Origin of the sequence: Labrenzia sp. THAF187b (assembly GCF_009363375.1) — a bacterium.
In the GTDB taxonomy this organism is placed as follows: Bacteria; Pseudomonadota; Alphaproteobacteria; order Rhizobiales; family Stappiaceae; genus Roseibium; species Roseibium algicola.
Window position 1 is genome coordinate 2,042,501 of the sequence record NZ_CP045344.1, and the last position, 57,671, is coordinate 2,100,171.

The window sequence follows — 57,671 nt, forward strand, 5'->3', positions numbered from 1 at the left end:
ACGATCAAGTAGAGGGCCAGCGTGACCGCATGGCTGTCAGAAAGATCTCGTGAAACTGGTCTTATATTATTGATGATCAGTTTGTTTTGAAGCCAGGTTGGTCTTGAGTGTTAAAGGTACTCAGGGTTGGGTCTGGTGGATTTGCAAGCATGAGATGAGCATTGATAATGAGAGTGATCAAGTGTCTTAAGGGCATTCGGTGGATGCCTTGGCGACAAGAGGCGATGAAGGACGTGATACGCTGCGATAAGCCATGGGGAGCTGCGAATAAGCTTTGATCCGTGGATTTCCGAATGGGGAAACCCACTCCGTATGGAGTACCCGCAAGGGAGCAAACCCGGGGAACTGAAACATCTAAGTACCCGGAGGAAAGGACATCAACCGAGACTCCGCTAGTAGTGGCGAGCGAACGCGGACCAGGCCAGTGGCTTGCATTTAAGAACCGGAACCGTCTGGAAAGTCGGGCATTAGTGGGTGATAGCCCCGTACGGGTAGAAATTATGCAAGTCCTCGAGTAGGGCGGGACACGTGAAATCCTGTCTGAACGTGGGGGGACCACCCTCCAAGCCTAAGTACTCCTTGTCGACCGATAGCGAACAAGTACCGTGAGGGAAAGGTGAAAAGTACCCCGACGAGGGGAGTGAAACAGTTCCTGAAACCGGATGCCTACAAACAGTTGGAGGGCGCAAGCCTGACAGCGTACCTTTTGTATAATGGGTCAGCGACTTAATTTAACGAGCAAGCTTAAGCCGGTAGGTGTAGGCGTAGCGAAAGCGAGTCTGAATAGGGCGCCCTAGTTCGTTGGATTAGACCCGAAACCGAGTGATCTAGCCATGGCCAGGTTGAAGGTGCGGTAACACGCACTGGAGGACCGAACCCACGCCTGTTGAAAAAGTCGGGGATGAGCTGTGGCTAGGGGTGAAAGGCCAATCAAACTCGGAAATAGCTGGTTCTCCGCGAAATCTATTTAGGTAGAGCGTCGGATGAATACTCTCGGGGGTAGAGCACTGGATGGGCTATGGGGGCTTACCGCCTTACTGATCCTAACCAAACTCCGAATACCGAGAAGTACTATCCGGCAGACACACAGTGGGTGCTAACGTCCATTGTGGAGAGGGAAACAACCCTGACCGCCAGTTAAGGTCCCTAAGTTATGGCTAAGTGGGAAAGGATGTAGAACTCCCAAAACAACCAGGATGTTGGCTTAGAAGCAGCCATCATTTAAAGAAAGCGTAACAGCTCACTGGTCTAAATAAGGGGTTCCGCGCCGAAAATGTACCGGGGCTCAAGCCATACACCGAAACTGCGGGTGCATCTTATGATGCGCGGTAGCGGAGCGTTCTGTAAGTCTGCGAAGGGGGACCCGTGAGGGCTCCTGGAGATATCAGAAGTGCGAATGCTGACATGAGTAACGATAAAGCGGGTGAGAGACCCGCTCGCCGAAAGTCCAAGGGTTCCTGCGCAACGCTAATCGGCGCAGGGTTAGCCGGCCCCTAAGGCGAGGCCGAAAGGCGTAGTCGATGGGAATGCAGTTAATATTCTGCAGCTTGGTGGTAGTGACGGATGCCGTGTGTTGTATCTCCTTATTGGATTGGGGGTGCAGCGAAGGTGTTCCAGGAAATAGCTCCACCGTATAAACCGTACCCGAAACCGACACAGGTGGACTGGTAGAGAATACCAAGGCGCTTGAGAGAACTATGCTGAAGGAACTCGGCAAAATGCTCCCGTAAGTTCGCGAGAAGGGAGACCTCACGACGGGCAACCGTTGTGGGGTGGCACAGACCAGGGGGTGGCGACTGTTTATCAAAAACACAGGGCTCTGCGAAGCCGTAAGGCGACGTATAGGGTCTGACGCCTGCCCGGTGCTGGAAGGTTAAGAGGAGGTGTGCAAGCACCGAATTGAAGCCCCAGTAAACGGCGGCCGTAACTATAACGGTCCTAAGGTAGCGAAATTCCTTGTCGGGTAAGTTCCGACCTGCACGAATGGCGTAACGACTTCCCCGCTGTCTCCAGCATAGACTCAGTGAAATTGAATTCCCCGTGAAGATGCGGGGTTCCTGCGGTCAGACGGAAAGACCCCGTGCACCTTTACTACAGCTTCACACTGGTATTCGTCACGACATGTGTAGGATAGGTGGTAGACGTTGAAGCAGGAGCGCCAGCTCTTGTGGAGTCACCCTTGAAATACCACCCTTGTCGTCATGGATATCTAACCGCGGTACAACAATATCCGGGACCGTGTGTGGCGGGTAGTTTGACTGGGGCGGTCGCCTCCCAAATGGTAACGGAGGCGCGCGAAGGTGGGCTCAGAGCGGTCGGAAATCGCTCGTTGAGTGCAATGGCATAAGCCTGCCTGACTGCGAGACTGACAAGTCGAGCAGAGTCGAAAGACGGCCATAGTGATCCGGTGGTCCCTCGTGGAAGGGCCATCGCTCAACGGATAAAAGGTACGCCGGGGATAACAGGCTGATGATGCCCAAGAGTCCATATCGACGGCATTGTTTGGCACCTCGATGTCGACTCATCACATCCTGGGGCTGGAGCAGGTCCCAAGGGTTTGGCTGTTCGCCAATTAAAGTGGTACGTGAGTTGGGTTCAGAACGTCGCGAGACAGTTCGGTCCCTATCTGCCGTGGGTGTAGGAGAATTGAGAGGATCTGTCCCTAGTACGAGAGGACCGGGATGGACGTACCTCTGGTGGACCTGTTGTGGCGCCAGCCGCATTGCAGGGTAGCTATGTACGGAAGGGATAACCGCTGAAAGCATCTAAGCGGGAAACCCACCTCAAAACCAGTTCTCCCTGAAGAGCCGTGGAAGACCACCACGTCGATAGGAAGCGTGTGGAAGTGCGGCAACGCATGAAGCTTAGCTTTACTAATAGCTCGTTCGGCTTGATCCTCTCATTAGTCAATGTTCATCTTTTGGATGCGCCCCTGGCGCATCGAAAAGATCATTTTAAGTGCGCTACCGCCCTTCGGGCTGCTTGAGCGCGTTTGAAATGATCCATAGGGCCAATGTCCTGGAACCTTCGTCCCAGGCGAGGCCGACCAAAACATCAAAAAATATATAGACCAGTTCACGCAAATTGCGCTTCGCCGGCCTGGTGGCCCTAGCGGGGAGCCCCCACCCGATCCCATCCCGAACTCGGCCGTGAAACTCCCCAGCGCCAATGGTACTGCATCTTAAGGTGTGGGAGAGTAGGTCGCCGCCAGGCCTGCAAATCGCAATTTGAAACCTCTTCAATTTGTCTGTCGCTCACGCGCGTAACGCCCTTCGGGCTGCGCTCCGCGGGGCGGCCCGACCGGCCGGCGGCCACTTGGCCTTGCCTCCGCTGCGCTCCGGATCTCTTGTCCCATATCAGCGCAGTCTTCCGGTCAAACCGAAACATAAGGGTATGCCCAAAAGGGACCAGACCCAGTTTGACCAAACGCGCAGCGCGCAAAGGACAAACAAAAAAACAACGCGGGATGGAGCAGCCCGGTAGCTCGTCAGGCTCATAACCTGAAGGTCGCAGGTTCAAATCCTGCTCCCGCAACCAACAAATAACCCGGCCGCGCGCCGGGTTTTTTGTTGCATCACTGCGGGGGCAGGGCAAAAGCCCGACGCAGCGGGGCAGGTATCTCCCAGCAACAAGAGCCCATTAACGACCGTGAATTTCTATCGTCCCAAGGTGGATGACAGAAAAAGGCGTCAGGAACTGTCCCAACTTGCTTAAACTTGCAAACATTCAAAGGCAGTTACTAATTTGCGTCGAGACCCAATTTCGGCCCAAGCAAAAGGTTTTTCATGTGTAATGGCGTGCCGTATCCATGTGAAGGAATACGGCACGCCAGTATTCTTTACTTTGCAGCATCAAAGCATCCAGGTTGCGATGCCAGGGAAGAACAGCAAGATTGTGAGAACAAAGAGCTGCAGCACGATGAACGGAAGCAGAGCTCCGTAAATGTTGCCGAGTGTAATGTCGGGTGGTGCCACGCTTTTCAAGTAGAAGGCCGCCGGTCCAAACGGTGGGGTCAGGTAGGAGACCTGCATGTTGACTGCAAACAGGATCCCGAACCAGATCGGATCATATCCCAGCTGAACGACGATTGGCACGAAGATCGGCAACGTCAGAAGGGCAATTCCGATCCAGTCCAGGAACATGCCCAGCACAAGCAGGATAGCCATCATGATCAGAATGACGGCCACCGGCGACGCGTCGAGACCAAGCATGACCGCGGAGACGAAGCGGTTGCCCCCCATGAGGTTGTAGACACCGACGAGCACGGCTGCGGCGATCCCGATCCAGATGATCATGCCGCAGGTTTCCAGCGTGTGGACCAGACTGTCCTGAAGCATACGGGCGTTAAGTTCCCTGCGAAGCAGTGCGATGATGAGAACGGATGAAACCCCGAGTGCAGCTGCTTCGGTGATAGAGGCGATGCCTCCATATATGGAACCCAGAACCGCTACCACGATGAACACAGGGGCGATCAGGGATCGGATCGCACTGCCAATTGTTTCTTCAGCACGTTCTTCCGCGGAAATTGGTGGCCCAAGATCCGGGTTTCGAAAACAGCGAACAAGAACATAAGCGATATAGCAGCCGAGCAGCATCAGGGCAGGTGTGACTGCCGCAACGAACAGGTCGGCAATGGAGACACTTGCCACCAGTCCATAAATGATCAGGACAATGGAGGGCGGCATCATTGTTCCGAGAGACCCGCCGGCGCATACGACCCCGATTGATAAGTCGCGGTCATATCCAAGCCGCAACATCTGGGGCAAGGCCAGAATTCCCAGTAGAACGATCTCACCACCGATGACGCCGGACATGGCGGCCATCAGGGTGGCGACGATCAGCGTTTGAACAGCGACCCCACCTGGCAAACGTCCGGCAAGTACCCTCATTCCGTTGAAGAGGTCCTTCGCGATGCCCGATCTGTCGAGGAGCGCTGCCATCAGGATGAACATCGGGATGGCGACGAGGGAATATTCCGTAATGAAGCCAAAGATGCGGGCCGTAACCAGTGGCAGCGCATTTCCTCCGAACCAGCCGAACGTGAAGACCAAGGCTACGAGCCCCGTCACCCAGGCGAGAGGCTGACCCGTAAGCAGCAACACGAAGATGCTGCCCACGAGCAGAATTGTACCGTATTCAATACCCAGATCGTTGAGGCCCATGTCATTTGCCTCCGCGTTCGCTGTAGGCAGCGTCATCGCCGCGGATCGCCTTGATCAGGTGCATCAGGGTCTGAACGAACATCAGGCAAACGCAGATCAGGATAATGATTTTCAGGAGTGCCGGTGTCGGTGGGTTCCACGCCGTACCCGTGCCCTCAAGATGGATATCGCCGTTGGGTCTGTGGGTAGCCTTCCAGGCCATTGTCGCGCCTGCATATCCCAGTCCTGCAAAGAAGATCATCGCGATCAAAGAATTGACGATATCCAGCCATCGACGCACACGAGGCGAAACCGAGTCATAAATCATGCGCACGCGGATATGCTTGTCGCGAGCGAGTGCTACGGGGCCTCCGATCAGGAAGATGGCTGCTATGAGGAAGGTCGTGCTCTCGTGAGCCCAATACGTAGGGCTATCAAAAACGTAGCGGGCGATAACCTCATATACGCTGATGGCAAACGCCAGAAAGATAGCCCAGGCAAAGAGCTTCGCGGACCCGGCAATGAACCGGTCCAGGCCGGTTCGCAGGTTCGCCTGGCCATTTTCCTCGAGGTCACTCACATCCGGATTGTCCGGCATGGATTCTTCTCCCGTCGCGCAGTTGGCAAGCTGTTGTGGAAATAGGGGAAGGCCAATCAGTCTTGGCTGACGGCCACGCACCGGCATCTCGTTTCACCCGTTATGGACAGATAGAAACAAGGTCAGGCCGCACCCGGACCTTTCGGTCCGGGTGCGGCTGCGTCAACGGAACGTTGGTCAGATCAGAGCTGGTTCCGGCCCTTCAGATAAGCGACCACCGCATCGTAGTAGCGTTGGGTGAGGTCGTTCTTGCCGGCCCAGTTTTCCCATTCCTGCTGCGCGATCCTGCGGAACTTCGCTCGCTCGTCGCCGGACCAGTTGACAATTTCGATCTCCGGGTTTGCCTTGGCTTCCTCGACTGCGGCCGCATCGAGTTTGCGTACGGAATAAACGTGATCGAATATGAACTGGTCAACGGAGGCGTTCAGGACGGCCTTCAGGTCGTCTGGAAGTTCATCCCAGATTGATTTGGTCATCGAAATGTCGATCAGCGGCAGGGAATGAAAGCCCGGATACAGCGGATAGTGGGCAACGTCGTTCATGCCTTGCGACTGGTTGGTTGCGAAAACCGTATAATCAGCCGCCTGGACAACACCCTTGTCGAGAGCCGTGAAGACCTCTGAACCGGGAAGAGCAACCGGAGAGGCGCCTGCCTTGGAGAAGATCTCGTAGACCATGCCTTCCGGCGCACGCATCTTGACGCCCTTCAGGTCTTCCACGGAGCGGATTGGAACGCTGGAGACGAAAGCTTCCGGCTCAGTTGCTGCCGCTCCGATGAAATGGACGCCATAGGGCTCGACCAGTTCGGCGTAAAGCTCGTGACCGCCACCGGATTGCATGAACCCGATCAATTCGAACGGATCGCTCCAGGCACCGACCAGGTTGCCCATCATCGCAAAAGCGGGATCCTTCCCGGCGAAATAGCTCGGATCGGTCAGATGTCCCTGAAGAATGCCGGTGCCAACGGCATCAAGCGTATCGGTATGCGGGACGACGGCACCAATCGGCAAAATCTCGATCTCGATCCGTCCGCCGGACATTTTCTCAACGTTTTCAGCCCACTTCTGCTTGTTGATGAAGCCGGGCTCACCAGCCGTTTCCGAGGTCTGGAAGGTCCAGTTGTAGTCGGCGGCCGTTGCTGCGGTCGGTGCTGAAAAGACCGACAGGGCAAACAAGCTTGTTAGAATTCCGGTCTTCAGTGACGACAGACGCGCAAAACTTCCTTCCACAGTCACAGTTTGTTTGATGCGTGCTGCAAGGTGTTGAAATTGCACACCGCCGCGCATCGCTTTCGTGTCTTCGTGATAATTATTCGATTGCATGTTTTCCTCCCACATACATCGCCACAAGTTGGCTAGCCAACGCCAGGCACGTCACGTTACGCGGCCAGAAACCAAATATGACAGGTCAATTCACGCAATCCATTTGCGGGAACCCGCAATTTGGGTGTTGTAGCCGGCATTGCAGCCCAGGGATGTGGGAGGCAGTGCAGCGACCTTGCGTGACGGGGTATCGAGGGAGGCGTTCAGATCTTACCTTGATCGGATGGAGCGTGCGTGCGACCGACACCGACGCCAGCTGATCGCTTTATCCGCGCAGGAGAAGGCCTTGCCCAAGTGCAAAACGCCCTGGAAACGAATGCTTCCAGGGCGTTTTTCTTGTCATTTGTTCCAGGTTCAAGCGGCCGTGTTCTGCGCTTGCGGCTGCTCTGCTGGTTCCTCGTGTTGCGCAAGCGGGCGATTGCCCGAGAGCTTTCGGACCAGCACGTAGAACACCGGCGTCATGAAGATCCCGAAGAAGGTCACGCCGATCATGCCGGAGAAGACCGCGATGCCCATCGCGGCTCGCATTTCCGCACCGGCACCGGTGGAAAGCACAAGCGGAACCACACCCATGATGAAGGCCATCGAGGTCATCAGGATCGGGCGCAGACGTAACCGGCTGGCTTCGACTGCCGCTTCAACCGGCGTGCGGCCTTCAAATTCCAGTTCCCTCGCGAATTCCACGATGAGGATCGCGTTTTTCGCCGAAAGCCCGACCAGCACCACCAACCCGATCTGGGTGAAGATGTTGTTGTCGCCATGGGTCAGCCAGACGCCCGTCAGGGCGGCAAGGACACCCATCGGTACGATCATCACGATCGCCACCGGAAGCATCAGGCTTTCATACTGGGCGGCAAGCACCAGGTAGACCAGAAGCAGGGCCAGAGGAAAGACCAGGAACCCGGAGCTGCCGGCAAGGATCTGCTGGTAGGTCAGGTCTGTCCACTCGAAGGCGATGCCTTTGGGCAGGGTTTCCTCCGCGATCCGCTCGACCGCTGCCTGGGCCTGGCCGGAGGAAAACCCGGGAGCCGGGCCGCCATTGATGTCAGCCGCAAGGAAACCGTTGTAGCGGGTTGCCCGTTCCGGCCCGGTGGTGGCCTCGACCTTCAACAGGGCGGAAAGCGGGATCATCTGGCCGGTGGCAGAGCGGACCTTCAACTTGCCGATATCGTCGGCATGCGCCCGGTACTGGGCGTCCGCCTGCACCCGGACACTGTAGGTACGGCCGAAAGCATTGAAGTCGTTGACATACAGTGAACCCAGATAGATCTGCAGCGTCTCGAATATATCCGTTACAGATACGCCGAGCTGTTCCGCCTTGGTGCGATCAAGATCCGCATAAAGCTGGGGTACATTGATCTGGAAACTGGAGAACAGTCCAGCCAGTTCCGGCGTCTGATAGGCCTTGGCCAGGAAGGCCTTGTTGGCCGCGTCGAGTGCCTGATAGCCGAGACCGGCCCGGTCCTCGATCTGCAGTTTGAACCCGCCGGTGGTGCCAAGGCCCTGAACAGGCGGCGGCGAGAACATGGCGATAAACGCGTCCTGGATCGTGCCGAACTTCTGGTTCAGCTGCATCGCTATGGCGTCGCCGGACAATTCCGGAGACTTGCGTTCCTCGAAATCCGTCAGGGTGGCGAAGACGATGCCCGCGTTGGAAGAGTTGGTGAAGCCGTTGATCGACAGGCCCGGGAAGGCGATGGCGTGTTCGACACCTTCCTGCTCCATGGCGATCTCGCTCATCCGGCGGATGACGTCTTCGGTCCGGTCCAGCGTGGCAGCGTCGGGGAGCTGGGCAAAGCCGATCAGATACTGTTTGTCCTGTGCCGGCACGAAGCCACCGGGGACTGTTGTGAAGAGGCTGTAGGTTGCCCCTGCAAGTGCCATGTAGACCACCATGACGATGGTCTTGCGGGACAACAGGCCGCCGACGCTCTTGCCATAGGCGTTGGAACCGGCGCCGAAGGCCCGGTTGTAGCCCTTGAAGAACCAGCCGAACAGGAAGTCCATCGAGCGTGTCAGCCAGTCCTTGGGCGCATGGTGATCCTTCAGGAGAAGGGCGGCCAGGGCCGGGGACAGAGTGAGCGAGTTGATGGCGGAGATGACAGTCGAGATTGCGATCGTCAGTGCGAACTGGCGATAGAACTGACCCGAAAGGCCGGTGATGAAGGCCAGCGGGACAAACACCGCCACAAGCACCAGTGCGATGGCGATGATGGGTCCGGAGACTTCCTTCATGGCCTTGTAGGTTGCCTGGCGCGGGTTCAGCCCGTTTTCGATGTTTCGTTCGACGTTTTCAACGACCACGATCGCGTCATCGACCACGATGCCGATGGCGAGAACCAGCCCGAAGAGGCTGAGAGCGTTGATGGAAAAGCCGAAGACATACATGACGCCGAAGGTACCGATGATCGACACGGGAACGGCGATCAGCGGAATGATCGATGCGCGCCATGTCTGCAGGAACAGAATCACGACGAGGACCACAAGCACCACGGCTTCCAGCAGCGTGTCGACCACCTTCTCGATGGAGGATCGCACAAACTTTGTGGTGTCGTAGACGATCTCGTATTTGACGCCGTCAGGCATGGCGACCTGAAGGTCGTTCATGGTCTCGACCACTGCGTCGGAGATCGCAATAGCGTTGGAGCCAGGTGCCTGGAACACAGGAATGGCGACGGCCGGTTTGCCGTCGAGCAGGGAGCGCAGGGAATAATCGGCTGCACCAAGCTCGATCCGGGCAACGTCGCGCAACCGGGTGACCTCACCGTTTTCACCGGTGCGGACAATGATGTTGCCGAACTCTTCCGGCGTCTGAAGACGACCTTGCGCATTGACGCTGAGCTGAACGTCGACACCCTTCAGGTTTGGCGAAGCGCCGATTATGCCGGCCGCGGCCTGCACGTTCTGTTGGCGGATGGCGTTGGTGATGTCGCTGGCTGCCAGGTTATGGCCGGCCGCCTTTTGCGGGTCGACCCACACACGCATGGAGTAATCGCCGGAGCCGAACACCTGCACCTGACCGACACCCTGCAGGCGGGCCAGCCGGTCCTTGATGTTGAGGACGGCATAGTTGCGCAGGTAGGTGATGTCGTAGCGATTGTCCGGCGAAGTCAGGTTCACGACCATCATCAGATCGGGAGAACTTTTCACCGTGGTTATGCCAAGGCTTCGCACTTCCGCCGGAAGACGGGGTTCGGCTTGCGAAACGCGGTTCTGGACAAGCTGCTGGGCCTGATCGGGATCAGTGCCGAGCTCGAACGTGACCGTGAGTGTCATGACGCCGTCAGAGGTCGCCTGGCTGGACATGTAGAGCATGCCCTCGACACCGTTGATCTGTTCTTCCAGCGGCGTTGCCACCGTCTCGGCAATGACCTTCGGGTTCGCCCCCGGATAGGCGGCGCGCACGACGATCGATGGCGGCACCACCTCGGGGTATTCGGAGATCGGCAGCGCCCGCAGGCCGATCAGGCCGGCGATGAGGATGAGGACAGACAGCACACCGGCAAAGACCGGGCGGTCGACGAAGAATCTCGAGATATTCATATCCAGGCCCTTTCCGGTCGGAAATCGGGACAACACGTCCCCGGCCGGTGGCGGCGCCACCGGCAATCATGACTTGAATTGTTGAAGAGGGGAGGTGGAGCGCCTTGCGCTCCACCTGTTCACTCAGTTTGCAGCGGCAACGTCGTTTTCGAGCTGAGGATCGACAAGTGCACCAGAGCGGATTCGTTGCAGGCCGTTGACGACGATCCGTTCACCCGGTTCGAGGCCGCTGTCGACGATACGTGCACCTTCCGCGGTCCTGCCAAGGTTGATCGGCCTGTAGGCCACCTTGTTGTCGTCACCGACGACATAGACATATTTCTTGTCCTGGTCGGTGCCGATGGCGCGTTCGCTGATCAGGACCTTCTGTTCCGGCCTTGGCTCACCCATGCGGATGCGCACGAACTGGCCCGGGATCAGCCTGCCGCCCGGATTGTCGAAGACCGCCCTGACCCCAATGGTGCCGCTGACGGCGTCAACCTGGTTATCGACCAGTTGCAGCTTGCCCTTCACCGGGTGCCCGGCAGTTGACGAGGTTTCGATTTCGACGGGGATCATGTCCAGTGGCGGCACCGCAGCATCTGTCTGCGGCAACTCGGCCAGAACCCGCGAGACCAGGTCTTCACTTGCGTTGAAGCTTGCATAGATCGGATCGACAGAGACAAGGGTTGTCAATGCCGGCGATGCGGAGCCCGCGGCAACGAGATTGCCGACGGTGATCTCGATCTTGCCGACACGACCCGACACGGGTGCCAGCACCTTGGTGTAACCAAGTTCCAGCTTGGCCGACCTGAGAGCTGCCTTGACGGTTCTGAGGTTGGCCTGTGCTTCGGCGTAGGTGTTGCGGCGCTGGTCGAGGACGCTTTGGGAGATGGTCCGGTTTTCGATCAGCTTGTTGCCACGATCCAGTTCCAGCTTGGCGAGGTTGAGCTGTGTTTGCGCAAGTTCAACCTGACCTTCCCTTTGAGCGACGGCGGCCTCGTAGGGAGCCGGGTCAATGGTGAAGAGCAGGTCACCTGCTTCCACCAATGCGCCTTCACGGAAATCGACGGATTGAATGGAGCCGGCCACACGGGAGCGGATCTGCACCCGGTCAACGGCTTCGAGCCTGCCGGAGAAATCTTCCCACACGGTTATTTCGCGGGACTTGACCTCGGCAACGGTCACCGGCACCGCCGGGATGGCGACAGTACCGCCTGCGGCCGTTGCAGGGCTGCTTGCCGGAAGGTTCATGATGAGGACAGCGGCTGAAACAGAGACAGCAACTGCCAGACTGGCGCCCGTCAGGGCCCAGCGCTTGCTTCTTGATGTCATTGGTCTCTCCTTGGAAACCCTGCTGAAAACACAACCTTCAGAAGGGTTTGGATATCAAATCAGTGGACGCTGACGGACTGCACGAAACCGGAAAATTGCGTGCTTACGGTTTCTTGCCAGGATGGGGTCTCGTCCGTCTTTCCGCCGTAGAGTGATGGCCAGCCTGTCCCGGCGGGGAGAACATGCTGGTGAACTTCAACGCCTGCATTTTTCAGGCAGGTCGCAAAGCCGAGTGTTTCGTCCTTGAGCGGATCATCCTGAGAAGACAGAACGAGCGCCGGGGCAACGCCGGTCAGGCGTGAGCACATGCATGGGGCCGCATAGGGGTGGCACATGCCGGTGCTGAGATAGTGGCTCCAGCCGTCGGCCCAGATGTCCTTCATGCCGAACTCGCCAGCTTTCTGGAACGATGCAGAGCCCATGAAAGGATCAAGCAGAGGTGACAGCAGGATCTGTCCGTCAAGTTCATCGGCGAAATGATCCCGTGCCTTCAGCGCGACCGCTGCGGCGATGTTGCCGCCAGCCTCGACGCCGCCGACAAGAAGCAGGGATTTCCGGTTCCCAAGGCCGGCGCGCTTTTTCGCCAGATAGGAGAAGATCGAAAAACCCGTTTCCAGCGGCTTCGGAAAGACGCTGCCAAGCGGTACATTGTAATCCGGCATCACCACGATGGCGCCGGTTTCGGCAATGAGATGCGCAAACTCGCTTTCCTGCGGGACGGTGCCTTGAAAAGCGCCGCCATGAAAATAGATCAGGACTGGTGGCGACTTGCTGTATTCGGCACCCTGGTAGACACGTGCCGCCACGGGGCCGATGGCCACCTTGTCGAGTGTCATGTCCTTGATCTGCACCGTCATTTTCAGCGCCGTTTCGTGTCCATTGGTTGAGGGAGAACTGGGTACACCAGCTCTCTTGCATGTCCGATAGGTATTGTTGTTCCAACTCTGGAATAAGGGGTGTATTATTGGTTTCACTATTCGAATTTTCGAATAATAAGCCTATTTTTTGATCAGGACGCCCAGAAATGGATCAACTCTCCGCCATGCGCGCCTTTGTGAGGGTGGTTGAAACAGGAAATTTCACCCGAGCCTCCGATTCCCTTCAGATGCCGAAGGCAACGGTTACCAACCTGATCCAGAATCTCGAGAAACATCTGCAGACCAAATTGCTCAACCGGACAACGCGGCGCGTGATCGTGACGACGGACGGCGCGCTTTATTATGAGCGGGCCGTTCAGATCGTTTCGGAGGTCGACGAACTTGATGCCAGCCTGTCCCAGGCCCAGAGCAATCCGGGTGGGCGACTGCGCGTGGAAATGTCAGGGGCCTTTGCCGACTGGTTCGTGATACCGGAGCTTGGAGGTTTTTACGAAAAATATCCGGACATCCGGATCGACCTCGGGATCGGTGACAGGACAGTCGACTACCTGGCAGAGAATGTCGATTGTGCCTTGCGCGGTGGTGCGCCGGCTGATCAGTCGCTGATTGCACGGCGGGTGGCGGAGGTCGGCCTGACCACTTGCGCGGCAGCGTCCTATCTGGAGCGGGCAGGTACACCGGAAAGCCCGGCAGACGTGAAGGCGAACCACTATTGCGTCAACTATTTCGTTGCCGCCACCGGACGTACGCACCCGTTCACCTTCCGCAAGGACGGTGAGGAAATTCTGGTCGACGGACGCTATCATTGCTCGGTCAACGATGCCCGCAGCTATGTGGCGGCGGCTGTTGCCGGGCACGGCATTGCGCAGCTGCCTGACTTCATGGTGCGGGAAGAGCTGAAGCGCGGGGATCTCGTGCCACTGCTGACGGAATGGTCCGCCGACACCATTCCGCTTTATATCGTCTACCCGCCCAACCGGCACCTTTCGAACAAGGTTCGCGTTTTTGTCGACTGGCTGGTGCGCCTGCTTGCCGATGTGCCGGCGCCCGCCCAGTCTTAGGTATGAAATGCCGGCAAGGGGTGAAGCGCAAGAAGGCCATCCACCGAGAGGCTGACCCCAATCAGATGCCGAACCTGTCCCGCAGCCGGTAGACCAGCACCGATGGTGCCAGGAACCACGGATTTCCCTGATATAGCGGCCGGGTCGGGAAGGGGATCTTCTCGAACGCGGAGAGTGATTTTTCACGGCCGGCAGCTTTCTGGCCCATACGCATGCCGAGATAACTCGCCATACCTACCCCGGACCCGCAATAGCCGCCCGCGTGAAACAGGCCGTTGTCTTCGCCAGCATGGGCGAGCGTGTCGAAGGTGTAGCCGACAAACCCCATCCAGGCGTGGCTGATCCGTACGGAGCCAAGTTCCGGAAAGAGGGCTGTCAAATCGCGGTGGAGCTTGAGTGCGCTGTTGCGCGGGTCCGTTTCGCTCAAGGAGACCCGGCCGCCAAACAGCACGCGCTTCCGGTCGGGGGACAGCCGGTAGTAATAGACCAGTTTTCTGGTGTCGGAGAGGACCCGGTCCGTCGGAAACAGCCGGTCGATCGTTTCACTCGGGATTTCTTCCGTCGCGATCACGTAGGAGCCGATCGGGATCAGCCGCCGCTGAAGCCAGGGCGACAGGGGGCCTGAGTAACCATTGGTCGCCAGAATGATCTTGCCTGCCTTGAGGGAGCCGTCGCTTGTCAGGACCTTGAAGCCTGACGTCTCGCGTTCAAGCGACACCACCCGGCACTTGCCGCGCACCATCGCGCCTTCCGCCAGCACCTTGTTCAAAAGTGAAGGATGGTACTTGCTGACATCGATGCTGCAATGACGCGGATTGACGATGCCGCCATGATAGGCGTCGGTCCCAAGCTCTCGTGCCATGTCGCTTTTCGGCACCATGAAGGCATCGGTCTTCCATACGGGGTGTCCGGCGGCACAGTCTCTGGCAAGGCTTTCGTAAAGATGGGGCTTGTGGGCGCCGTGGAAGCGGCCGGTTTCCCGTAGGCCCATCTCCAGTCCATCTTCCCTTGAAAGTGCGTGCATGTAGTCGAGAGATGCCTGGCCTTCCAGGCAAAGCTGGGTGGCGAGCTCCCTGCCATAGCGACCCGCCAGGTTGGAGAAGGACGGCTTGAGGCTGGTCGAAAGCTGGCCGCCATTGCGCATGCTGCAGCCCCAACCCGGATCTTCCGCGTCGAGAACCAGCGTGTCGAGGCCTTCACGGGCGGTCTGCAGTGCGGCGTTCAGGCCGGTGTAGCCACCGCCAACCACCAGCACATCGACCTCTGCCGGCAAACCGGTAGCCGGCAGTGCGATTTTGGGGGCGATATCCTGCCAGTATGGTGTCGTCTTGTAGTTGTCCGCAAAAAGAGCCTGAGTCATTACGTGCCTTACGCCGCTCGCGTGTCTTCCAGGATAAGGTCCGCGCCTTTTTCGCCGACCATGATCGCAGGTGCATTGGTGTTGCCGGACGTGACCGTCGGGAAAATCGAGGCATCGACAACCCGAAGCCCTTCGACCCCGTAAACCCGTAGGCGTGTGTCGACGACGTTTTCGCCCGCTTCCGGTCCCATGCGGCAGGTGCTGACAGGGTGGAAGACGGTGGAGCATCGGCTGCGGACATCCGCCAGCATGTCCTCGTCGGTCTGGACACTCGGGCCGGGCGTGATCTCTTCGGCGATAACCGATTGCATGGCAGGACTTTCGGCGATCTTGCGCATCAGCTTGCTGCCTTCGATCATCTCCGTGAGATCGCGGTTGGTGCTGAGCGAGTTCGGGTGGATCTCAGGCATGTCGAACGGATCGGTGGAGCGCAGGCAGATATGGCCGCGGCTGGTTGGCCGCGTCGGCTGGAAGCCGAGGAGGAAACCGGGGAAAGGGTCCGGGTTCATCAGCGGACGTTTCCCCTTCGGCGCCTTGGTGTAGCTGACGGGCGAGAAGTAAAGCTGGATGTTCGGCCGTTCACAATCCGGATTGCTTCTGACGAAACCACCAGCCTGATTGACACTGAGCGACAGCGGACCACTGCGGGTCAGGACATAGCGGATGCCCTGGGCGAGCTTGCCCCACCAGGGATAAAGCTGCTGGTTCAGCGTCGGCACTTTGGACCGGTAGAGATAGTCGAGGCCAAGATGGTCCTGAAGGTTCTTGCCGACAGCAGGACTGTGCAAGGTGGGGGTGATGCCCTTGGCCTGCAGTTCCGCGCCATCACCAATGCCGGACAGCATGAGGATTTGCGGCGAGTTGACGGCACCTGCACTGAGGATCACTTCCCGGCGGGCCTTCACGGTCTGCTCGGTGCCGCCTCGGCTGTAGACGACACCGGTCGCCCGTCCGTTTTCAAGGATCAGCCGGGTCGTGTGTGCGTTGGTCAGGATGGAGACATTCTGGCGTTTTTTCGCGCGTGAAAGATAGGCGCGGGCCGTCGACATGCGGAACCCGTTTTTCGCGGTTATCTGGTAGAGGCCGACACCTTCCTGGCTTCTGCCATTGAAATCCGGGTTGCGGCTGAAGCCGGCTTCCTCGCTGGCTGCCAGGAAGTTTTGACACAGCGGGTGGACGTCCTTGTCCATGGAGGAGACATAAAGCGGGCCATTCCCGCCGCGATAGTCGTCGGCACCGTTGCAATTGGTTTCCGAGCGCTTGAAATAGGGCAGAACGTCCTGCCAGCCCCAGCCGGTGTTGCCGAGGGCCTTCCAGTCCTCGAAATCCGCATGCTGACCGCGGATATAGACCATGGCATTGATCGAGCTGGACCCGCCCAGCACCTTGCCGCGCGGCCAGTAGCCGGAGCGGTCGTTGAGCCCCGGATCCGCCTCGGTGTGGTACATCCAGTTGATGTTCCGGTTATAGAAAGCCTTGCCGTAGCCGATCGGCATCCAGATCCAGAAATTGAGATCCGAGCCGCCCGCCTCCAGAAGGCAGACGGTGTATTTGCCGTCTTCCGACAACCGGTCGGCAAGCACCGAGCCTGCCGAGCCCGCGCCGACGATGACAAAGTCGAACTCCGCCATGAATGCTCCTATTGAGAGGTCTTGTCGCGCTGGATGGCAATTGATAGCAGCGCAAGCAGTCCGGACCCGACCATGAGCACGAAGGAGACGGCATTTAGGACCGGCGTCGAGCCGACCTTTGCCATCCGGTCATACATGGTGATCGTCAGCGGCGCTTCCGAGCCGACAAGAAATAGCGTGGTGTTGAAGTTCTCGAACGAGACCAGGAACGCAACGATGCCGGCCGCGATCATAGCCGGACGCAGGAAGGGCAGCGTGACGGTGCGCAACACGCGGACCCGGCTTGCCCCCAGGTTGAAGGCGGCTTCTTCCATCGTGGCGTCGAATTTCTTCAGCCGGGCTGTGATCACCAGCGAGGTGATGGTGGTGATGAAGGAAAACTGCCCGAACACGACAAGCAGAAGGCCTGGCCTCAGGAACTCAAGCTCCAGATCGAACCTGTTTTCCATGTAGTTCGCGGTGTCGCTGGCCAGGACCAGGATGGAGATGCCGAGGATGACACCCGGGATCACCAGCGGTACCACCATGAGAATGTAGAAGAAGTTCTTGCCCGGAAACTCGCCGCGCACGAACAGGAACGCATTGGTCGTGCCGACGAAGACGGAGAGCGCCGCCACGAAGATTGCGATGACGAAGGAATAATAAAGCCCCTGCAGCAAACGCCGGTCATGGAACATGCCGAGTTTTGGTTCGGTGTCGCTGAAGAACCAGTCCAGCGTGAAACCTTGCCAGGGCAGTGCCGGGAACAGGCTGTCGTTGAAGGCGAAGGCTCCGGCTGAAATCAGTGGCGCTGCCAGGAAGATGAAGAAGGCAACGACATAGAGCCGGTAGCCCATCAGGAACGGAGAGGAGTTCTTTTGCGCAAGCATCGTCTGTCCTCCTCAGCTCTTTGCCACGGTGTTGGCGAGGGTCTGACCGGAGAGTTTCAGGCCGAGCCAGATCACGACGGAGGTGAACAGCAGGAGCAGCATGCCGAAGGCCGCGCCTCCCTCCCAGTTGAAGCGGGTGATGAACTGATTGTAGATCTGTTCTGTGAACCAGCTCGAATTCTTGCCGCCGAGCAGGATCGGCGTCAGGTAGGAACCTGCCGTCAGCATGAAGGTGACGATACAGCCGGCCACGATGCCCGGCATCGCGTAGGGAATGATGATCCGGCGCAATACGGTGAAGCCGTTGCCGCCCAGATTGTACCCGGCCTCGATCATTGAATTGTCCATGCCGTCCAGCGTCGAAACCAGTGGCACGATCATGAACAGGATCACGGTGTAGACAAGGCCGATGATGACCGCGATGTCGTTGTAGAGAAATTCGACAGGCTGGCCGACCAGTCCGGTCCAGAGCAGGAAATTCGAAATCACACCGGTTTCGCGCAACAGCAGGATCCAGCCGAAGGAACGGATCAGGTCGCTGACCCAGAGCGGGATCAGGCAGAGCAGGAACAGACCACCGCGCGCCCTGGGGCCGGCGATCTTGGCGATGTAGTAGGCAATGGGAAAGCCGATCAGCAGCGCCAGTGCTGTGACCAGCAGGGACATGGACCCGGTTCGCAGAAGCGTGTTCCAGTAGATCGGTTCGTTGATGAAATCCAGATAGTTGGCGAAGCTGTATTCATAGACGCGCGGCGCCACTTTCTCGCGGAAGGAGAGGAGCACCATGCCGATGTGCGGCAGAATGATCAGCAGCAGGATCCAGAGCGCGAAAGGCGAAAACAGCAGGATCAGCGACAGCCGTTTGATATCCTTGTTCTGCATCATGCGCTCTCCGCGCGGGCAAAACACATGGCTTGCCGGGACGACCAGATCAGGCGCACGTCTTCTCCGGGTTTCAGGTCGTTGTTGCCGGTTACCGTCACATCGGACTCGATAAGCTCGCCGCTGCCGGTCCGTACGAGCACACGGCTGTTGGCACCGTTGAAGAGCAGGCTGTCGATGACACCGCTCATCTGGTTGTCGCCTTCTGTCACAGCCTGGTCCGCTTCGGATGCGCGCACCGTGCGGATGAATTCCGGCCGCACGAAAATCTCCACCTTGTCGCCATCACGAATGGTCTGATCCGCGCCGGCACTGAAACTCATCGAAAGCCCCTGATCCGTTTCCACCTTGCCACCCGTGCCGTCTGCGGATTTCACCGTGCCGGACCAGCGGTTGCTGTCGCCAACAAAGCCGGCGACGAAGGCGGTCTTGGGGTGATGATAGAGATCCTGCGGCGTGCCGATCTGTTCGAAAATGCCCTGGTTCATGATGGCGACGTTATCGGACATCACCAGTGCTTCCGACTGATCGTGGGTGATGTAGATAAAGGTCGTGTTGAACTGGTGCTGCAAAAGTTTCAACTCGATCTTCATCGCTTCGCGCAGCTTCAGATCGAGCGCGCCGAGCGGTTCATCGAGCAAGAGTACATCCGGATCGAGCACCATGCAGCGAGCAATGGCGATGCGCTGTTTCTGGCCGCCGGACAACTGGTGGATTTCCCGCTCGCCAACATCGGGCAGGGCGATCCGCTCCAGTACGTCCTGGACCTTGCGCTTTATTTCCGCATTGCCCACGCCTGCGCACCTGAGGCCATAGGCAATGTTCTCGTAGACGTTCATCATCGGGAACAGCGCCAGATGCTGGAACACCATCTTGACGTTGCGCCGGTTGGGCGGCACGCCGAGTACCGACTTGCCCTTGATCTTGATGTCGCCGGAGGTCGGGTCCTCGAAACCCGCGATCATGCGCATCAGGGTTGTCTTGCCACAGCCCGACGGACCGAGAATGGAGAAGAACGAACCGCTCGGGATCTCGAAGGAGACACCTTTGACGGCGCGAAATCCTCCAAAACTCTTGGCAAGGTCGAGGCATTCAAGATCGTAGGCGGGTGAGGTCTGTTTCATCAATGCGGGCCAACTGGAAGGGATCGGGGTTTGGAGCGCCGGGTGTGCCCGGTTGCTTCTCTCCGGTGTTTTGATTTTTCAAAAAAAGGAAAGGGCTGCCGGAATGGTTCCGGCAGCCCTGAACCTGATCAGCCGCCTGTGGCTGCCTTGATCTTCTCGAGGGTCTTGCCTTCCATGTCTTCCACGCCGGGAGGAATGTTGGCAAAGAACTTGAGATTGTCGATGTCGGCTGCGGTGAAGGCCGCATTGACGGCTGCCTTCTTGTCTTCCGGCAGCAGGTCGGTACCACCCTTGACCGCGGCAATCGCGCCGGTGCTGCCGGACATGATGGTCACGTTTTCCGGCCGCAGCACGAAGTTGATCCACTTGTAGGCGGCATCATCCGCCTTGCCCTTGCGCGGCAGGGCGAAGGTGTCGATCCAGGCTAGTGCGCCTTCCTTCGGCGGAACGAAGACGATGTTCTGGTTCTGGTCATAGAGCTTGTAGGCGGTGGAATCCCAGGTTTCGGATGCCACGATTTCGCCTGACAGCATCATGGCGGACAGGTCGTCGCCGCCTTTCCAGTAAGCCTTGATGTTGTCCTTGCACTCGATCAGCTTGTCGGCGACCTTGTCCAGGATGCCCTGGTATTTCTCAAGGTCCGCATAGGCCGCGAACGGATCTTCGCCCATCGAGAAGGCCGTGCCGAGCAGGATCGTGCGCTTCAGGCGCATCGAGGTCTTGCCCTTGTAGGCCGGGTCGCACAAGTCGGCCCAGCTCGAAAGGTCTGGAGCCTTTGTCTTGTCGGCCATCAGGCCGGATGTGCCCCACTGGTGGGGAACCGCGTAGACTTCACCCTCGATCGTGGTGTTTGCCTTCACGCCGTCAAGCAGCTTGGCTTCCATCGCACCGGTGTCGATCTTTGAGAGATCCAGCGGCTTGTAGATGTCATATTCCAGCTGGGCCGCGTAGATGCGGTCGTGGCTTGGCTGGGCAAGGTCGAAGCCGGCACCACCAGTGGCGCGCAGCTTGGCAATCATTTCCTCGTTGTTGGAGAAGGTGACTTCAACATCAATGTCCGGATATTCTTCTTCAAATTTTTGGACCAGTTCGTCGGGAGCGTAAGACCCCCAGGTCAACAGGCGCAGGGTCTCTGCCTGGGCAGAGCCGGCACCGGCAAGCATGGTTGCGGCCAACAGGCCGGTTAGTGTTGTTTTCAAATGCATGACGTCCTCCTGAATGCACTCAGCGTACTAACCGGAAAAAAGCCTAGGTTGGAATTGGCCTGCCAAATATATCCATTGCAGATAATTTAGCAGTCCAATTGACCGAGGGTGCACCTTAGCTGGTGCAGCAAACAGGCAGGATTTTCTTGAGAACCTTCATGCCTTTGCGGATGTCATCCTGCGCAGAGCTGCCGAAGCCGAGGACAATGCCGCGCTGCGGTATCCGGCCAAGAGCGTAGCGAGACAGGGGGGCGGTGGTGATGCCGTGTTTGGCCGCTTCAGCGACGATCCTGTCTTCGTCGTATCGGTTCGACAAAAGGCCGACAGCGTGAAAGCCGCTGCTGGTTGGCTGCAGGTCGATGTCTCCTGCAAGACTGGCGCTTTCTGCCATCAAGGTATCGTGACGGTGCTTGTAGAGTTGGCGCATGGTGCGGATGTGGGTTGCGAACATGCCTTCATCCATGAATTCTGCAACGATCGCCTGGGTGACGGTCGGAACACCGGCAAGCCAGGTCAGGCAGACCCGTTCGAAGCTTTCCACCAGGCCTTCCGGCACCAGAACGAAGCCGAGCCTGAGGGCCGGAAACAGGGATTTGGAGAAGGTGCCGACATAGATTACCCGGCCGTGGGTATCGATGCTCTTGAGTGTTGGTGGTGGCTGGTCTCCGAAATAGAACTCGCCGTCGTAGTCGTCCTCCACGATCATGGCGTCGGCTTCATTGGCGGCTGTCAGAAGCGCCAGGCGGCGGGAAAGGCTCATGACGTGGCCAAGCGGTTGCTGGTGCGATGGCGTTACGAAGGCGAGCCGAAAGTAGGGCGCCTTGGCAAGGCCGTCCTCGATGCAAAGGCCTTCCTCGTCAACGGCGACGGGAATTGGCCTTGCGCCAATGGCAACAAAAGCGTTGCGCGCACCAATTGCACCAGGATTTTCAAACCAGATCGGCTCGCCTGGGTTGACCAGCATGCCGCCGACCAGGGAAAATGCGCGCTGGGCGCCGTTGGTGATGAATATCTGTTCGGGGTCGCACTTGATTCCGCGGGAGGCATTGAGCTGACGGGCAATCGCCCGGCGCAGCGGCATGTAGCCGAAGGGTTCGCCGTAGCCGGCAATGTGGTCGCGGTCCTTGCGCCAGTGCCGTGCGGAGAGTTTTGCCCATTGCGCCATCGGAAAGGCGTCGAGCGCCGGCAGTGCTGTGACGAAGGCCTGCGATTTGTGCGGCAGGCGCGAGCGCAAGGTGAAGTCCGGGATGGCATGCCGGGTCGCGTGGGAAAGGCGCGGCACGACGGGGGTGATGTCGCTGGCCTCCTGTGACGGCTTCGGTGCAAGGCGGGCGTTCAGCGCTTCACTCACGAACGTGCCAGCGCCTACCCTTGCCTCCAGAAGACCCTCGGAAATCAGGCGGTCGGTCGCATCGATTACCGTCGTGCGGGAGACGCCGATCTCCTGCGCCAGGGTGCGTGTGGCCGGCATCCGGTCACCCGGGGTCAATGCCCCCGTCAGCAGCAGGTCGCGCAGGGCCATGTAGAGCTGGATCGAAATTTTCTTTTCGGCCGTCTTGTCGATCTTGATCGACGAGAGCACAGCGCCGGCATGCCGTTTCATCGCATTCTCCCAAATTGGTATGAGAGTTTGCGCAAAACGGACCTTCTATCAAGTCCAATTCTGGATAAGGGTCGGTTCATGAGCCAACCCCAATCCATCGGGACCGTCCGTCCGAGGACCGGATAAGACAATGAAAATACAATCAATAGAAACATTTACCAATGAGTTTGTCTGCTTCGTTCGTGCAACCGCCGAAAACGGTGCGACCGGATGGGGGCAGGTAGCGCCTTACTACGCGGATATCACCGCGGAGATCGTCCACCGTCAGGTTGCACCTTATGCGCTGGGCGAAGACGCTTTCGACATTGAACACCTGATGGAGATCATCCCGGAACGGGAGCACAAGTTTCCCGGCTCCTATCTGCGCCGGGCGATGGGGGGGCTGGACACTGCCCTGTTCGACCTTCGCGGCAAGCTGGAAGGCAAGCCGGTGTGCGAACTGCTCGGCGGAACGCCGGGCAAGGTGCGGGCCTACGGGTCGTCGATGAAGCGTGACATCACGGCGAAAGACGAAGCGGATCGCCTCAAGAAGCAGCAGGACCTTTACGGCTTCGACGCCTTCAAGTTCCGGATCGGTGCCGAATGCGGCCGCGACCAGGACGAATGGCCGGGCCGGACGGAAGAAATCGTGCCGACCATGCGCAAGGCCTTTGGTGACGACACCGCACTGCTGGTCGATGCCAACTCCTGCTATTCGCCAGCCAAGGCCATCGAGATCGGCCGATTCCTGGAAGCCAACGGCATTTCCCATTACGAGGAGCCTTGCCCCTACTGGCATTACGACCAGACCAGGCAAGTGACAGATGCTCTCGACATCGATGTGACAGGGGGGGAGCAGGATTGCTCTCTGGTGGACTGGCAGCGGATGATCGATGAACGAGTTGTCGATATCATTCAGCCGGACGTCTGTTATCTCGGTGGTATGGTCCGCACCATGAAGGTGGCACAAATGGCGCATGAGGCAGGCATTCCCTGCACACCGCATGCGGCCAACCTGTCGCTGGTGACGCTGTTCACCATGCATCTGCTGCGGGCGATCCCGAATGCGGGCAAATATCTCGAATTCTCCATCGAGGAAGCCGACTATTATCCCTGGCAATACGGCCTCTTCACCGCGTCGCCATACGAGATTGTCGACGGGCATGCCACGGTGACCGATGCGCCGGGGTGGGGTGTCGAGATTAGTCCGGAGTGGCTGGCGAAATCCACATACAAGATCAGTTCCCTGGAAGGCTAAAGATGTCCGGAGCAAGCGAACTCATCGCGGAATATCAGGCTACGGGCACGCTGAAGGCGTTGCCCCTCGGCCATTTCATCGACGGCAGCTTCACGCAGCCGTCCCATAACCGCACCATGGAAAGTTTCGATCCGGGCCGGGGTGAAGCCTTCGCCCGCTTCACGGCGGGCACCGCCGAGGATGTCGATCAGGCGGTAAAGTCGTCAAAGGTTGCTTTTGAGACGGTCTGGCGAGACATGGCGCCGGTGGAGCGGTCCCGGATCCTTCTGCAAGCGTCCAAGCTTATCCTGGAAAATCTCGATCTTCTGGCCGTTGCCGAAACGCTGGACAGCGGCAAGGCACTGCAGGAAGCTCAAGGCGATGTGCGCGGTGCGGCTCGTACGTTCGAGTATTACGCGGGCGCTTGCGACAAGCTGCAGGGAGACAGCTTTCCCCTTGGGCCGAATTATGTCGGTTACGCCATTCACGAGCCGGTCGGGGTCACGGCCCACATCATTCCGTGGAACTTTCCGATCTCCACCGCTGCGCGCGGATTTGCGCCGGCGCTTGCAGCCGGCTGCACGGTTGTGGCCAAGCCTGCCGAACAGACGCCGTTCACTGCGCTGCTGCTCGCGAAGATCCTGCATGATGCCGGATTGCCGGCAGGCGTGTGCAATGTCGTGACCGGCACCGGCGCCGAAACCGGGGCTCCACTGACATCCCATCCGGATGTCGACCACATCACGTTCACCGGTTCGGTCCAGACGGGCAAATCGGTGATGAAGGCGGCAGCTGACGAGATCACCCGCGTGGTGCTGGAGCTTGGTGGCAAATCGCCCGTGGTGGTGCTTGGCGATTGTGACCGGGAACAGGCGCTATCCGGTGTTCTCGGTGCGATCTACGAGAATGCCGGCCAGATCTGTTCCGCCGGATCTCGTCTTGTGATCGAGAAGAACATTCACGCGGACTTCGTTGCGGAACTGGTGAAACGCACAAAATCGCTGACACTCGGGCACGGTCTTGGCAACCCGGATGTCGGGCCGGTCAATTCTGTGGAACATCTTGCGAAGGTTGCTGGTTTTGTCGACCGCGCAAGGGCGCGCGGCGCTGATATCGTGACGGGTGGCGCCATAGCCACTGACCCGAAAACCGGCAAGGGCTGGTTCTATGAGCCGACAATCGTCGACAGCGTTGCCGCGCGTGACGAGTTGGCGCAGGAGGAAATCTTCGGGCCGGTGCTGACGGTGCAGGTGGCTGATGATGCCGATCACGCCTTGGCACTTGCCAACGATTGCCAGTACGGCCTGGTCGCAGGCATCTACACGTCGAATTTCGCAAAAGCCCATCAGCTCGCGCGCAAGATCGATGCCGGCCAGATCTACATCAACGAGTATTTCGCCGGCGGGATCGAGGTGCCGTTCGGTGGCAACAAGAAATCCGGTTTCGGCCGCGAAAAAGGTCTCGAAGGTCTCAAGAGCTACTGCAAGACCAAAAGCATTGCCGCCAGGATCGGCTAGAACTTGTCGCTTTTCACCGCCTGAAATCGGGGATTTCGACGCAAGAAGCGATGCAAGATCTTTCCAGTTAGACGCGGCACGCTCCAGGGCAGAGTTCAGTCAGCCGGATCAGAGCGATCCGAACCTGCTCAAACATCCTGTTACCTCCCCTGAAAGGCCGGTTCGGTTTACCGATCCGGCCTCTTTTTTGTTGAGGCTGCGTGTAGCGCGGGATGATCTCACACCGGAAACTTGCGCTGCTTGAAGAACTCCCAGAGCGACTTGTTCAGCGTCTGTGTCTTCTGGATCGTTTCCCTGACGAGCGTGATTTCCCGGGCATTGATCGGGCTGGACTTGCCGTATTCGATCTTGTGTTTCTGGTCGCTGATGCGCATCAGGATGGTTGAGGCATTGCGCCCCTCGTTGTCGAACGAATAGATGCAGTGATTATATTTGTTTTTCAATTTCAACGTCTTGTGCATGTCCCGCGTTAGGCTCAGCACCTCTTCCCTTAAGTCCGGTTTCTGCGCGTCGAGCTTGGCCAACCGTTCGACCAGATCAATTCGGGCACGCGACGTGTTGAGGGTCAGGAAGATCACCGTCGCGACTTCCTTGGTGACGCCGGCGAGGCCCGCGATCATGTGGATCAGCAGGCTCTCCGTGTTGGTCCACGTATAGTTCAGCCGACCCATGAGGGCGAGAAACGTCTGGAATTCGTCCGCCATTGTGGGCGCATCTGCCGCGCTCATCTTCAGGCCTCTAGGTTGGGTGGTCGTTGTTCCGTCTGAATGTAGATCGCGGCTGCTTCCGTTCTGTTTGAAACGCCGAGCTTTGAAATGATGTGATGAATATGGAGCTTGATGGTGTGCTCCGACAGGGACAATTTTTCGGCGATGTTCTTGTTCTGATATCCCTCTGAGATGAGGCATAGAACTTCGGTTTCCCGTTTCGTCAGCTTGCCGAAGCGGTTCCTGGTACGGCTGCGGTGCCTGCGCTGATGCATGGCCGGGGCTGCGCCGTAAGGCCTTTCCATTCCCATGTACTTGATGGCATCAGCCGGCAGATAATGGCCGCCGTTGAGCATGAGACGGATAGCGCCTAACCAGAGATCGATCCGAAGGTTCATCGGCAACACGCTCTTGATCAGGCCTTCCTGGAAATAATCGCTGATGATCGAGGGGAACGACAGATCGTCATTGATCAGCATGCAGAGGTTTGCTTCGGGGAAGTTTTTCCGCAGGCAGGCAATAGCTTCCTTGCGCTCCGCGCTGAAGCCTTCGTCGATCAGGAAAAGGCGTTTTGAAAATTCCCCACGGCGCTCTGAGCGATAAAGATCGATTTTCTGAGTGATACGGATAAAACGTCCATCTTCTATTTCCCGGTCGATTACTCCTTCCAGTTCCTTCGGAAACTTTTCGGACGCTCCAATATAATAGATTGAACCTTTATTCTCGTAATTTACGCTAGTCATTACTGTCACCCCTACAAACTAAGATAAAATTTAATTTGGACTCTCTTTCACTTGCAATTGCCAGAAACAGGGCCTGGGAGAAGCGTTTTTGTAAATATTCATCCGGCTTATTCTGCCGTCGGCATTAGCCATGCGGTTTTTAAAATAATAAAATTTCTTATCTTGTTTGTTCAGACCAAGGATAGGTGCGGGAAATGGGTGGCTGTCGGAAAATGAACATGCCGTCCAAATCGCAGTATTAACAGGGATTTGTGCAGTGACCCCCTAGTCTGAATTTCTCCTCACCCATAACTTGTATATAACAAACTTACCTTAGGTTATATTAATAATTCGATTTAGTCGCGGATCAGATTTTGCTTCAAGATATTGCAATTAAATACTTTTTTTGACCTCGCGTGATTTACCTATGTCGCTAGATATCCGCGAAACTTGAATGGTAAATGTTTAGTTAAGATTTCCGGCTTATTGCAATCCCCCTGTTCTGTCATTGTTTTCATCGGCTGGGAGATTCTTGTATTTGTGTAAATCCTCGGTTTGTGGATCCCAATCCACAAATTTGACTTCCGGCCGAAGAGTAAATGGAGCAGCTAAATCTATTTTGATTAGCTGATGTGGTTGTTTTTGCCATTTTCCATTTGATCTGGGGCGGTAACGCTCCTCTTAACCACGACAGCCCTATGCAAATCGATAGAAGACGATCTGCCGAGCTGTCCGATCTGAGGACAGAACCATGAGCGAATACGTTTGGCATAAAAACGAGCTGAACATCGATAAGTCGTTCAATCCGACTTATTCTAGCGAGTACAACACCAACTATAATCACGAAATAAACATCGACAATTCGAAGAGCTACGAGTGGGAATACTCGGACGACGACAACACCCAGGATGTGAACAACCAGGTGTTCAAGTATGTCGACAGTGACTTCGATCCTGTCATCAATGTGGATTTCGAGAACGGTCCTTCGGACGTCGACAACATTGACCTGGACATCGGCGACCATGCGAGTGTCGAGGACATTCTGATTGCGAAAGGCAATATCGACTTCGACCCGGGCGACGATATCAAGGTCGAAGACGTCCTCAATGATGCGCTGAACGGCCTTGGGAACGATACCGGCATTGCAATCAACAACAGCAACCAGCTGGAAGACAACGATTGGGCAAAAGACACCTTTGTCGCCAATGAAGGGTCCTTCACGCAGAAGCTGACTGCCAACGGCGGTTCGGCGGAAGCTGACGACGGTCTGGCTTTCGGTGGGTCGTCCATGACCGTGGATGCCCTTGATGATGCGACGGTGATTGGTGAAGTGATGGCCGCTGCCAATGCCGCCAACGCAACCGAAGCGTTCGTCAACGAGCTGGTGCAGGGTGCGAACATTCTCAACAACTCGGTCGACACGACGATTGTCGGCGGCGATCTCTACACCGACAGCGTTGGTGAAGACGAGCTCTAAGATGTTCGATCGGCGCTGCGGTTTTCTGTTTCGAACCTGTTTCCGAAACGCCAGCTGCGCCCGTTTCCAAGTCAGAATGCGGTGTGAACGCCGGTCTTGCGAGACTTGGCTCGCCGCGATGAACAAGGACTATTATCATGTCTGGTAAGCGTGGAACTCAATTCAATTACTCTGATTTCGATGCAGTCGATGACTCGAAGATCATCAACAAGGCCGAAGTCGTGATGAACTTCGAAGAAGGATTTGTTTATGACGACGACGATGTCGTGGACATCGACCTGGAAGAATGCGCTGAAGTCGACGAGATGCTCGTGAGCGTCAACGGCGGCATCGACTACAGCCCGGGCGACGACATCACCGTTGAAGACATTTTGAACGAAGCCCTCAATGGTGGCGGCAATGATGCCGGTGTCGTGCTCAACAACAGCAACCAGCTGGAAGACAACGACTGGGCCAACGGTACGACGGCAACCAACAACGCCGGCTTCAACCAGACCCTGAGTGCCAAGGGTGGCGATGCCGAAACCGATGACGGTATTTCGGCAGGCGGCTCCAGCGGGTCGGCATACGTCGATGCTGACATGCAGGCATTCGGTGGCCATGTCGGCACCTGGTTCGGTCATGCCGGTTTCCATGGCATGTCGGTCGACCTGGAAGGCAATCTGGAAATCGATGACCTCGGTTCCGGCAGCGTCAGCGTCATCGCTGATGACGATGCGCTCGTCCAGGGCATGAATGCGGCTGAAGCATCCGCTTCCAACGATGCATCGGCATTCACCAACACGCTTGTGCAGGGCGAAAACATCCTGAACAACTCTGTCGACATGACCATTGTCGGCGGCAACATGGACAGCCTGATGACCGGTGAAGATCTCGGCTCCCTGAGCTGATCCGGTTTGTTCCTGAATTGATTTTCAATTCCGGAAAACAGCAGCAGGCGCGGAGCTCACTTGCTCCGCGCCTGCTGAACGCGGCCTCTCGTATTTAGATTCGCGCGAGTTTGACCGCGAAAACGACCCTTCATTCAGATTAGGGGGCTGACATGTTTTTTTATGATGACCTTACGCGTGAAGCGATTTCGCATTTTGTAGGAAGCTTTTCCATGTCACTCGAGGAGGCCCGCGCCCGCCTTGAGTATCTTGAATTCCGCGCGGCACAGCTTGCTGCCGAACAGGCAGAGCAAGGTGAGGCGATGGAGGCGCTGCTGACAGTCTGGCCCGACTATCAGCTGCTCGACCTCAATCCGAATATCCATTACGAATTCGATGGTTACAGCTACTACGACGACGTTCCCGCCGCCCTGAACTTTTATGAGTGGGATGGCATTGGCATGCGGGCACATCTGATGCCGCCGTCGGTTGAGGGGACTTTCAATCCCTACACCATCGCGCTGACAGGCGGTGTCCGCTTCATAACGTTCCAGCACGAAGTGCTGCCCAACAGCTTCGCCGTTGTGTCCCGGTCCGAAAACGTGCTGGAGGACAACGACTATCTGTCCAACACGGGTCTCCACTATCATTTCGATTACGAAGCACCATCACTCATCTCCTTCCTCGATGCGCTTGAGGCCGCCGGGATCACCGGCAGGTTCAGCTTTACGGAAGCAGACAATCCGGCTGGCAATCTGAGCGCGACCGTCGCAGCCTGGACGGAAACAGCCCAAACCATGCAAACCGGCGCTCCCGGTGTCGGGCAACAGGTTCTGGCAACCGGAGATGACACCGGGCAGCTCTATCAGAACGGTATCGTTGTCGAGGAAGCCGCCCGTCTTGATGAAGTCATCAAGCATTTGAGGGGCCGTGCTCCGGACGATGACGCCGACGCGAACTCCGATGACGTGGTGCTCGAGGGACCGCAAAGCGCCTCAGGCGAGTTGGCTTCGCTGGTGGACACCGCCGGAACCTCCGCTTCGCTGCAAATCAGTGCCGGCAACAACACACTGATCAATCAGGCCATTCTGGTGGACGTCTGGGGCAAGGCCGCGACCATAGCTGTGGCCGGCGATTATTACGATCTCGACATTATCAGCCAGACAAATGTTCTGGCAGCGCCGCATCTGGCGGGTCTTGGCGAGTGGGCGACGGATCCGAGCACCGGCAGCTACAACATCGCATCGATCATGAACACCGGTTCGGATCTGCCCATGGATGTTGCTCCGGTCGGTAATCATTCTCTCTGGGATATCACCTTCCACGACGGTGACATGACCTTCGTGAACTGGCTGACCCAGAAGAACTATCTGGTCGACAACGACACCATCGTCTACCAGGAAGACGGCTCGGGCACGACGATCATGTCCGGTGGCAATATTCTGACAAATGCTCTCAACCTTACGGAATTGAGCACCTTCTTCGATCTGATCCTGATCGGAGGCGACTATTACTCGGCCAATGTGATCAGCCAGACCAACGTCATGGTCAATTTCGATCAGGTCATTGCCGAAGGTACACAAGACGCTTCCATGCCGATGCCTGACGGGCAGATCGACAATCTGCTTTGGAACGAGGCCTATATCGTTTCCAACTACAACAGTTCCGTCGTCGACCTGGATCCGGCAAGCGCGAACCGGCTCGCAACGGCAGGTGAGGAGGATCTTGGCGATGACTTCCTGTCCGGGCTCTTCAGCGGGGAAGCTTCGCCTTTCAACCAGCTGAACGTTCTTTATATCTCCGGTGATGTCTACGACATCAATTACCTCGAACAGGTCAATATCCTGGGCGACAGCGACAGCATCGCCACGCTTGGGGTCGATGTCTCAAGCGAAGGCACCAGCATCAACGGCGATTCAAACCTTCTCTACAATGCCGCGGTGATCCAGGAAGCCAGCGTGGACAATGTTGTTCGCGTCGGTGGCGACACCTATTCGGAAGCTTTGCTTTACCAGGCGGAGATCCTGACCGCAGATGTCGAGCAACCTGATCACGGCGGGGCGGGTCTTGCGTCGGAGGCCGTTGTCTTCCTGGCCGACGGCATGCTGACCAATGGTGACAACGATCTTGAAACCGTCAACCTGAACCAGGTGCCGGACGAGGTCTGTGTCGATCCGATGGCGACAATGGTCGCTTAGGGGAGGCAGCTCATGACCATTTCATATGATGTTGCCGATGGGCAGCGGACGAACCGGGCGGGTGAGCCGCAGGTGCTGGGCCCCGATGCGAAAAAGGGTGATGCACGACTTGTCGGCGCAGAGGCAGCAGCCGTTGCGGGCGGACCTACCCTGAAGTCGGGAGACGCAAGAGCGAAACCGGCGGACGGCGGCAAGTCCGCCCGGACAGGCACTGGCACAGGAACAGGCACTGGCAAAGCCAAGGCTGAAAAGCCCGAGTTCCACCGACGGACGACACCGCCCGATCTTTCCAAGGCACTCGAAAACGGCGTCGCCGCCGTTCGGCGCAATCTTCTCATCGTGCTGATGTTTTCCTGCGTCATCAATGTGCTTGTGCTGTCAATTCCGGTCTATCTGTTCCAGATCTCGGACCGGGTCCTGACCAGCCGCTCGCTGGACACGCTGGTCATGCTGACAGGCGTGATCGTCGGGGCGGTCCTGCTGCAGGCAGCCTTCGATGCCATCCGCCGCTTCATTCTTATGCGCACGGCGGTCGAACTCGCATCGCAACTGGGTTCACCCATCCTCGCAGCCGCCGCACGAGCTTCGCTCAACAGCAACGGTAAGGAGTACCAGATCCTGAACGACCTGCAGCAATTGCGGGGTTTTCTGGTGTCCGGCACCATGATGGCATTTCTGGACGGTCCCTTCGCGCCGCTTTTCCTGGTCGCGATCTACCTCATTCATCCGCACCTGGGGATGATTGTCGGTGGCACCTGTTTGATCCTGCTTGTGATCGCGGTGATCAACCAGAAGATCACGTCCCGGCATTTCAGTGATGCGAACCAGAACCAGAGCAAGGCGAACCTGCATCTGGATGCGATGTCCAGGAATTCGCAGATCATCAACGCCCTGGCCATGATCCCGGAAGCAGTGCACCTGTGGGGGCGTGATACGGCTGCGTCGCTGCGCGCGCAGGTCAGTGCGCAGGACAGAAACATCGTCTCGGCCTCCATTACCAAGGCTGTCCGGCTTCTGACGCAGGTGGCGATGCTCGGGTGGGGGTCATTCCTCGCCATCCAGGGTGAACTTACGGGGGGCATGGTGATTGCCGCCTCCATTATCGGCGGCCGGGCGCTGTCGCCCATCGAGGGGGCGATCGAAGGCTGGAACCAGTATCTGCTGTCGCGCAATTCCTATGGCCGGATCTCGACACTGCTGAAATCCTCGCCGCTCAATTCCGAACGTCTCGTTCTGCCCAAGCCGCAAGGCAGGCTTGATGTCGAACGCCTGCTCTACGTGCCCCAGGGGACCAAGCGGGTCGTGCTCAACAGCATCACTTTCTCGCTGAAAGCCGGGGACTCTCTTGCGATCATCGGCAACTCGGGAGCCGGCAAGACGACACTCGGCAAGATGCTGGTGGGATCCATCCTGCCGACATCGGGTGCGGTGCGTCTGGACCTGATGGACCTGCGCAACTGGAACCAGCGGCAGCTGGGTGAAAACATCGGTTACCTGCCGCAGGACGTTCAGCTTTTCCCGGGCACGATCAAGCAGAACATCGGCCGCATGCGCGAAGATGCTTCGGACGAACAGATCTACGAAGCTGCCTGTCTGGCCGACGTGCACGCCATGATTTCCGAATTGGCCCACGGCTACGAAACGGTTGTTGCGGCCGACGGTGCACCGCTGTCAGGCGGTCAGAAGCAGCGTATCGCGCTTGCCAGGGCATTCTTCGGCAATCCGCGTTTCGTCGTTCTGGACGAACCCAACTCAAATCTGGACACCAATGGCGACGAGGCACTTGCACGGGCAATGGCACATGCCAAGGCCGAAGGCATCACCGTCGTCGCGATCACGCAAAAGCCGTCCCTGCTGAAATGTGTCGACCGGATCCTTGTTCTGGCCGACGGCTCCATCAGCATGTTCGGTTTCCGCAACGAAGTGCTGGAACTCCTTGCCGACCGGAAGAAGCAAAAAGCCGTTCAGCAACAAGGATAAGCGTTGGCAGCCGCCAGGGACGGCTCAAGCCAGGGGGGAAAGATGAGCAACGCTCTGACACATCACGAACCGATGGACTGGTATTCGGCAGTGCCGAGATCGATTTTCTGGCACACACTGATCGGCGTTTTCATGCTGGTCTTCTTCATAGGAGGCTTTGCCGCCTGGTCCTTTACCGCGCCGTTGGCTGCCGCCGTAATTTCAAGCGGAACCTTTGTCGCAACCGGACAGAACAAGCAGATTCAGCACTACGAAGGCGGGATCGTGAAGGAGATCCTGGTGCAGGAAGGCGAGCGCGTTCAAAAAGGCGATCCAATTGTTCGTCTCGACGAAACCGTCGCATCCGCGAACGAGCGACAACTGGGGCTCAAGCTGGCGCGGCTGGAAGCGATCAACGCCCGTCTGCGCGCCGAATATCTCTGGCTGAAGGAGGTGGAATTCCCGCAAACATTGCTGGACCTGAAGGACGATGAGGAAATTGCCACCATCATCGCCGGCCAGAAGCTGAGTTTCATCGGATCCCAGGCCAAGCTGACAAGCGATATCAGGATTCTGGAGAGCACGATCGAATCCCTTCAGCACCGCCGCGACGGCTACCGTGAACAGCATGATGCCATGATCAGGCAGCTTGCGATCCTGCAGGAAGAACACACGGGCAAGAAGCTTCTCTTCGAAAAAGGCCTCCTGCTGAAGCCGACCCTGAATGCACTGGAAAGAGCGATCGCAGAAGCGGAAGGGCAGATCGGGAGGCTGGCATCGTCCATGCAGGAGGCCAACGCCCAGGTGTTGCAGCACCAGGAACAGGTCAAGCAGACACGGGCTGCCTATAACGAAAAGGTGCTTGATGACCTGCAAACCATCGAGGCCGAGCTGGATGCTGCAAGAGAGCAGTCCCGCAAGGCGCGCAACGTTCTTGAACGTGCCGTCATTCAGGCACCGGTTTCGGGCACAATCGTACGCATGCACTACCACACTGCCGGTGGGGTTATCGAAAGCGGCAAGACGATTGTCGAGATCCTGCCGTCCGACGCACCGCTGATCATTGAGGCACTGATTTCGCGAACCGATATCGACAGCGTCCATATCGGCCAGCATGCCACGGTTCGCCTGTCCGCCCTCAATCAACGCACCACTCCGGTGCTGGAAGGCGAAGTGCAATATGTGTCTGCAGATGCAATCACCGACAACAGTACGGGCATCATGCGTGAGGTTTACGTGACCCGCATCGATATCTCGCCGGGCGAACTGACAAGGGTGCTCAACTTCGTTCCAACCCCGGGCATGCCCGCGGAAATCATGATCCAGACGACCGAGCGAACCTTCATGCAGTATCTGACCAAGCCGATCGTCGACAGCATGTCACGCGCCTTCCGGGAGGAATAGGCAACTGGAGGCATTTTACGGTCGACGGCCGCTTTTCAGCGCAAGACTGCGCGGGTCTGCACACGGTGGCTGATCAATCCGGATTGTCTGATGTGGTCTTCAGGCAATGTCCGCCTTGGGCCGGTTCGTTTGTCGCGGACCGGCCGCTTTTTTGGGATTGTACCGGTTGAAAGGTGACAGCTGCAGTCAGGTGACGTTGCGAAAAGAGGGGTTGTTTTCGCAAGGTAATCCGCCAATTATGAAAGCGGTTTTTCCGGAACTTGTACCAAGCCGGAAACAGGGTTTTCATGTGATTGCGCCAAATGCGAAACCGGGTCGAACTGCTGTTGAAGACTTTTAAAATCAACGGATTGGCTGTCTGGTCCGTTGTGGTGTTTCTGGTGCTGACGAGCCTGTCAGCTCACGCGGCGACGGACCCGTTCGCGGAACGGCGCATGGCGCTTGTGGTCGGCATTGCGGGCTATGAGAACGCTCCTGATCTGAGCAATACCACCAATGACGGCAAGCTGATTTCGGACACCTTGAACGAGCTGAATTTCGAAGTGTCCGAGCATTTCAACATCGGGCTTGCGGAGTTCCGCGAACTGCTGGACCGTTTCGCCTTCGAGGCGGAAACGGCGGATGTGGCTCTCGTCTATTTTGCCGGACATGGGATCGAAGTCGGCGGGCGCAATTTCCTGGTTCCCTCCGACGCCAAGGCAGGCAGCCGGCAGCAGGTTGCCGATACCTCGATTTCTCTCGATGACATTCTGGAAGCGGTCGACAAGGCGCGGCAGCTCAGGATCGTGATCCTGGATTCCTGCCGGAACGACCCGTTTGCCGATGTGGGCGGGCAGGAAACGCTCACCGTAAATCAGGGGGCTTATGGCCGCGGGCTGGCGGCGCCTTCTCCCGAACGCGGCACGCTGGTGGCCTACGCCGCCGAAGCAGGAGCCGTTGCACTGGACGGGGCAGGTGAAAACAGTCCGTTTGCGTCGGCGCTGGCCCAGACCTTGAAGATCAGGGACCTGGAAATAGGCCTCGCCTTCCGGCAGGTGCGCGATTCCGTGCTGAAAGCCACCGCCAACGCGCAGGAGCCGCACACCTACGGCTCACTGTCCGGTAAACCCTACTTCCTTGCGGGCGGCAGCCAGGAGGTCAACGTGCTTGCGGCGGCAGACCGTCGTAATGCCTGGGGGCGCCTTGAAGTCAGCCAGGAAGAGCAGTTGCAGGTGGCGGCAAGGGAAGGCGACAGCAGGGCGCTGAAAGGCCTTGCCTACATGCGCCTCAACCCGAGCGAGGACCGATACGATCCCTCCCGTGCGGCAGCATTTCTGGAAACTGCATCGGAAGCGGGTGATCCTGAAGCCATGTTCGAGCTTGCCCGCATGTATGAGCGCGGCATTGGCGTCGAACAGGATGTCGAAAAGGCATTGGAACTGTTTCGCAGGTCCGCGGACGAAGGCTTTGCGGATGCCATCAACGATCTCGGGTTCCTTTACTATCAGGGCGGCCTGGGGATCGCGCGTGATCCGAAAAAGGCGATTGAGCTCTTCGGAAAGGCTGCCGATCAGCGGCACCCGGAAGCAATGTTCAATTACGCAGCTCTGATCGATGACGGTGTGGTCGATGGCAAGGAACCGGACGATGCGGCAGAATATCTTTATCGCGCCTTGAGATCCGGCAACGAGGAAGTTTTGAGCCAGCTCTCGGAAAACCCGAAGATGTTCAAGGCTACGACACGGCGCTCCCTTCAACGGAAACTTTCAGAACGCTCTTTCTATACCGGGACCATCGACGGCCAGTTCGGCCCGCAGACCCAGAGAGGTCTGCGCAAAGCTTACGGGCTTTCCGAATAGGGCCATTGCGTTTTCCGGTTGAGATGGGTTCCCGCCTTCCAAAGCCATTATTGCGCGCTGCATGACGCAAGGTAATTTTTGACTTGTTCTTTTATTCCAAGGGTTTAAAATTGAAAAAGAACAATCAAAAGAAACATTTCGGGAAATATCAATCCCTGATTTCAATGTAGACAGTGCAGACGTTTTTCTAAGTCATATTGCAGATTTTTGCTACTTTTCCGATAGCAGTTGTCACGTCAATCGTGATTACTGCCCGGTCCGATCAGTTGTCGCTGGTGATTTGTTCGATGTGTTTGAATAGTTGATTGGAGGAAGCCATGTTTGGAAACAGGTTTTGCGCAGGTGTGGCCGTTGCCGTGCTCGCCGGTCAAGTCGTGACGGCTGCCAGTGTGCCTGCTTATGCGGTCGCCGTTCCGGGTGGTCAGTCGCTTGCACCGGCAGATCCACTGGGTTCGGTTCTGGAGGAGCTACTGCTTGCGCAGTACAGCTCTTCCATGAGCAGCGAACCGTCTGGTCCTTCCTATGATGTCGATCGGCAGGAACGCGACCCGAAGCTGAGCGCGTCCCATGATCTCGACGAAAGGATCACGCGCGGCGTCATCTGGATAATCCAGAACGGCAGCAACGAGTGCCGCAATTCCATCCGGCCCGAATACCGCTTCGACTGTTTGAGGAATGTTCTGGGCCGCGCCGCCTCGACAATCGAAAACCGGCCGAACTATCGCGACGCGGCGCGGGAGCTGCGGAGCCTTTCCCGCAAGCTTGATGGCATTGTTTCAAAATATCAGGACCGGAGCGCTCCACGCGCGGCCGTGGGTCAGCGTACCTACCGGGCCGTTTCCACGGCCAATCTCGAACAGGCCCGCCGTGAAGCATCGGAAGCTATCGACGAGAGCGTCACCAAGCTGCTGCGTTCGGCCGGAAACTCGGAAAAGCGCAAGACGCATTATTCCCAGATCGCAACCGCTGTCGGGTCTACCAAGCGTTTGCTGCGGTCTTAAGTATCACCGATCCAGCTGGCGGTCGCTTCAGTCCGCCGGCTGCTGATCCGGGATCTCCTCCGGAGTGATGACCGGCGTTTCACCGACATCGGGAGCAGGTTCGACAAGCTCGCGGTCTCCGACCGGGGCTGGCATCAAAACACCGTCGCAGTCTGAAAGGCTGGCAGTTTCTTCAGTATCGGCGGGAACCCGGTCTTGCGACTTTGCGCCGGGTTCAACCTGACAGTCGCCGCTCTTGTCGTCTGCAAGAGCGGTGCCGCACACAAGGGTCAGTGCGGTGGCAAGGGCTGCAATCGTCCGGACATTTTCGTGCGGGCGCATACTATCCTCCAATGGATGTCTCTCCATTGGAAACGCCTGAACCGTCATCGGGTTCAATTCGGGTGGATTTACCGGCTCCGCCCATGGGGGGAACCGGCAAGTTGTCTGTACGTACTCTTCAGTCGATCAGGCGATCGTCTGGCCGGTCTTTGCCCAGTCCGCAAGGAACTGCTCCAGTCCCTTGTCGGTCAACGGGTGCTTGACCAGCGCCTTGATCGTTGCCGGCGGCACAGTTGCCACATCGGCGCCGATCAACGCTGCTTCCTTGACGTGATTGACCGTGCGGATCGAGGCGGCAAGAATTTCGGTCTCAAAGCCGTAATTGTCGTAGATCTGCCGGATCTCGCGGATCAGCTCCATTCCGTCCATGGCCATATCGTCCAGTCGGCCAATGAACGGGGAAATGAAGGTTGCGCCGGCCTTGGCCGCCAGCAGCGCCTGATTGGCGGAAAAGCACAAGGTGACGTTGGTCTTGAACCCTTCGGTAGTCAGTGCACGGCAGGCCCTGAGACCATCCAGCGTCAGCGGCAGCTTGATGCAGATGTTGGGGGCGATCCTTGCAAGGGTCTTGCCTTCCCGCAGCATTGCCTCGAACTCGGTAGCCGTGACTTCGGCCGAAACCGGACCTTCGACAATGGAGCAGATTTCGCGGGTTACTTCGGTAATGTCCCGGCCGGACTTGAGGATCAGGGACGGGTTGGTTGTAACACCATCGATAAGGCCGAGTTCGGTGAGGTCGCGGATGTCGCTGACATCCGCCGTGTCGACAAAAAACTTCATGTCTTTCTTTCCGTTTGGAATGGCGGGCAGCGTTACCCGCGGATCTTGCGGGCGGTCTGCTGTAGCAGCTCGAAAGCCTCGTACCGCTTGTTGTGGTAGGATGTGGCCTCGGCGCCGCCGGGTGCATAGGTTTCGCCGGCTGCCGACATGGCTGCCATGGCGGCCGGAATATCCTTTTGCAGGCCTCCAGCGACAGCGCCGAGCATGGCCGAGCCGAGAAGGACCGGTTCCGCGGTTTTGGGAGCGGCGATCACGAGGCCCGTGGCATCCGCCAGAAGCTGGCGCACCAAAGGGCTCTGGCCTGCACCGCCACTGACGACGATGGTGTCCGTCCGGATGCCCTTTGCGGACTGCGCCTCGACAATCTGTCTGAGGCCGTATCCGAGACCGCATATGCCCGCAACATAGAGCCTGACGAGAGCGGCGACGGATGTGTCCATATCGAGGCCCGCAATGACGGCCTTTGCTTCCGGGTCGGCAAACGGTGCACGGTTGCCGAGAAATTCAGGCACCACATGCAGACCGTCTGCCAGCCTTGAAATGTCTGTCCCCTCCGGTGCAAGCCGTTCGGCTTCCGCAGCAAGCCACTGGTTGAGGCCGAGACCTGCTTCCTTCGCCTGCTTGAGGGCGTCAGTGGAGGCCGGGTGGAAGCGGACCAGATGGTCGATGGCGGCACCTGCCGCCGACTGACCCGCCTCGTTCAGCCAGAGGCCTGGAACCATCGCGGAGAAATAAGGTCCCCAGACGCCTGGCACGAAGGCAGGTTCTGTTGTCGAAGTCATGGTGCAGGCGGAGGTGCCGAAGACATAGGCCATCCGGCTTGTCGCCGATCCCGCCTCTGTCTGGTCCTGCCACCCGACCGTTCCGACACCGCCCGCATGAGCATCGATCAGCCCGGCAGCAACGGGTGTCCCTTCACGCAGGCCCAGATCTGCGGCCGCTTCTGCCGTCAGCCCGCTGCCCAGTGCCGTTCCCGCATCGACAACGGTGGTGCCGATGCGGTCAAAATCATTCGCGCAGAGTTCGGCAAGACCGATGGACTGGAAATAGTCGGCGTCCCAGCGGCGCTCATGACCAAGGTAGGTCCATTTGCAGGTAACCGTGCAGATGGACCGTGCAAGGCTGCCGGTCGCCCGCCATGTCAGGAAATCGGTCAGGTCGAAAAAATGCTCGGCTTTGCCGAAGATCTCTGGCCGGTTCTCTTTCAGCCAGAGCAGTTTCGGGGTTTCCATTTCCGGTGAAATCTGGCTGCCGACATACCGCAGCACGTCGTGGCCACCGGCGTTGATACGTTCGGCCTGGTCAAGAGCGCGGTGATCCATCCAGACGATTATGTTGCGCTCCGGGTGGTCCGTATCGCCCACCGGCAGCGGGCTGCCTTGCGGGCCGATGACCACCAGCGAACAGGTGGCGTCCATGCCGATCCCGGCCACATCGCCCGGATCGATCCCGGCCGTGCCGACCGCTTCGCGTACTGTAGCGGCCACGGCTTGCCAGATGTCGTTGGAAGACTGTTCGTAAAGGTTTGGCCCCCGGTTGAAGAGGGCGATGTCACGTTTTGCCGATGCAACCAGATTGCCGGACTGGTCGAACAGACCAGCCCTGGCACTGCCTGTGCCGACATCAATACCAATCAGAAATTTGCTCATGCCTCAAAGGTCCACACTTTGCGGCAGGATGACAAGGTCCCTGATGGTGACGCCGCGCGGGCGGCTGAGCATGAACAGGACGGCATCAGCGACTTCCCGGGGTTGCATCAGGCTGCCGTTGGCAAGGGCTTCGTCCATCTTTGCCTTGGGCCAGTCATCGAGAAGGGCTGTAACCACAGGTCCCGGCGCGACCGCACCAACGCGCACCCCGTGTTCGGCGACCTGGCGCCGTACCGTGTGTACGAAGGCCTGCACGGCAAATTTCGAGGCGGTATAGATTGGTTCCCAGACGACCGGCACAAGGCCGGCGATGGAACTGGTGACGATGATGTCGCCGGTCTTGCGTTCCACCATATGTGGCAACACGGCGCGAATGGAGCGGAACGCGGCATTGATGTTGAGATTGAGCACCTTGTCCCACTGGTCCGGGTCACCGTCGACGACGCTGCCGCCGACATAGGCTCCTGCATTGGCGTGGAAGATGTCGAGGTGTCCGGTCTTTTCCACGATCCGGTCCAGCATGCCATCGACAGCGGGCCCGTCCATGAGGTCGACCACCAGCGGAATGGCGTCCGGTCCGAGCTCCTGGCAGATCGCGTTCAGTCTGGCTTCGGCACGGTCGATCAGGACCACCCGGCAGCCGGCTGCAAGCAGGCTCCTGGCGCATTCCAGGCCGATCCCGGACGCGGCACCGGTAATGGCCGCGACCTTGCCTTTGAGTTCATCGGTCATGTTCGAAATCCTTGAATTGAAATCCGGTCAGGCGCGGCCGTGAGAGACGCGGCTCTGGCGGGCGAGACTGTCGACGATGACGGCAATGGCGAGCACGCAGCCGGTGATCATGTAGCGGAGCGAGGACGACATGTTCAAAAGTGTCAGCCCGTTTGAGATCGACTGGATGACGATGATGCCAAGCAGCGCCGACCATGCCGACCCGCGTCCGCCGAACAGGCTGGTACCACCGATAACGGCGGCCGCGATGGCGTTGAGGTTGACGTCACCGGTGCCTGCCTGCTGGCTGGCGGAGGCAAGCCGCGCGGAAGACAGAACACCGCCGAGGGCCGCCAGCAGCGAGCACAGCGCAAAGGACGTGAGGTAGGTGAAGGTGACATTGATGCCGGCTCTGCGCGCAGCCTCCGCGTTGCCGCCGACTGCCTTCACGGACCGCCCCCACTGGGTGCGTGTGAAGACATAGTTCATGACAACGACAAGCAGGGCGAAGAGGCCGAACATCCAGGGCACGCCGCGACCGAGGTTCAGATAGAAGACGGCGGCTTCGAAGGCGATGGTGGTGAACAGCGCCTTGAACACTAGCCCGCCAACAGAGCCAACGGAGAGATTGGCTGCCTGGCGCTGGCGCCGGTTGCGAATTCCCATCACGAGAATGGCGAGGCCAGGCAGAAGTGCGACTGCGTGAGAGGCCCAGGCAGGCATCATCAGAAGCTGGCCGAAGTTCACCATCCAGGAGCCGTAGGGCAGGTTGATGGAGCCTGTGGAGCCGAGCATGTAGAGCTGCAGGCCGAGAAGCGCCAGCAGACCGGCGAGGGTCGAGACGAAGCTGGGCATGCCAAGCTGAGTGCGCAGCAGTGCATAGACCGAGCCGATGACCGCGCCGGTGCTGAGCGCCGCCAGGATCGCCAGCGGCAGCGGAACGCCCTGGTTGACCCAGAGCACGCCGATCAGGGCCGAGCCGACACCGCTCATGGAGCCGACGGATAGGTCGATCTCGCCGAGCATCAGCACGCAGACGATGCCGAGCGCGATGACGCCGACTGTCGAGCAGTCGAACAAGAGGTTCACAAGGTTGTTCGGCGTAACGAACAGCGGATTGAGAATGGTGAAGACCGTCCAGATGACGATGAGGCCGACGATGACGGGCAGGGAGCCGAGGTCGCCTGCCTTCACACGATCGATGAAGGCGCTGATGACGTCGGTCAGGCTGCTGGCATGCTTGACGCGCGTATCGCTGCGGTCGAGCAGCCGGGGTTCGGGAGCGGAGCCGTTCATGGTGGTTTCCTTGTTTATGCCGTGGCGCCTGCGGCCGCCCGTTTGCTGGCGCGGCGGGTGACGGCATTGTCGGTTGCGCCGGTAATGGCTCCGACCAGTTCCTCGTTGGACGATTGCGGCGAGAACACACCGTTGTTGCGGCCAAGCCGCAGCACCACGATGCGGTCTGCGACCGCGCGCACGTCTTCCATGTTGTGGGAGATCATGATGACGCCGAGGCCCTTGTCGCGGACCCGCTCCACCAGGTTGAGAACTTCCGCCGTCTGGGCAACGCCAAGGGCGGCGGTCGGCTCGTCCAGCATGATGATCTTCGGGTTGAGCAGCAGGGACCGGGCAATGGCGACGGTCTGGCGCTGGCCGCCGGACAGCGAGGCGATCGGTTCGCGCACGCTTGGAATTCGGGCCGCCAGCTCGTTGAGCAGCTCCCAGGAGCGGACTTCCATGGCCACTTCATCCAGATGCCAGGGACTGCGTTCCTGGCCCAGGAAGATGTTGGCAACGACGTCGAGGTTCTCGCACAGGGCGAGGTCCTGGAACACGGTTGCGATGCCAAGGTGCAGGGCGTCGCTCGGCCCGTGCATCGTCACCGGCTTGCCTTCGAAGTGAATGGTGCCGGAAGTCGGCGCGTGAACGCCGGAGAGCACCTTGATGAGGGTAGATTTTCCGGCGCCGTTGTCACCGACAAGGGCAACGACTTCACCTGGATGGACGTCCAGCTCGATATCGGTCAATGCCGACACCGCGCCGAAGTTCTTCGAAATGCCCTTGAGGCTCAGGATCGGCTGCCGATCCGTGGCGGATTGGGGAGAAGTGGCGGTCATCTTGTCCGGCTCATGGTTTTCTGGGTCTTCTGGATGGCCGCCCGGCCTTCCGGGCGTCGACCTTTTGGGTCGGGCGGCCTGCTTGGGAGGAGGAGTTATTGGATGCCGAGTTCCTTGCAGCCTTCGGCATAGCGGCCCGTGCACAGTTCCTCAGCCGTCTGGATGCCCATATCGATGATCTCTTCCTTCAGGTTCTCGCGCGTGACCACGGCCGGAACGAACAGCTCGGAAGGTGTTTCGTAGAGCGTCGTCTTGGCTTCCGGCGTTTCCCCGTTCAGGAACTGCACGGCAACCTTGGCAGCCGCCGCGGCAACGATTTCAGAAGGCTTGGAGATCGTGTTGTACTGGTCGCCGGCAATGATCAGCTGCAGGGCCGCGATGGTGGCATCGTTGCCGGTTACAGGCGGAAGCGGGTCGACGCCGGCAGCCTTCAGGGCGGCAATGGCGCCGCCGCCGGTGCCGTCATTGGCCGCTACGATGCCGACGATCTGATCGCCGAAGCGGGTGATCTGGCCGCTGGCCCATTCCTGGGCTTTGGGCGGTGCCCAGTCCGGCGTGTCGAATTCGGCCAGGGTCTTGTACTTACCGGTGGCGATACCTGCATGAATACCGTCCTTGATCAGGCCGGCAGCGGCATCGGTGGGCGAGCCGTTGATCTGCAGCAGGCCGCCGGCCTCCGGCGAGATGCCCTGTTCTTCCAGATGGCGCACCAGGGACTCGGCGATTGCCTTGCCGATGCCTTCATTGTCGAAGGAGACGTAGTAGTCGGCGGTCTTGTCCGGGATCGGGCGATCGTAGGCGATCACTTTCACGCCCTGGCTCTGGGCAAGGGCGACGAGCGAGGCGGCCGCGCTGGAATCCACCGGATCAAGCACGATCACCTTGGCGCCTTGTGTCAGAACGGAGTTGAACTGCTGCTGCTGGCGCGCCACGTCTGCATCCGCGTTCTGGTAGATGACGGTGCAATCCGGGCAAAGCTTCTCCATTTCCGCCTTGAAGCCCGGGAAATCATGTTCCTCGTAGCGGGTTGATGCCTGGTCTGGCATCAGGAATGCGACGGTGCCGGACGCAGCCTGGACAGCGGTTCCCTGCAGCAGGGCGGCGGCAACGATGGCCGCTCCGGCAAGTTTCTTGTTCATCGGGTTCATTTCAGTTTCCTCCATCAATAAAACGGTCCGTCGGCCCCGTCCTCGGGTGCGCTCAAGACCGGTTGGTTTCCTGAAAGACCACTGCTAATCTTGGCCGAGCATGATCGAGTCCGCGCAGAAACCCTGACGCTTCGGCCGGTGCAACGGCACGGGGCGTCTTTACGGGTTCCGGCGGATGAGAGGATCTACCTGCCGCTTCGGTTAGTGGGTATTTCAGGACGATCTTGCCGACGCGCGGGGTTGCTCACCGCACTCCGCGCGTTTCTCGTCCGGATCAACGGGACTGATAGCGTTTGAGTGTCCGTTGATCCTGAAGTCCGATTTTCCTCCTCTTCCTCCCATGTGTCCGTGCGGTCTTTGCCGCCTGTCTGCCGTCGTGCCCTGTTGAGGCGGATGGCATCAGTGGATCTTCTTTTCCTGCCCTTCCGCCGAGGCGCTGTCCCTCGGTGCCGGGGTGTGTGTTTGCGAATGCATGTCTTCGCCTGCTTCGAGATCGCGCACCGAGGCACGGACGATCAGGCTCGCGTTCAGCACTGCCGGGGTAACGGGTGCCTTGCTGTCACCCTCGATCCGCTGCAGTAGCCGGCGCCAGGCGGTTTCCGCGATTTTGTCGACCGGCTGTCGGATGGCCGTCAGTCCGGTGTTGCGGGCGGACATCCAGGCATAGTCGTCAAACGCGACGACAGACGCGCGGCTCGGGATGTCGATCCGGTGTTCGGCGAGGGCCGACAACACGCTGAGTGTCGTGACGTTGGTAAGCGCGATGATTGCTTCCGGCAGGGGATTGCGTTCCATCCAGTCCAGGAGCGTCCTGGTGCCTGCGGTGATATCGGAACCCAGATTGAGAATAGTTGGCCGTTTGCCGGTTTGCGCCTCGATGATGGCGGCAGCCCCTTCCGTTCTTTCCAGGATCGGAGGGTGATCCAGGTCGGAAACGCCGATTGCAATGTTCTGGTGGCCTCGCTCCAGCAGATGCCTTGCGGCAATCTCGCCCGCCTCACGGTTGTCGATGGTCACCGTATCGGCAATTGCCCCTTCTGCAGCAACACGGTCGACCAGAACCATCGGCAAGGTGGATTTTGCTTCCTTCAGTTCCGGCGGCATGGTGCTTGAGCAGGGCACGGCAATCAGCCCTTCCGGCCGCCATGCAAGCAACGCCTTCAGACGTGAGGATTCCACCGCGCGGTCGTTATGGGAGCTGGCGACGATCACGTCGTAACCTTCCGCTGATGCGGCGGTTTCCAGTCTGGAGACGATGGTGGCAAAAAAGGTGTCGGTGAGGTCGGGGACAATTACCGCGATGATACGGGTTCGGCCCGAGCGCAGCTGGGAAGCGGCCCGGTCGAGCTGGTAACCGAGTTCGCGCGCAGCCTTGTGCACGCTCTCCTTCAGCTCGTCGTTGACCGGTTTGCGCCCGGAAAAGACGTTCGATACCGTCGCGATCGACACGCCCGCAAGAGCGGCGACTTCCTTGATGGACGGTTTTTTCCGGGACATCTGCCAGCGCCTCCCAACGCTGTTAAACGTTTTACAGTTAAACGTTTAACAGTGCGGTTTGAGGTTGGCAAGCGGAAAAATGGGAAAGGTAGGCTCAGAGCGTTTCGGAAAGGCGTTGCATCCCCCCTCCGCGCCCTGGGAGGCATGGGCGCGGAGGGGGGGCTTGGCAAAAGGGGAAAGCGCGGTGTTAGCGCTTCCAACCCTCGGTTTTCATCAGGGCCGCGGCTTCCGGGGTCTGGAGGAAGTCCAGAAAAGCCTTGGCTTGCGGGTCGGCGTCGGGGGAAAGCACGACGTTGACATCGCGCCAGATGCGACGGTTTTCGTCCAGTTCAACAAGGCTCAGAACGTCCGGGTTGTTGATTGGCCAGTTCGGCCAGGTGATCCAGGCATCGGCCTCAAGGTCCTTGAAGGCCCGGAAACTGGCACCGGAGCCTTTTTCAAACGCGACGATGTTCGATCTGAACGCCGACACGTCACCGAGATTTCCGGTCCTTCCGGCGATATCTTCCCAGACACCTGTACCGGATGTGTTGGCGACACCGGCGCCCTCGGTCACGACGATCTTGATCCCGTCCTTGAGCAGGTCTTCAAAGCCCTCGATCTTTTTCGGATTGTCCGCGCGCACGGCGATGATGGCGGGCCGGATATAGATCGGCTGAACCTGGGAAGAGTCAAAATTGCCATAGGTTTCCAGAAACGCCGTCATGGATTGTTCGGATGTGCCCCAGAGGATATCGGCATCCGCCTGGGCTTTTGCGGACCAGGTGGTTTCCGGGCCGGCCGTGATTTCGACCTTGTTGCCGGTTTTTTCTTCAAAGGCTTTTGCAACTTTCTGGAACGCCGTGTGCGGGCCGCCCGCACCATAAAGTCTGACAACTCCGTCGGCGGGGCGGTGTTTGATGGATGGATCGGCGAGTGTGCTTTCCTGGGCGAGTGCAGGGCCGGCGCAAACCAGCAGCGCGAGAGCACAAAGGGAGGTTTTCATATCGGAATTCCTGAATTCTGTTGGCTTGTGACGCATGCGCGCCGAAGGCGGTCTTGCACCGCCCCCGCACCTGACTACGCCGGCCGGCTGCCAGGTCTTCCCAAGGGCGGGGTCACGAACACGCGAGGTCTCTGTCAGAATGGTCTGGCGACTTTCAGTTCGATTGTTGCGCCGGGTCAAGCTGGGTCTGGATCAGGTGGGCAAGGTTCAAAAGCTGTGAGCGCGGCATGTCGCCGGTCACTGCGTAAGTGAACCCGGTGTCGCTCCAGAAAAACGCCTGTTCCGTGCCGGATTCCGCGAACTGGAATTTCGGTTCACCGTCGACCCCGCGGCGCAGATAGACGGTCACCCGGTTGCCGTCCGCATCGTCATACATGAGTTGCGCTGCCGGATCCGCCCCGCTGGGCAGCAGGCGTCCACCCATCAGCGTCAGTCCGGCAACCCGCAGATCGGGAATGCGGAACGGATGGTTCAGCCGATTGCCGAGCCAGGTCGCCAGATGCCGCTGGTCGCTGGCTGCCACCTCGACCGGATGGGCAACCTCAACGGTGAATGTTCGGTGAGCCGTCAGGGCATCGGTCAGGAAGGGCTGATACGCTGGCAGGCTTGCATCCGGTTTCAGCGACCAGCCGGCAAAGACGCCGACCAGCAGGGCCGCAGCGATGGAGGCGGCCATGCCGGCGCGCGGCAGCCATCTGCCCCCTGAAGGCGCGGTCAGGCCGGGAGGTTCTGCAGTCACGCGGGAATAGGCTGTCTTCAGGTTTGCCGAGATCCGGCGGTCCGCCTCAACCCGGGCGGCAGCTTCCGGATTGTCCCTGAGATAGGTTTCGACCTCGCGTCTGCGGTCCGCAGGCAGCTCGTCGTCGACGTATCGAACGAGGTCTTCCTCCCGGATGGGAGGCTCCGTCTGGGAAATCATGTCACGCTCCTTAGATGGGGACGCTCGGAGGCGCGGGGGTCTTCTCTCAGTCTGGCACGGGCGCGGCTGATGCGCGACATGATGGTTCCTTCGGCAACGTTCAGGATTGCGGCGGCTTCTGCATAGGTAAAGCCTTCCACGCCGACCAGGAACAGTGCTTCGCGCTGGTCTTCTGGCAAGGCCAGCATGCGGTTCAGCAGATGCTTGAGCTCGGCGCTGTCCTGCTGCGAGGCGGGCGCCTGAAGCTGGTTTTCCAGATCGTCCAGGTCGATATGGTTCGAATGGCGCCGCAAGCGCCGCCAGCGGCTGACGTGAAGATTGCGCATCATGCGGAAGAGCCACGGCCGCAGCGGTACGGACGACCGGCGAAGGCTCCATTTGCGCAAGGCCCGTTCCAGGCAGTCCTGCACAAGGTCCTCCGCTTCCGCCTGGTCGCAGGTCAGCGTTACCGCGTAGCGATGCAGCGCCGGCGTCTCCCTGAGCAGGTTTTGGGTATTGTCGGGCAAGAGCTCTTCCTCGTGGACACTACTGACACCAACGCCTGTGCTGCGCGAATTATTCCGTCGCCGGCGAAAAAGATATTTCGGCTCCTTCGGGAAGGAAAACATTGCCACCTGCGTGGACAGCACCGGATGCGGCCGATCGCATCTGGAACAGTGAACGAATGGAGATCTGAAATGAAGCCGATCAGTCAATTTGCCGCTACTGCCTTCGCAGGTACGGTTCTGTTTGCATCCGCAGCCCTGGCCGGGCCGGGTGAAGACCTGGCACGTACCCATTTCAACAACATCGCAACCGGCAAGGTCGATGCCCTCAAGGCGTCCTATTCCGACAAGGCCGTGCTGGAATGGGTCGGTGGCCCGCTGGATGGTGTCTATACCGGTGCTGCAGACATAGGCACGGTCTGGACCAAGTTCACAGGGGCGCAGGGCAAGTTGAAGGTCGATGTCTCGAATGTTCAGGAAAATGCCAATCCTGCTGGCGTGACGGTGACCGCCAATGTGCGCTTTTCCGGCAAGAACACGATCCCGGTCCGCTACGTCCTGACCTATCGGAGTGGCAAGCTGGCAAGCGAAGTCTGGCAGATCGACCCCAAGCTCGCGAAGTAAGCCGGCATTTCCCTGCCTGCTGTTCCCGCTTGCATGGCAGGGGAAACCGGCGCGCAAGCATCCTGCGTTTGCAAGAACGCAGGATGTCTTTTTGCGCAGGGCAAGGCCCCGTTCTCGAAAAATTCGGCCCGGGCACAAACTCTCCTCTCACCACGGTGACAGGAGGCCTGTGGTTGATAGGCGTTCTCTTGTTTCAGAAGATCGAAAGGACGCCCCATGAACAGAACTCCCGTCAATCCCTGGCCCTGGTCGCTCAGGCTCGGCTACAATCAGGCCGAAATTGTTGAAGGCATGGGCAGGCAGCTGATCTGCGCCGGACAGACCGCTGTCGACGAGGAGGGAAATCCTCAGCATGCCGCGGATATGCGCGGTCAGATCGAGCTTTCGCTGGACAACCTGGAAGCCGTACTGGCCGAAGCGCGGATGACCCTGGCCAACGTCATTCAGGTCAAGGTCTACACAACGGATGTGGACGAGGCCCTGAAGAATTTCGAAGTCCTGGGAGCGCGGTTCGGCCGTCTTGACGCTGCGCCGCCAATGACACTACTTGGCGTGAGCCGGCTTGCGCTTCCTCCGCTCATGTTCGAGATCGAAGCGACCGCTGCCGACTGAGGCCCGACACCTGAATGCAGCTTCGAAGCGGTTGCATCCGGTTTTCTGGAGCGTGAGGAAACGGAATGCGACGCGCGGAAAGACTGTTTCGGATCATCAACGAGATGCGGACCCGCGACGTTATCCGGGGCGCAGAACTTGCCGAACGGTTCGAAGTCAGCCTCAGCACAATTTACCGGGACATCGCCCACCTTCAGGCGTCCGGCCTTCCCATCGAAGGGGAGGCCGGTATCGGTTATCTGCTGCGTCCGGGCTTCGATCTGCCCAACATGACGTTTACCCATGATCAGGTCGATGCGCTGGCGATCGGCCTTTCCTTTGTGGAACGCACGGGCGACCCGGCGCTGGCATCGGCGGCACATGAAGTGCGTGCCATGATCCAGGCCGGCATGCCGGATCCCGATAAACGCAAGCTGGCCGACGCGCCGTATTTCAGCCTGCAGATCAAGAACAGCGCCCCACCGACCGTCAGCCTGATCCGCGAGGCCATCCGGATGCAGCTCGTTGTCGATATTTGTTACGAGGATGCCGATGGAAAACCCACGGAGCGCAGCGTCCGCCCGCTTATCATCTGGAACATGACAGACGGGTGGATGTTCAGTGCGTGGTGCGAAATGCGTCAGGCTTTCCGCACCTTCCGTTTCGACCGTATCGTGAAACTGAGCGTCACAAGCACGGTTTTCGAGGACGACGAGACAAGAGGACTGCGTGCTTTCCTGGCAACCGAGCCTTGCGAGGAAGAGGGGTAGCCGGAGCATCCTACAGGTCCAGCGACCACCGGTCACTGGACTGGCCCTTTCAGGATCAGGCTGCCAGGCTGGTCATCTCTTCCTCTGCCCAGGAACCATCCGGCTGGTAGCGCGCGGCCATACGTCCGTTCCGAAGCGTGAACAGATGCAGCCAGCCATTTTCGAAAAGGTTCCGGACATCCGGGTGCGCATCCAGAATGGTAGATATCGCCGCTTCGGGGGCTTCGATCAGAACCGACAACCGGAGAGGGGTGTGCATCCCTTTCTCGCCATCATGCAGTGCCTGTGCAGGTAGGCCGGGCCGCAGGCGCCCGCCGTTGCCTTCCACAACGCCAATGCCGCCAACCACGTTGTGGATGAGTTTGTTGCCGCCACCGAAGACATCCGGCGCAACTGAAGAGCCATAGTATTGCAGGCTGATCCAGCTCGCCACGACCACCGGGGCGGTGAGGATGAGTTCAAGCGTCTTGAAGTCCTTGTCGGTTTTCCAGTCGTAGCTGTGAAGGAAGGCGCGACCTTCCAGATTGGCCTTCGATGTCAGATTTCTGGGGGCAGCGATGAACGCGGCACAGTCTGCAAGTCCCCACTCCGGCCTGATTTCGGCCCAGTTGAATGCTCTGGCAGCAATGGAGGCAGCATTCGTGCCCGGCAAGCGCAAGGCGCGCTCGGCCCGTGCCTCGGCTCCCGCCCGTTTCAACCATTTTTGCAGAAGGTCGAATTCATCCACCGGGCCGGATTGGTCCTTGTCGAACAGGGTGATCTCGTCTGTAGTCGTGTCGTGGAGCGCCGCGACAAACCGGGTGTCGTCAGGCAGAGCAATGCCGTGGGCGGCAAGTCCGGCGCGGGTTTCGGCATCGTTCAGCAAGCTTGCAAGCAACCGCGCTGAAACCTCGCCTGAATGGCCACCGCACGCGCCGCAATGATAGGCGCTTTCATGCGGATTGTTTTTCACATTGGCTCCGTGGCCAACCAGCAAAACCATCTGCGCATGATTGTTCGTGAGGCTCATGGCCTTCAGGACCGCAGCGGCGGTCGCTGATTTCGTCTCGGCATCAAGCGTCGGGTCGAGCCTGGGGGCGGCGCTGGTCGAGACCTTTCTTGTGGGGCGGCCGAGCGAATCCTTCACCAGCTTGGTGACATACAGTGGGCCGGCAGCTTCCACATAGGCGAAGGACGAGACAGCGGCCTGGCGGAACCTGTCCAGTGCCCGTATGGCCCGCGCACCGATGCGTGCCGTCTTTTCCTCACCGGGAGAACCGTGGCAAGTTGACGTCATGGACGGTTTCAGCAAGACCGGCAGGTGATTTTCTTCAACATCGGAGCCGTGGTCCCGGTGAGCAGCGGGAAGACCGAAGAAACCGGCAAACCCGAGTGTTTCGATCGATGGGCTCTGGTTTTCCAGCGCCCGCCGGAAGACTTCCGAGCGCACGTCGATGCAGAACGCTGCCTGAAGGGCAGGGCGCTCCCCGGTGTTCCTGGTCGGTGCCTTCAACAGTTGTCCGAGAGACCGCTGGTATGCCCGCTCGGCCGCGTCCTGCAAAATGGCATCGATAATCTGGTCACGATCCGGAACAAGTGGCGCAGCATGAAGCTGAAGCGTGGCTTGCCACTGCTCGGCGATTGCCGGGAATCGGTTGAAAAGCGCCTCTTCCCAGATCAACCGGACGGCCAGCAGGTCGCCGAGCGTGCCGTCCGTCGTGCCGTCCTGTTCTGCCTGCCACAGCAGCCAGCGTGCATGTTGCGCCCAGCCTCCCAGGTCCATCAGCAGCCGGTGAAACAGGGTTTCGGCAGCCGGAACGCTGATGTCCAGCCGGTCGGTTACCCGCAGGATTGCCTGTTCGGAAGTATCCGGAGACGTGGTTACGTGGGAGCAGAACCCCGTCAGTCCGGCAATTTCGGGTGTCAGGTCACGGCTCGCCCAGGACCGCCAGGCAGCATAAGCGCCCTCGCCCGGGGCCGGAGACCAAAGCGCCTGGCCGCGGTCGAAGTAACCGGCGGCCCACAGACCAACGGTTTTTTCGATAACCGACGGCCAGTCAATGCCGGATACAGAAGCAGCGAGTTCGGCAATGGTTGGTACGGCTGCCGGTGCCGGTCCATCCATTTGGGCGACTGCCTTGAGCTGCGCGACATCCGCCGGCTTGTTACCGGCGTTGTATGCCTCAAGGGCGGCCGTCAGGTCTTCATCCAAGATGCGGCCACAGGCGATCTCGGCGCCGTAGTCGCTTCTGGGCCGGGTCAGGTGGATGCCACTCGTTCTGGCAAGGCGTGCGGATGCTTCCGCGAGGCTCTCTCCAGCCTGGCCGAGGAACGGATTGACGGCAACGGTCGCATCCAGCGGAAAGGCGGGCGGGATGGCCCTTATGGCTGACGTGCCTGCCTCGAGGATGCCCGAAACCCGTAGTGAGCTGAATTGGGTGTGCTTGATAAACATCTGAAGTGCCTCGTCTTACTTGGAGTTCGCAACCCGGTATCCGCCGATGAAACGGTCGAGGAGGGCGTTGAGGTAAAGGCCGTTGGCGATGTGAACGCGCAAGCCGGCGTTCGACGGGTGGTGTGACCAGAGGGGAAAAAGCGTCTGAGCAACGGCAACGATGCCGAAGGAAAGCACCGCCAGGACGATCAGTGCCCATTCGAGGGGGCCGGCGACAGGTGCCTGCGGCAGAGCTGCACCCCATAGAAGGTTGGCAACCTGCTGGAAGCCGAAATAGGCAAAGGCAACGATGACTGCGGCCAGCGAGGTGCGATACGTCAGTTCAGCGGGGGCCGCATCTGCAAGACCTTGCGCCACCAGATAGGCCACACCGAAGATGAGCATTGCTCCGATGGCAAGCGCCTGAGGGGTTTTCGGGCCTGCGATCATCGAGAAGGCGAAGGAGACTATCGCGTAGAGAAACAAGGCGATCGCGAAGGACCGGAGCACGTTGGCAACGCTGGGGATTGCGATCGGGCCGGGGCGCCGCAGCTTGGCCACGGCCAGAACCGCTCCACCCGAGGACAGGAAGGCATGGGCCTTGTAGAGGGAGTGCGCGACCACATGGAGCAGCGCGAGTGGCCAAAGACCGAGACCACACTGCAGCAGCATGAAACCCATCTGGGAAATCGTTGACCAGGCAAGGGCTGTCTTCACCGCGCTTTGGGTCAGCATGACCACTGCCCCGAAGAGAGCGGTCAGGCCACCAAGAGCCACGAGCGTGCCCATGGCGCCAGGACTGGCCTGAACCAGATCTGCCGTCCTGATCAGAAGAAACCCGCCGGCATTGATGATGCCTGCATGAAGCAGGGCGGAAACCGGGGTCGGCGCCTCCATGACTTCCGTCAGCCAGCCGTGCAGGGGGAAGGCGGCCGTTTTCAGCACGGCTGCCAGCACCAGGAACACCACTGCCAGATGTTCGACGAAGGAGAGATCAGGCCCGACCGTTTCAGAAAGCTGTCCAAGCTGTGCGGTGCCGGTGCTTGCCATGAACAGCCCCGCGGCCAGCAGCAGCGAGATGTCACCTGCATGCCAGACAAGCGCGAATTTGGTGGCGGCCCGTTGGGCGGCGGCGCGCTGCGGGTAAAACAGCAGAAGCCTGCGCAGGCAGAGGCCGATCCCGGCAAAGCCGAGGACAAGCAGGAACAGGCTGCCCGACTGGACGACCACCAGTACGGCCGCAAGTGCCGTGAGCATCAAGCCGTGGAAGGCCCCTTCTCGCGTTTCGCCGTCGAGGTAGGTCCGGGAGTAACGCATCACCACCCAGCCGATGAAGGTGACCAACAGGGTCATCGTCACGCTGATGGGGTCGAGCCGCACAACAAGCGTAAACGGACCCTCGAACAAGGTTGCTTCCGTTGCTCCCAAGACCAGAAGCTGCACCAGACCGGCAAGGGCAAGCACAAGGGCGATAAACGCACTTGCTTCCGAAGCCTTGGGATAGAGCCCTGGGCGGCGGCCCGGACACATTGTTGAAACGGCCGCTGAAGCCAGCAACAGCAACGGCGCAAGAAGGGGCAGGGGAAACAGGTACGGCATGGGAACCTCACGGACGCTGAAAGACGCCGTGGATATACCGCCTCGTTTTCTTGCAAAAAATTACATATTATAATCAAAATCGTTCTATAATTTGGAAGTATTCTCGTGCTGAACCTTCATCATCTGCGGCTTTTCCGGGCAGTTGCGCGGGATGGAACACTGACGGGAGCTGCCAGGGTGCTGAACCTGTCGCAGTCGGCACTATCCTCGCAGATCAAGACGCTGGAAGCCTCCCTTGGACACGATCTGTTTGAACGACGCGGACGTGGGCTGGTGCTGACGGAGGCCGGACGGATCGCTCTTGATCACGCGGAAGCGATCTTTCGGACCGCCGAGGACCTGACGGCGACCCTGCGCAACGCGGGCACCGAGCGCAAGGTTTTGCGGGTGGGAGCACTCGCAACGCTTTCGCGAAATTTCCAGATCGGCTTCCTGGAACCCCTGATCGGACGATCGGACGTCGAAGTGGTGCTGCGCTCCGGGGCGCAGGCAGACCTTCTGAGGGCATTGGAAGCACTGGCGATCGACGTGGTCCTGACAAACCTTGTGCCAGCCCGCGATGCCTCCAGTCCCTATCTCGTACATGGACTTTCCGAACAGCCGGTCAGCCTGATCGGACCCGCAACCGCAGCCGATCTGGCGGGGCTGCCCTTGCCGGAGCTTCTGTCTTCGCAGCCGCTGATCCTGCCGACGCCGGAATCGGCCCTCAGGGCATCTTTCGACGCGATGGTCGAGCAACTGGGTGTCGTCACCAAAGTTGCCGCGGAAGCCGACGACATGGCGATGATCCGCCTGCTTGCGCGTGCGCACGCGGGGCTTGCCGTCATTCCGCCGATCGTCGTGAGAGACGAGCTTGCTTCGGGACGGCTGATCGAGCTGGGCAGGCTGGAAGGGCTCAAGGAGGAGTTCTTCGCCGTCACGCTGCACCGGCGCTTCCCGAACCCGCTGGTCGCCGACTTGCTACAGGCTTTCAAAAACAAGACGGACTGAGCAAGGGTTTCAAGCCTTTGCCCAGTCCGAAACGTGGTGCCGAGGTCGTGTCAGTACGCGACCGACAAATGCGGGCCGGTGTTCTTGTCGACCACTTCCGGCTTGTCGGTTTCCACCTTGCCGGTCCAGCCGCCGCCAAGCGCCTTTTGCAGGGCGATGTAATAGGTGGTCAGGCGGACACGGCTCTGGATGAGCGTGTCTTCGGCGGAGTAGGTCGAGCGTTCAGCATCGAGGGCATCGAGGAAGCTGGCGGCGCCGGTCTGGTAGAGCGATCTGGAAAGCTCGGCGGCCGACTTGTAGCTTTCCGCCGAACGCCGCTGACTGGCGACACGCTTGCGTTCCTGGGTGAAGCCGACAAGAGCGTTTTCGACATCTTCCAGTGCCGTCAGCACCGACGCCTGGTAGGCGAGGAAATACTGATCGCGCTGGGCTTCGGCAATCTCGACGCCTGCCGCCAGCTTGCCTGCATTGAAGATCGGCACGGACAGCGACGGGCCGAAGGCCCAGCTGATCGAGGAATTCTTGCCGAGATCGCCAATGTCGGCTGCGGCGGTGCCGATGGAACCTGTCAGGCTGACGGAGGGATAACGCGCTGCCGTTGCCTGACCGATTTTCGCGGTTGCCTCCGCAAGCTGGCGTTCAGCCAGGCGAACGTCCGGGCGGGTCAGCAGGATGCTTGCCGGAATCCCGACAGGGATCGGCAATTTCGGTGTCGGGATTCGGCTGCTTGCCAGCAACCGGTCGGTAAGGGCAGTCGGCTGTTGACCGGTCAAAACACTCAGCCGGTGCATGGAGGCGGCAAGAGCTGTCTTCAGGGCCGGAATATTGGCCTCTGTCGATGCCGCCTGACCTTCCGCGTTGGCAACGTCGAGACCGGAGGAAGAGCCGGCCTGGAAACGCTTGCGGATGAGATCGGCCGAGGACTGCTGCGATTTCGCGGTGTCCTGCGCCAGTTTCAGCCGCTGCTGAAAGCCGCGCGCTTCGACATAGTTGGTGGCAAGGTCACCAATCAGGGTCAGCAAGCTTGCCCGAAGCTCTTCCTCAGCAGCATCAAGACCGTATTTGGCCGCTTCCTTTGCTCGGCGGTTCGCGCCGAAGATGTCGATCTCCCATGCGGCATCGAAACCACCGTTCCAGAGCGTGCCGACGCTGTCGGACCCGCTCGATTTGGAGCGGCTCACGCCGGCCGCACCGTCAAGGCTCGGAAAGAGCGACGAGGAGGCCTGTTTGTAGCTTGCCCGGGCTTCACGCACCTTGGCCTTGGCGGTGCGGACATCCAGGTTGTTCTGAACCGCGAGCGAGATCAGGCTGTTGAGCTGGGCATCGCCCAGCTGCGTCCACCAGTTGGCAAGTTGCGGCACGGAGGCAGGCGTTTCGCCTGTCGTGTTGCGCCACTTGCCGGGTACGGAGACATCCGGGCGCTGATAGTCGGGGCCGACGGAACAGGCACTCAGCAGGGTTGCCGCCATCAGGCCCGCTCCCAGCCGCAACCAGGTCTTGCGGCGCTGAGAGGGGACGGCGCAGGCAGAGCCGGCCTCAGGTTTGAAAAGGGTCATCGAAACTCTCTCAATGGGCTTTGCTGCCTGAAGTGTCGGGGGCTGCTTCGTTGGTCTGCTTGCGGCTGAAGATGCGCCGCACGGTGACGAACAGGAGCGGCACGAAAAAGATGCCGAGCACGGTGGAGGCGATCATGCCGCCCATCACGCCGATGCCGATGGAGTTCTGCGCACCCGAACCTGCCCCGGTGGCAATCGCCAGTGGCGTCACACCCAGGATGAAGGCGAACGACGTCATCAGGATCGGCCGGAGCCGCTGGCGAGCGGCGTCCAGTGTCGCCTGCAGCAGGTCCTTGCCCTGTCGTTGTTGTTCGATGGCGAACTCCACGATCAGGATGGCATTCTTCGCCGCCAGGCCGATGGTCGTCAGCAGGCCGACCTTGAAGTAGACGTCGTTGGTTTGCCCGAAGATCAGGGCCGCCGCCAGGGCGCCGAAGACGCCGATTGGGACCGACAGCATCACCGCGAAGGGGATCGACCAGCTTTCATAAAGGGCGGCAAGGCACAGGAACACGATCAGGATCGAGATCGCATAAAGCGACGCGGCCTGATCGCCCGAAAGCCGTTCCTGATAGGAAAGGCCGGTCCATTCATGAACGAAGCCTGCCGGAAGCTGGGCCACGAGCGCATCGATTTCCGCCATCGCGTCACCCGAGCTGATGCCGGGAGCCGCCTGGCCCTGCAGTTCCACAGCCGACGCGCCGTTGAAGCGCTCCAGCCGCGGGGAACCATAGGTCCAGCGCGATGAGGCGAAAGCGCTGAAGGGCACCATGTCACCATTGGAATTGCGCACGTGCCACAGGTCCAGATCGGACGGCTGCATGCGGAACGGGGCATCGGCCTGTACATAGACCGGCTTGATGCGGCCACGGTCCATGAAGTCGTTGACGTAGTCGGACCCCCAGGCAATCGACAGGGTGTCGTTGATGTCCGGGATGCCGAGGTCGAGCAGGCGCGCTTTCTGCGTGTCGATGTCGACCTTGAACTGCGGCTGGTCTTCCTGGCCGTTGGGCCGTGTCGCCGCCAGTTTGCCGGATTGTGCCGCCATGCCCAGCAACTGGTTGCGAACCTCCATCA

44 protein-coding genes, 1 tRNA gene and 2 rRNA genes (1 of these 47 cut by a window edge) are annotated in these 57,671 nt (G+C 59.1%); 17 read left to right on the plus strand and 30 right to left on the minus strand.

What is annotated here, in order from left to right; translation table 11 throughout:
• Positions 1 to 175: 175 nt before the first annotated feature.
• The 3 genes from FIV03_RS09515 to FIV03_RS09525 all read left to right on the plus strand — a co-directional run bounded on the left by FIV03_RS09515 (position 176) and on the right by FIV03_RS09525 (position 3,537).
• Positions 176 to 2,898: ribosomal RNA gene (locus tag FIV03_RS09515) — 23S ribosomal RNA — on the plus strand.
• Positions 2,899 to 3,098: 200 nt separating this feature from the next.
• A 5S ribosomal RNA gene (gene rrf / locus FIV03_RS09520) occupies positions 3,099 to 3,213 on the plus strand.
• A gap of 247 nt (positions 3,214 to 3,460) precedes the next feature.
• Positions 3,461 to 3,537 (plus strand) — tRNA-Met (locus FIV03_RS09525).
• A gap of 314 nt (positions 3,538 to 3,851) precedes the next feature.
• On the opposite strand, the gene FIV03_RS09530 is transcribed toward FIV03_RS09525, so the two are convergent.
• The 6 genes from FIV03_RS09530 to FIV03_RS09555 all read right to left on the minus strand — a co-directional run bounded on the left by FIV03_RS09530 (position 3,852) and on the right by FIV03_RS09555 (position 12,775).
• Entirely contained in the window at positions 3,852 to 5,198 is a 1,347-nt protein-coding gene (locus FIV03_RS09530) for a TRAP transporter large permease subunit (protein WP_209009922.1), read from the minus strand.
• Positions 5,164 to 5,739: a TRAP transporter small permease gene (locus FIV03_RS09535; protein WP_152509392.1), complete on the minus strand. Its 576-nt coding sequence runs from the start codon at positions 5,737 to 5,739 to the stop codon at positions 5,164 to 5,166. Before FIV03_RS09535 ends, FIV03_RS09530 begins: the two co-directional genes overlap by 35 nt.
• Before the next feature lie 182 nt (positions 5,740 to 5,921).
• Positions 5,922 to 7,061, minus strand: coding sequence for a TRAP transporter substrate-binding protein (locus FIV03_RS09540; protein WP_209009923.1), 1,140 nt, complete (start codon positions 7,059 to 7,061; stop codon positions 5,922 to 5,924).
• A 354-nt stretch (positions 7,062 to 7,415) separates the two neighbouring features.
• Positions 7,416 to 10,604 (minus strand): multidrug efflux RND transporter permease subunit, encoded by a 3,189-nt coding sequence (locus FIV03_RS09545; RefSeq protein ID WP_152509394.1) that lies wholly within the window; start codon positions 10,602 to 10,604, stop codon positions 7,416 to 7,418.
• A 123-nt stretch (positions 10,605 to 10,727) separates the two neighbouring features.
• Entirely contained in the window at positions 10,728 to 11,918 is a 1,191-nt protein-coding gene (locus tag FIV03_RS09550) for an efflux RND transporter periplasmic adaptor subunit (protein ID WP_152509395.1), read from the minus strand.
• Positions 11,919 to 11,977: 59 nt separating this feature from the next.
• Entirely contained in the window at positions 11,978 to 12,775 is a 798-nt protein-coding gene (locus FIV03_RS09555; protein WP_023000088.1) for an alpha/beta hydrolase, read from the minus strand.
• Positions 12,776 to 12,942: 167 nt separating this feature from the next.
• Between FIV03_RS09555 and FIV03_RS09560 the strand changes: the two genes are divergently transcribed.
• Entirely contained in the window at positions 12,943 to 13,857 is a 915-nt protein-coding gene (locus FIV03_RS09560; protein ID WP_152509396.1) for a LysR family transcriptional regulator, read from the plus strand.
• A 61-nt stretch (positions 13,858 to 13,918) separates the two neighbouring features.
• On the opposite strand, the gene FIV03_RS09565 is transcribed toward FIV03_RS09560, so the two are convergent.
• The 7 genes from FIV03_RS09565 to FIV03_RS09595 form a co-directional block, all read right to left on the minus strand.
• On the minus strand, positions 13,919 to 15,217 hold the full coding sequence (locus FIV03_RS09565) for an FAD-binding oxidoreductase (RefSeq protein WP_152509397.1): 1,299 nt from the start codon (positions 15,215 to 15,217) through the stop codon (positions 13,919 to 13,921).
• An 8-nt stretch (positions 15,218 to 15,225) separates the two neighbouring features.
• Positions 15,226 to 16,848 carry a choline dehydrogenase gene (locus FIV03_RS09570; protein WP_152509398.1) on the minus strand — a complete coding sequence of 541 codons (1,623 nt, stop codon included), beginning with the start codon at positions 16,846 to 16,848 and terminating at the stop codon, positions 15,226 to 15,228.
• 8 nt (positions 16,849 to 16,856) lie between these two features.
• Positions 16,857 to 17,717 carry an ABC transporter permease gene (locus tag FIV03_RS09575; protein WP_055661526.1) on the minus strand — a complete coding sequence of 287 codons (861 nt, stop codon included), beginning with the start codon at positions 17,715 to 17,717 and terminating at the stop codon, positions 16,857 to 16,859.
• A gap of 12 nt (positions 17,718 to 17,729) precedes the next feature.
• Positions 17,730 to 18,602, minus strand: coding sequence for an ABC transporter permease (locus FIV03_RS09580; protein WP_152509399.1), 873 nt, complete (start codon positions 18,600 to 18,602; stop codon positions 17,730 to 17,732).
• Complete coding sequence (locus tag FIV03_RS09585) at positions 18,599 to 19,723, minus strand: ABC transporter ATP-binding protein (protein ID WP_152509400.1); 1,125 nt, start codon at positions 19,721 to 19,723, stop codon at positions 18,599 to 18,601. Before FIV03_RS09585 ends, FIV03_RS09580 begins: the two co-directional genes overlap by 4 nt.
• Positions 19,724 to 19,851: 128 nt before the next feature.
• On the minus strand, positions 19,852 to 20,928 hold the full coding sequence (locus FIV03_RS09590) for an extracellular solute-binding protein (protein WP_023000096.1): 1,077 nt from the start codon (positions 20,926 to 20,928) through the stop codon (positions 19,852 to 19,854).
• A gap of 115 nt (positions 20,929 to 21,043) precedes the next feature.
• Entirely contained in the window at positions 21,044 to 22,531 is a 1,488-nt protein-coding gene (locus FIV03_RS09595) for a PLP-dependent aminotransferase family protein (protein ID WP_055661528.1), read from the minus strand.
• 130 nt (positions 22,532 to 22,661) lie between these two features.
• On the opposite strand from FIV03_RS09595, the gene FIV03_RS09600 reads away from it, so the two are divergent.
• Together FIV03_RS09600 and FIV03_RS09605 are read left to right on the plus strand one after the other, a co-directional pair.
• Positions 22,662 to 23,768, plus strand: a complete 1,107-nt coding sequence (locus tag FIV03_RS09600) for a mandelate racemase/muconate lactonizing enzyme family protein (RefSeq protein WP_152509401.1) — start codon at positions 22,662 to 22,664, stop codon at positions 23,766 to 23,768.
• A gap of 2 nt (positions 23,769 to 23,770) precedes the next feature.
• Positions 23,771 to 25,264: an aldehyde dehydrogenase family protein gene (locus tag FIV03_RS09605; protein ID WP_152509402.1), complete on the plus strand. Its 1,494-nt coding sequence runs from the start codon at positions 23,771 to 23,773 to the stop codon at positions 25,262 to 25,264.
• A gap of 218 nt (positions 25,265 to 25,482) precedes the next feature.
• Here FIV03_RS09605 and FIV03_RS09610 read toward each other — a convergent pair whose 3' ends face one another.
• Both FIV03_RS09610 and FIV03_RS31755 read right to left on the minus strand, forming a co-directional pair.
• Positions 25,483 to 25,992 (minus strand): hypothetical protein, encoded by a 510-nt coding sequence (locus FIV03_RS09610; protein ID WP_228866363.1) that lies wholly within the window; start codon positions 25,990 to 25,992, stop codon positions 25,483 to 25,485.
• Between the two features lie 2 nt (positions 25,993 to 25,994).
• Entirely contained in the window at positions 25,995 to 26,714 is a 720-nt protein-coding gene (locus FIV03_RS31755; RefSeq protein ID WP_023000101.1) for a response regulator transcription factor, read from the minus strand.
• 730 nt (positions 26,715 to 27,444) lie between these two features.
• Between FIV03_RS31755 and FIV03_RS09620 the strand changes: the two genes are divergently transcribed.
• The 7 genes from FIV03_RS09620 (at position 27,445) to FIV03_RS09650 (ending at position 37,439) form a co-directional block, all read left to right on the plus strand.
• Complete coding sequence (locus FIV03_RS09620; RefSeq protein ID WP_023000102.1) at positions 27,445 to 28,170, plus strand: hypothetical protein; 726 nt, start codon at positions 27,445 to 27,447, stop codon at positions 28,168 to 28,170.
• A gap of 137 nt (positions 28,171 to 28,307) precedes the next feature.
• Complete coding sequence (locus FIV03_RS09625) at positions 28,308 to 29,060, plus strand: hypothetical protein (RefSeq protein ID WP_023000103.1); 753 nt, start codon at positions 28,308 to 28,310, stop codon at positions 29,058 to 29,060.
• 212 nt (positions 29,061 to 29,272) lie between these two features.
• A complete protein-coding gene (locus tag FIV03_RS09630; RefSeq protein WP_152509403.1) occupies positions 29,273 to 31,237 on the plus strand; it encodes a hypothetical protein in 1,965 nt (654 codons plus the stop codon).
• A 12-nt stretch (positions 31,238 to 31,249) separates the two neighbouring features.
• Positions 31,250 to 33,217, plus strand: coding sequence for a type I secretion system permease/ATPase (locus tag FIV03_RS09635; RefSeq protein ID WP_152509404.1), 1,968 nt, complete (start codon positions 31,250 to 31,252; stop codon positions 33,215 to 33,217).
• A gap of 42 nt (positions 33,218 to 33,259) precedes the next feature.
• The gene (locus FIV03_RS09640) at positions 33,260 to 34,600 is read left to right on the plus strand and encodes an HlyD family type I secretion periplasmic adaptor subunit (RefSeq protein WP_152509405.1); all 1,341 of its coding nucleotides are present in this window, start codon (positions 33,260 to 33,262) and stop codon (positions 34,598 to 34,600) included.
• Between the two features lie 326 nt (positions 34,601 to 34,926).
• The gene (locus FIV03_RS09645) at positions 34,927 to 36,438 is read left to right on the plus strand and encodes a caspase family protein (protein ID WP_209009924.1); all 1,512 of its coding nucleotides are present in this window, start codon (positions 34,927 to 34,929) and stop codon (positions 36,436 to 36,438) included.
• Positions 36,439 to 36,755: 317 nt separating this feature from the next.
• Positions 36,756 to 37,439 (plus strand): hypothetical protein, encoded by a 684-nt coding sequence (locus FIV03_RS09650; protein WP_152509407.1) that lies wholly within the window; start codon positions 36,756 to 36,758, stop codon positions 37,437 to 37,439.
• A gap of 27 nt (positions 37,440 to 37,466) precedes the next feature.
• On the opposite strand, the gene FIV03_RS09655 is transcribed toward FIV03_RS09650, so the two are convergent.
• The 11 genes from FIV03_RS09655 to FIV03_RS09705 all read right to left on the minus strand — a co-directional run bounded on the left by FIV03_RS09655 (position 37,467) and on the right by FIV03_RS09705 (position 48,072).
• The gene (locus tag FIV03_RS09655) at positions 37,467 to 37,760 is read right to left on the minus strand and encodes a hypothetical protein (protein WP_152509408.1); all 294 of its coding nucleotides are present in this window, start codon (positions 37,758 to 37,760) and stop codon (positions 37,467 to 37,469) included.
• Between the two features lie 126 nt (positions 37,761 to 37,886).
• The gene (gene fsa / locus FIV03_RS09660; protein ID WP_152509409.1) at positions 37,887 to 38,540 is read right to left on the minus strand and encodes a fructose-6-phosphate aldolase; all 654 of its coding nucleotides are present in this window, start codon (positions 38,538 to 38,540) and stop codon (positions 37,887 to 37,889) included.
• A gap of 32 nt (positions 38,541 to 38,572) precedes the next feature.
• Positions 38,573 to 40,189: an FGGY-family carbohydrate kinase gene (locus FIV03_RS09665; protein ID WP_152509410.1), complete on the minus strand. Its 1,617-nt coding sequence runs from the start codon at positions 40,187 to 40,189 to the stop codon at positions 38,573 to 38,575.
• 3 nt (positions 40,190 to 40,192) lie between these two features.
• A complete protein-coding gene (locus tag FIV03_RS09670; protein ID WP_152509411.1) occupies positions 40,193 to 40,921 on the minus strand; it encodes an SDR family oxidoreductase in 729 nt (242 codons plus the stop codon).
• A gap of 27 nt (positions 40,922 to 40,948) precedes the next feature.
• Positions 40,949 to 42,196, minus strand: a complete 1,248-nt coding sequence (locus tag FIV03_RS09675) for a sugar ABC transporter permease (protein WP_152509412.1) — start codon at positions 42,194 to 42,196, stop codon at positions 40,949 to 40,951.
• A 14-nt stretch (positions 42,197 to 42,210) separates the two neighbouring features.
• Positions 42,211 to 43,017 (minus strand): ATP-binding cassette domain-containing protein, encoded by an 807-nt coding sequence (locus tag FIV03_RS09680; RefSeq protein WP_055661540.1) that lies wholly within the window; start codon positions 43,015 to 43,017, stop codon positions 42,211 to 42,213.
• A 95-nt stretch (positions 43,018 to 43,112) separates the two neighbouring features.
• A complete protein-coding gene (locus FIV03_RS09685) occupies positions 43,113 to 44,165 on the minus strand; it encodes a sugar ABC transporter substrate-binding protein (protein ID WP_062491318.1) in 1,053 nt (350 codons plus the stop codon).
• Between the two features lie 399 nt (positions 44,166 to 44,564).
• A complete protein-coding gene (locus FIV03_RS09690) occupies positions 44,565 to 45,662 on the minus strand; it encodes a LacI family DNA-binding transcriptional regulator (protein ID WP_152509413.1) in 1,098 nt (365 codons plus the stop codon).
• Positions 45,663 to 45,849: 187 nt separating this feature from the next.
• On the minus strand, positions 45,850 to 46,647 hold the full coding sequence (locus FIV03_RS09695; protein ID WP_152509414.1) for a substrate-binding domain-containing protein: 798 nt from the start codon (positions 46,645 to 46,647) through the stop codon (positions 45,850 to 45,852).
• Between the two features lie 154 nt (positions 46,648 to 46,801).
• A complete protein-coding gene (locus FIV03_RS09700; protein WP_152509415.1) occupies positions 46,802 to 47,566 on the minus strand; it encodes an anti-sigma factor in 765 nt (254 codons plus the stop codon).
• Complete coding sequence (locus tag FIV03_RS09705; RefSeq protein WP_197923201.1) at positions 47,563 to 48,072, minus strand: sigma-70 family RNA polymerase sigma factor; 510 nt, start codon at positions 48,070 to 48,072, stop codon at positions 47,563 to 47,565. The genes FIV03_RS09700 and FIV03_RS09705 overlap by 4 nt, the downstream gene beginning before the upstream one ends.
• A 171-nt stretch (positions 48,073 to 48,243) precedes the next feature.
• Between FIV03_RS09705 and FIV03_RS09710 the strand changes: the two genes are divergently transcribed.
• The 3 genes from FIV03_RS09710 (at position 48,244) to FIV03_RS09720 (ending at position 50,036) form a co-directional block, all read left to right on the plus strand.
• Positions 48,244 to 48,675, plus strand: a complete 432-nt coding sequence (locus tag FIV03_RS09710) for a nuclear transport factor 2 family protein (protein WP_055661544.1) — start codon at positions 48,244 to 48,246, stop codon at positions 48,673 to 48,675.
• A gap of 216 nt (positions 48,676 to 48,891) precedes the next feature.
• On the plus strand, positions 48,892 to 49,287 hold the full coding sequence (locus FIV03_RS09715) for a Rid family hydrolase (RefSeq protein ID WP_152509417.1): 396 nt from the start codon (positions 48,892 to 48,894) through the stop codon (positions 49,285 to 49,287).
• A 65-nt stretch (positions 49,288 to 49,352) separates the two neighbouring features.
• The gene (locus FIV03_RS09720) at positions 49,353 to 50,036 is read left to right on the plus strand and encodes a YafY family protein (RefSeq protein ID WP_152509418.1); all 684 of its coding nucleotides are present in this window, start codon (positions 49,353 to 49,355) and stop codon (positions 50,034 to 50,036) included.
• Positions 50,037 to 50,091: 55 nt separating this feature from the next.
• Here the strand turns inward: FIV03_RS09720 and FIV03_RS09725 are convergent, their stop codons facing one another.
• Together FIV03_RS09725 and FIV03_RS09730 are read right to left on the minus strand one after the other, a co-directional pair.
• Positions 50,092 to 52,470, minus strand: a complete 2,379-nt coding sequence (locus FIV03_RS09725) for a DUF2309 domain-containing protein (RefSeq protein WP_152509419.1) — start codon at positions 52,468 to 52,470, stop codon at positions 50,092 to 50,094.
• 15 nt (positions 52,471 to 52,485) lie between these two features.
• Positions 52,486 to 54,048: a proton-conducting transporter membrane subunit gene (locus FIV03_RS09730; protein ID WP_152509420.1), complete on the minus strand. Its 1,563-nt coding sequence runs from the start codon at positions 54,046 to 54,048 to the stop codon at positions 52,486 to 52,488.
• A gap of 99 nt (positions 54,049 to 54,147) precedes the next feature.
• On the opposite strand from FIV03_RS09730, the gene FIV03_RS09735 reads away from it, so the two are divergent.
• Positions 54,148 to 55,038: a LysR family transcriptional regulator gene (locus FIV03_RS09735; protein WP_152509421.1), complete on the plus strand. Its 891-nt coding sequence runs from the start codon at positions 54,148 to 54,150 to the stop codon at positions 55,036 to 55,038.
• Positions 55,039 to 55,088: 50 nt separating this feature from the next.
• Here FIV03_RS09735 and FIV03_RS09740 read toward each other — a convergent pair whose 3' ends face one another.
• Positions 55,089 to 56,594 carry an efflux transporter outer membrane subunit gene (locus FIV03_RS09740; RefSeq protein ID WP_152509422.1) on the minus strand — a complete coding sequence of 502 codons (1,506 nt, stop codon included), beginning with the start codon at positions 56,592 to 56,594 and terminating at the stop codon, positions 55,089 to 55,091.
• Between the two features lie 10 nt (positions 56,595 to 56,604).
• On the minus strand, positions 56,605 to 57,671 hold the 3' end of the coding sequence (locus FIV03_RS09745; protein ID WP_152509423.1) for an efflux RND transporter permease subunit. The gene runs 2,071 nt beyond the window's last position; 1,067 of the gene's 3,138 nt are visible here — the last part of the coding sequence; its start codon lies off the right edge, out of view; its stop codon occupies positions 56,605 to 56,607.

Excerpts from the sequence above, each read along its gene's own strand:
- FIV03_RS09610 (WP_228866363.1), bottom strand. The coding sequence starts at position 25,992 with ATGAGCGCGGCAGATGCGCCCACAATGGCGGACGAATTCCAGACGTTT.
- FIV03_RS31755 (WP_023000101.1), bottom strand. The coding sequence starts at position 26,714 with ATGACTAGCGTAAATTACGAGAATAAAGGTTCAATCTATTATATTGGA.
- FIV03_RS09695 (WP_152509414.1), bottom strand. The coding sequence starts at position 46,647 with ATGAAAACCTCCCTTTGTGCTCTCGCGCTGCTGGTTTGCGCCGGCCCT.
- FIV03_RS09595 (WP_055661528.1), bottom strand. The coding sequence starts at position 22,531 with ATGAAACGGCATGCCGGCGCTGTGCTCTCGTCGATCAAGATCGACAAG.
- FIV03_RS09700 (WP_152509415.1), bottom strand. The coding sequence starts at position 47,566 with ATGATTTCCCAGACGGAGCCTCCCATCCGGGAGGAAGACCTCGTTCGA.
- FIV03_RS09730 (WP_152509420.1), bottom strand. The coding sequence starts at position 54,048 with ATGCCGTACCTGTTTCCCCTGCCCCTTCTTGCGCCGTTGCTGTTGCTG.
- FIV03_RS09555 (WP_023000088.1), bottom strand. The coding sequence starts at position 12,775 with ATGACGGTGCAGATCAAGGACATGACACTCGACAAGGTGGCCATCGGC.
- FIV03_RS09680 (WP_055661540.1), bottom strand. The coding sequence starts at position 43,017 with ATGACCGCCACTTCTCCCCAATCCGCCACGGATCGGCAGCCGATCCTG.
- FIV03_RS09580 (WP_152509399.1), bottom strand. The coding sequence starts at position 18,602 with ATGATGCAGAACAAGGATATCAAACGGCTGTCGCTGATCCTGCTGTTT.
- FIV03_RS09635 (WP_152509404.1), top strand. The coding sequence starts at position 31,250 with ATGACCATTTCATATGATGTTGCCGATGGGCAGCGGACGAACCGGGCG.
- FIV03_RS09585 (WP_152509400.1), bottom strand. The coding sequence starts at position 19,723 with ATGAAACAGACCTCACCCGCCTACGATCTTGAATGCCTCGACCTTGCC.
- FIV03_RS09710 (WP_055661544.1), top strand. The coding sequence starts at position 48,244 with ATGAAGCCGATCAGTCAATTTGCCGCTACTGCCTTCGCAGGTACGGTT.
- FIV03_RS09560 (WP_152509396.1), top strand. The coding sequence starts at position 12,943 with ATGGATCAACTCTCCGCCATGCGCGCCTTTGTGAGGGTGGTTGAAACA.
- FIV03_RS09570 (WP_152509398.1), bottom strand. The coding sequence starts at position 16,848 with ATGGCGGAGTTCGACTTTGTCATCGTCGGCGCGGGCTCGGCAGGCTCG.
- FIV03_RS09600 (WP_152509401.1), top strand. The coding sequence starts at position 22,662 with ATGAAAATACAATCAATAGAAACATTTACCAATGAGTTTGTCTGCTTC.
- FIV03_RS09535 (WP_152509392.1), bottom strand. The coding sequence starts at position 5,739 with ATGCCGGACAATCCGGATGTGAGTGACCTCGAGGAAAATGGCCAGGCG.
- FIV03_RS09565 (WP_152509397.1), bottom strand. The coding sequence starts at position 15,217 with ATGACTCAGGCTCTTTTTGCGGACAACTACAAGACGACACCATACTGG.
- FIV03_RS09725 (WP_152509419.1), bottom strand. The coding sequence starts at position 52,470 with ATGTTTATCAAGCACACCCAATTCAGCTCACTACGGGTTTCGGGCATC.
- FIV03_RS09545 (WP_152509394.1), bottom strand. The coding sequence starts at position 10,604 with ATGAATATCTCGAGATTCTTCGTCGACCGCCCGGTCTTTGCCGGTGTG.
- FIV03_RS09650 (WP_152509407.1), top strand. The coding sequence starts at position 36,756 with ATGTTTGGAAACAGGTTTTGCGCAGGTGTGGCCGTTGCCGTGCTCGCC.
- FIV03_RS09665 (WP_152509410.1), bottom strand. The coding sequence starts at position 40,189 with ATGAGCAAATTTCTGATTGGTATTGATGTCGGCACAGGCAGTGCCAGG.
- fsa (WP_152509409.1), bottom strand. The coding sequence starts at position 38,540 with ATGAAGTTTTTTGTCGACACGGCGGATGTCAGCGACATCCGCGACCTC.
- FIV03_RS09690 (WP_152509413.1), bottom strand. The coding sequence starts at position 45,662 with ATGTCCCGGAAAAAACCGTCCATCAAGGAAGTCGCCGCTCTTGCGGGC.
- FIV03_RS09715 (WP_152509417.1), top strand. The coding sequence starts at position 48,892 with ATGAACAGAACTCCCGTCAATCCCTGGCCCTGGTCGCTCAGGCTCGGC.
- FIV03_RS09530 (WP_209009922.1), bottom strand. The coding sequence starts at position 5,198 with ATGACGCTGCCTACAGCGAACGCGGAGGCAAATGACATGGGCCTCAAC.
- FIV03_RS09575 (WP_055661526.1), bottom strand. The coding sequence starts at position 17,717 with ATGCTTGCGCAAAAGAACTCCTCTCCGTTCCTGATGGGCTACCGGCTC.
- FIV03_RS09550 (WP_152509395.1), bottom strand. The coding sequence starts at position 11,918 with ATGACATCAAGAAGCAAGCGCTGGGCCCTGACGGGCGCCAGTCTGGCA.
- FIV03_RS09625 (WP_023000103.1), top strand. The coding sequence starts at position 28,308 with ATGTCTGGTAAGCGTGGAACTCAATTCAATTACTCTGATTTCGATGCA.
- FIV03_RS09670 (WP_152509411.1), bottom strand. The coding sequence starts at position 40,921 with ATGACCGATGAACTCAAAGGCAAGGTCGCGGCCATTACCGGTGCCGCG.
- FIV03_RS09655 (WP_152509408.1), bottom strand. The coding sequence starts at position 37,760 with ATGCGCCCGCACGAAAATGTCCGGACGATTGCAGCCCTTGCCACCGCA.
- FIV03_RS09675 (WP_152509412.1), bottom strand. The coding sequence starts at position 42,196 with ATGAACGGCTCCGCTCCCGAACCCCGGCTGCTCGACCGCAGCGATACG.
- FIV03_RS09590 (WP_023000096.1), bottom strand. The coding sequence starts at position 20,928 with ATGCATTTGAAAACAACACTAACCGGCCTGTTGGCCGCAACCATGCTT.
- FIV03_RS09605 (WP_152509402.1), top strand. The coding sequence starts at position 23,771 with ATGTCCGGAGCAAGCGAACTCATCGCGGAATATCAGGCTACGGGCACG.
- FIV03_RS09740 (WP_152509422.1), bottom strand. The coding sequence starts at position 56,594 with ATGACCCTTTTCAAACCTGAGGCCGGCTCTGCCTGCGCCGTCCCCTCT.
- FIV03_RS09640 (WP_152509405.1), top strand. The coding sequence starts at position 33,260 with ATGAGCAACGCTCTGACACATCACGAACCGATGGACTGGTATTCGGCA.
- FIV03_RS09685 (WP_062491318.1), bottom strand. The coding sequence starts at position 44,165 with ATGAACCCGATGAACAAGAAACTTGCCGGAGCGGCCATCGTTGCCGCC.
- FIV03_RS09720 (WP_152509418.1), top strand. The coding sequence starts at position 49,353 with ATGCGACGCGCGGAAAGACTGTTTCGGATCATCAACGAGATGCGGACC.
- FIV03_RS09630 (WP_152509403.1), top strand. The coding sequence starts at position 29,273 with ATGTCACTCGAGGAGGCCCGCGCCCGCCTTGAGTATCTTGAATTCCGC.
- FIV03_RS09620 (WP_023000102.1), top strand. The coding sequence starts at position 27,445 with ATGAGCGAATACGTTTGGCATAAAAACGAGCTGAACATCGATAAGTCG.
- FIV03_RS09540 (WP_209009923.1), bottom strand. The coding sequence starts at position 7,061 with ATGCAATCGAATAATTATCACGAAGACACGAAAGCGATGCGCGGCGGT.